A 57,254-nucleotide genomic window follows, 5' to 3' on the forward strand; every position below is an offset into this window, starting at 1 on the left:
TGAACGCGGCTTCGATACGCCGGCCTGGCGTCAGGCCGCCGAGCGGCTGCAGGCCGAGGGCATGTCGGCGGTCACGCTGTGCGATGCGAGCGGCGCGGTGGCGCTCTTCGGCGTGCGTGACCGCGAGCGCGCGGAAAGCGCCGAGGCCATCGCCGGCCTGCGTGCCCTGCACGTGCATCCGGTCATGCTGACCGGCGACGACCGCCGCGCCGCGCAGGCCATTGCCCGGGCAGTCGGCATCGACGCCGTGCATGCCGAGCAGTTGCCGGCCGACAAGCAGCGCGTGGTCGGCGAGCTGGCCGCGCAATACGGTTTCGTCGGCATGGTCGGCGATGGCATCAACGACGCGCCGGCCCTGGCCCGCGCCGACATCGGCTTCGCGATGGGCGCGGCCGGCACGGCCACCGCCCTCGAGGCCGCCGACGTCGCCATCATGGACGACGACCCGCGCAAGCTGGGCACCTTCATCCGCATCAGCCGGCGCACCGTGGCCGTGCTGCGCCAGAACATCGCGCTCGCGCTGGGCATCAAGGCCGTCTTCCTCGCCCTGGCCGTGGCGGGCGAGGCGACGCTGTGGATGGCGATCTTCGCCGATGTGGGTGCGAGCCTGCTGGTGGTGTTCAACGGGCTGCGGGTGATGCGCGCGCGTGCTTGAGCGCGCGCGCATCGGTTGCGCTCAGCGCGGGCCGCGTATGGCGGCGTTCGGGTAGGTGATGCCGTGAAATGCGGCGCGTATCGCACGCGCATGCGGACGCGCCGGGCCGCAGAAAAGTGGGGCGTCGTCAGCGATGCACGCCGCGGATATGCCGATGCGCGTGCTCCGCATCCGCATGGTCGGCATGGTGATCGGCGCCCCTGGCCGGCAGCGGCTCTTCGTGCAGCGACTGCAGCACGCCGCACTCCGCCACGGAGGCGGCCGTGGTGCACCGCTGCCCGATCGCCTCGATCTGGCGCTTGAGCTCGGTCAGCTCGGCGATGCGGGCTTCGACATGGCGCAGGTGCTCGTCGAGCAGGCGGTTGATTTCCTTGCACGACGCCTGGGGGTTGGCCTGCAGCTCCATCAGCCGCCGGATTTCGGCGTGCGCCATGTCGAGCGACCGGCACTTGGCGATGAAGGCCAGCTGCTCGGCATGCTCGGGCGTGTAGACGCGGTAGTTGTTGGCGGCGCGCGCCGGCGGGGGCAGCAGGCCCTGCGCTTCGTAGAAGCGGATGGTTTCGATGCTGACGCCGGTGCGCTGTGCGAGTTCGCCGATTTTCATGATGAGGCGTGGCTTGGCGGGACAACCCTCAAGCATACGCCTTACGCCTTACAGGGCGGCGAGCAGCTCCTTCTGCTGCGCCGAGGAGAGCGGGGCGGCGCCGGCCACTTCGAGGCAGGCCTTCTTGCACTGCTCGCAGGCTTCGGCGCACTTGCGGCAATGGCCTTCAGCGTGATGGACGCATTCCTCCATGGTCTGCTGGCAGATCTCGGCGCAGTCTTCCAGCAGCAGCTCGGCGAATTCGCTGTTGCGCTCCAGGAAGTCGCGTGCGAGCGCGCAGAACCTGGCGCAGTCGGTACACAGGCTGACACAGCGGCCCATGGCTTCGGCATGCCCGTTCTTGCCGCATTCCGTCGCGCAATACGCGCAGGCGGTTTCGCAGGCGTGGAGCGCTTGGATCACACTGGCAAAACGCTTGGCATTCTCCTTCGCGGTCGGACGATGAATCATCTCGGTTCTCCTGGCAGTGGAGTCACACGCATGCGCGCGACGAAACGGATGCGCACCCGGGCGACGCCCGGGCGGCATGCTTTCAATGTAGCAACTCACCGCCGACTGCGGGGATAAACCTGAGTGATCAGGCAAGCTCCATGGAAGGCGCCATGCCGCGCCGCAGCAGGCTTTGACCCGGCTGCGCCTGCGCGTGGCGCGCCGCCAGCCGGTTCACGCCGCCCACCACCGCGCGGATCGATGCGGTCGTCAGGTTCGCGTCGATGCCCACGCCGAACACGCTGCCGGCCACGCCCGGCGCGGCCAGTTCCGCGAAGGCGATGGCATCGGCGTTCGCGCCCTGGCCCAGTGCACGCTCTTCGTAGTGGTGGATCGACACCGGCGCCGCCAGCACCGCGGCCAGCGCCTGCACCAGCGCATCCAGCGGCCCGTTGCCCACGCCTTCGCAGACGTGCTCGCGGTCGGCGATGTTGACGACCAGGCGGATGTGCTGGCTGCCGTCATCACGCTCCGCGAGCCGGTGCGACACGTAGCCGATCGGCCCGTCGGCCCGCAGATAGGTCTCCTGGAACAGCGCCCAGATGTCGGCGGCGGTGGCTTCGCGGCCGCTGGCATCGGTCAGCTGCTGCACGGTGCTGCTGAACTCCACCTGCAGCCGGCGCGGCATCGCGATGCCATAGCCGCTTTCCAGCAGATAGGCGATGCCGCCCTTGCCCGACTGGCTGTTGACGCGAATGATCGAATCGTAGGTGCGGCCCACGTCGGCCGGGTCGATCGGCAGATAGGGCATTTCCCAGATGGCATCCGGCTTCTGCACTGCAAAGCCTTTCTTGATGGCGTCCTGGTGCGAGCCCGAGAACGCGGTGAAGACCAGGTCGCCCACGTACGGATGGCGCGGGTGCACCGGCAGCTGCGTGCAGTCTTCGCACGTGCGCGCCACGTCGTTGACGTGCGAGAAGTCCAGCCCCGGATCGATGCCCTGCGAATACAGGTTGAGCGCCAGCGTGACCAGGTCCACGTTGCCGGTGCGCTCGCCGTTGCCGAACAGGCAGCCTTCCACGCGGTCGGCGCCGGCCATCACCGCCAGCTCGGCCGCCGCGACCGCCGTGCCGCGGTCGTTGTGCGGGTGCACGGAGAGGAGGATCGAATCGCGCCGCGCCAGGTGGCGATGCATCCATTCGATCTGGTCGGCGTAGACGTTGGGCGTGGCCATCTCCACCGTGGCCGGCAGGTTGAAGATGATCTTGTGCGCGGGCGTCGGGTCCCACGCCTCGGTGACGGCGTTGCAGACCTCCAGCGCAAAGTCCAGCTCGGTGCCGCTGAAGACCTCCGGGCTGTATTGATACGTCCACTGCGTCTCGGGCATCGACTCGGCGATCTCGCGGATCAGCTTCGCGCTCTCCACGGCGATGCGCTTGACGCCTTCGCGGTCGGTGTTGAACACCGTGCGGCGGAACACCGGCGAGGTCGCGTTGTAGACGTGGATGATCGCGCGCCGGGCGCCGCGCAGCGATTCCATGGTGCGGCGGATCAGGTCCTCGCGCGCCTGCGTCAGCACCTCGATGGTCACGTCATCGGGGATGTGTCCGCCTTCGATCAGCTCGCGCACGAAGTCGTAGTCGGTCTGGGAGGCGGCGGGGAAGGCGGCTTCGATTTCCTTGAAGCCGATCTGCACGAGCATCTTGAACATGCGCATCTTGCGCTCGGCGTTCATCGGCTCGAACAGGGCCTGGTTGCCGTCGCGCAGGTCCGTGCTCATCCAGATCGGCGCACGGGTGAGGGTCTTGGACGGCCAGGTGCGATCGGGCAGGGCGATCGGCGGGAACGGGCGGTACTTGGTGGCGGGGTGCTTCAGCATGGCGAGTGTGTCCTGTGAGATCGGAATCGGTTGCATACAGCGGGGACGCTTGCGTGCGCGGCGTCCGGCGTGGCCGGGAGCGGGCTGCGGGGGCGGCCAGACAGCCACGGGCGCGTGGTCTGGCAACCGGTCGGTAGTCGTAGCGACAGCGGGGTCGGGATCGGGGCGGACATGGAAGGCTCCAGAACGGCGCGCGGACTGCGCCACGCGAGGCCCATCGCGGCGACGGGCCGATCAAACACCGGAACGAAGGGGAAATGGGGATCTACGCGCTTACACGCGTAGCAGATGTAGGACGGCGGATAGCAGACCGTGCCCGCACACGGACGTGCGGGCGAGGCGGTGAAGAGGGGTGGTCTGCCGGGAAGCCATCCGGCGATAGTGCCGGGGGCTGCGATGGGTTGTCAAGCGCCGGGGCTTGCGCTCAGGCGGCGGGGCTGGCCACGCTGATGACCTCCGGCCGCTCCGGTTGCACCAGCGGCTTCAGGTTCCGTCCGCCGTAGAACATCTCGGCGGCGTTCTTGCACAGCCGCCGGTAGAAGTCATCGGCCTCCGCAACCGTGTATCCGGCCCCGACAAAACAGCCGCGCGCGATTTCCTGCAGCGTATGCCGGATCCCGCCCGCGTTGTCGTATACGGCATTGAGGCACGCGATGAGGACGATGACCTCGTCTCTGGACAGACGTTCCCGGCCGCTCATGAGTCGCGCGTGGTTCAGGCATGAGGTGGCATTGAGGCTCGTGAACGAGTCGCCGAGCCCCGAGCAGTCTTCAAACCCGTTGCCTTGCTCGTTCAGCTTGAAATGCGACAGGGGCGTGTATTGCAGGTCCGCCACGTGCAGGTTGTTGATGCTCTTGATCGTTTCGGGGTCTTTCCTGAGGATGTGCTCCTGCCACCAGATATCGGTGTGCTGCAGCATCGGCCCCAGGAGGCTGGTGTTGCGCCGGGCCCAGCCCATGTCCAAATCTTCCTGATACGGCGGCCGGGTCAGCTCGATCTTGTCGGCTTCCGCCTTGCTTGCCAGGCCGTGTCGATACAGGTCCGCCAGCACGACCGATTCGGCATTGCCCCAGTTTTCGTCGTCGGCGTAGGCCTGCCGGTAGATCAGCAGGAGCTGGCCGGCGGCGAACTGGGCTTCGGCGCTCAGCGTGTCGCCGCGCTCGAGCAAGGCCTCCAGGGTCTCCACGCATTGCTTGGGCGTGACGCCGTTCTCTCCCCGCGTGGCCTCGAAGAAATGATCCCAGCCCTCGGCCACGAACGGATGGGTCGCCGAGCGCGAGGTGTAGCCGAAGGAGCCGGTTTCTTCGTTGCGGACCCCGATCAGGGAGTATTTGTTTTTCCGGTCATACGCCGCGCTCTGGGTCAGGTCGAGATTCTTGGGGAGCTTGGTGGGATTGAATTGTTCCACCGCTTCTTTTTTGACGTGAGTGCCCTTGAGGCACTGAACGTTGTTCGACATCAAGGCATGGGCCGCCTTGGAGTCCACCAGGCGCGAGAGATAGACCCGCGTGGCGACGCGATAATCCGTCATGGTGACGAAATGATTTTCGCCGCACAGCCTGAAGGGATTGACCGATTTGTTATGCGCCCTCTGCTCGACGGGGGTGCGGCTCTGGTAGATCTGGTAGTTCTCTTCCGCCTCCGGTCGGGCCTTGTCGAGCCGTTCGTCGCTGGTGAAGCCATATTTGCTGTCATGCAGCGCGGTCGTCGACAGAAAGAAATGGTTGGCGATCGTGTCATAGGTGTAGGCCATCGCGCCGGCACCCAGAATGCCTTTCATGACGCGGGAGCCGAATTGGGAAAAACCGCTTCTCTGGCCTTCCGAGGCGGTTTTCGGCGCCTTGGGCAATGGGGCGGACCGCTCACGTGCGGTCTGGACACTGCGCAGTGGCGCTCGAGTTTCGTTGATATGTTGTGTTACTGATCCGATGGCATGGAAGAGGTTTTTTGGGATTTTTGGCATATTGAGAAAGGCTCGCTGGGCGCTGAGAGAATGGATTATTTTTTGGATATTTTGTTCTGTGAGCGAACAGTATTGGTCGTGAATCGGGTTGGATGACGCACCGGCGAAAATTGGTATCCGTTCGCGAATTCGGGATGTGTGTTGTCGGGGGATGTGGCGCCTGTGTGGGTGGGAATGAGCAGCCGTCCGCGCCACGTGAGCGGCCCGGAAAAGCGCGCTGCGGCGCTGGACTCCGCTGCCGGTAAAGCGCCGTGCGCGGCGTTGGACGCTGCCCAGTTTGCCGGGCCAATGGGAGGCATGGCTTGCCCGCATCGCCACGCCAGCCGCCCGGTGCGGCGCGCGAGTCTCCCGCGCTTGCCGGCCGGCCCGGGGGGGCCGGCAAGGCCGTCCGTTTGGCCGTCTGCAGAATTCTATGAACCTGCTTTAATACATCCGGTCCGCACCGCCACGCCGCGATGTTGCGAACGCCATAACGATAACGGTGCGACATCCCACCCGCGCCGCAAGGAGACAACCGCCATGGTGACGTTGACTATCAACGGCCGGCCGGTGGAGGTCGACGCCGACCCGTCGACCCCGCTGCTCTGGGCATTGCGCGACAACCTTGGCCTGACCGGCACCAAGTTCGGTTGCGGCGTCGCGTCATGCGGGGCCTGCACCGTCCATCTGAACGGGCAGCCCACGCGCAGCTGCGTGCTGCCGATCTCCGCCGCGGTCGGCGCGCAGATCACCACCTCCGAGCACATCGCCGACGACAAGATCGGCAAGGCTGTGCTGGCGGCCTGGATCAAGCATGACGTGGCGCAGTGCGGCTACTGCCAGAGCGGCCAGATGATGAGCGCCGTCGGTTTGCTGCGCAGCAAGAAGACGCCGACGGACGCCGACATCGACAGTGCCATGGCCGGCAACCTGTGCCGTTGCGCCACGTACCAGCGCATCCGCGCCGCCATCCACGACGCGGCCAGGTCGCTGGCGTAAGCCCACCGGAGAACAGACGATGCGAATCCGCAATCTCGAAGCGCTGGCGGGTGGCGGCGCTCACGATCCGGCCGCGCCGGCTTGCGCCGATGCCAGCGTCGCGACGCTCGACCGTCGCAGCTTTCTGAAACTCACCGCGCTGGCCGGCGGCGGCTTCGCGCTCGGCGTGGCGCCGATGCTGGCGGGCGCGCAGGACGCGGCGGCCAAGCCGCCGTCGCCGCCGCAGGCCTTCCTGGTCATCGCGCCGGACAATACGGTGACCGTGGCCGTCAACCGGCTCGAGTTCGGCCAGGGCGTGCACACGGCCCTGCCGATGGCCCTGGCCGAGGAGCTCGACGTCGATTGGCGTAACGTCCGCGCGACGCTCGCGCCGGCCGGCGATCCGTATAAAGACCCGCTCTTCGGCATCCAGCTCACCGGCGGCTCGACCGCGCTCAACCATTCGTTCGCGCAATACCGCGAGCTTGGGGCGCGCGCCCGCGCGATGCTGATCGCGGCGGCGGCCGAGCGCTGGAAGGTGGGCCCGTCCGCGTGCCGCACGGCCAACGGCGTGGTCATCGCCGGCAGCCGCCGCGCGACCTACGGCGAGCTCGCGCAGGCCGCGATGGCGCTGCCGGTGCCCCGGCAGGTCGCGCTCAAGAACCCGTCGCAGTTCCGCATCGTCGGCAAGCCGACGCCGCGGCTGGATGCGCGTGCCAAGCTCGACGCATCGCTCAAGTTCGGCATCGATACGCGCCTGCCCGACATGAAGGTGGCGGTGGTGGCACGCCCGCCGCGCTTCGGCGGCAAGGTGGCCAAGTACGACGCCGCCGCGGCCAAGGCCGTCAAGGGTGTGGTCGACGTCGTGCCGATCCAGACCGATCGCGGCGGCACGGGCGTGGCGGTCATCGCCGACGGCTACTGGCCCGCCAAGCAGGGCCGAGACGCGCTGCAGGCGACGTGGGACGACGCGGGTTCGCGCGTGTCCTCCGCCGCGCTGATGCGCGAATACAAGACGCTCGCCGACCAGCCCGGCACCGTGGCCAAGGCCGCCGATGTCGGCGCCATCCAGTCGGCCGCCAAGCGCATCCGCGCGGACTACGAGTTTCCGTATCTCGCGCACGCGCCGATGGAGCCGCTCAACTGCACGATCGATCTGCAGAGCGCGGGCGGCAAGGTCAGCGGGGCCAAGGTGTGGGTCGGCACGCAGTTCCAGACGGTCGATCAGGGCGCGCTTGCCAAGGCGCTCGGGATTGCACCCGAGAAGGTCGAGCTGAACACGATGATGGCGGGCGGCGGCTTCGGCCGGCGCGCGGTCCCGACGTCGGACTACCTGGTGGAGGCGGCCAACGTCGCCAAGGCCTATGCGGCGGCCGGCCACAGCGGTCCGGTCAAGGTGATCTGGAGCCGCGAAGACGACATCCGCGGCGGCTACTACCGCCCGATGCATCTGCACCGCGTCGATATCGGCCTGGACGGCGGCGGCAAGGTGCTGGGCTGGAATCATGTGATCGTCGGGCAATCGATCACGAAGGGCACGCCGTTCGAGTCCTATATGCTCAAGAACGGCGTGGACGCCACCATGACCGAGGGCGTGATCGAGAACGACTACGGCTTCCCGATGCAGGTGTCGGTGCATCACCCCGACGTGGACGTGCCGGTGCTGTGGTGGCGCTCGGTCGGCCATACCCACACGGCGTTCGTGATGGAGACGCTGGTCGACGAGGTCGCGCACGCCGCCGGGCAGGACCCGGTGGCCTATCGCCTGGCGCGCTTCACCGACAAGGAACACGAGCGCCATCGCCAGGCGCTGCGGCTTGCCGTCGACAAGTCCGGCTACGGCAAGCGCAAGCTGCCGAAGGGGCAGGCGTGGGGCGTGGCGGTGCATGCGTCGTTCGAATCGGTGGTGGCTTATGTCGTGGAAGTGTCGATCGACCAGGGCAAGCCGCGCGTGCACCGCGTCACAGCGGGCGTGCATGCCAACCGCGTGATCAATCCGATGGGCGCGCAGGCGCAGATCCAGGGCGGCTGCGTGTTCGGCCTGGCGATGATCGCGCCGGGCTTTGCCATCGAGATCGAGAACGGCGCCGCCAGGAACAGCAACTTCCCCGATTTCCCGCCCGTGCGCATGCCGGATGCGCCGCCGGTGGACGTGTTCTTCGTGCCCTCCGACGACAACCCGACCGGCCTCGGCGAACCCGGCGTGCCGCCGATCGCGCCGGCCGTCGCCAACGCCGTGTTCGCGCTGACCGGCAAGCGGCTGCGCAAGCTGCCGTTCGACACGGTGTAGCCGGTTCGACGCGATGCGATCATGGCCGGCATGCAGCGATGCGTGCCGGCCTTTTTCCTTCCGCGGCGCGCTGCTTGCGCCCCGGATCAGCCCTTGCTCCCACGGAGTCCGCCATGGCCCTGAACATCCTGTACACCGCGCATGCCACCGCCACCGGCGGCCGCAACGGCCACACGCAGACCGCGGACGGCCAGGTCTCGCATGACCTGTCGATCCCCAAATCGATGGGCGGCCCCGGCAAGCCTGGCACGACCACACCGGAAGACCTGTTCGCCGCCGGCTATGCCGCCTGCTTCGGCTCGGCCTGCGATTTCGTCGCCAAGAGCGTGCTCAAGCTGAATCCGGGCAGCATCGAGATCCTGTGCGACGTGGGCATCGGCACCCGTCCGGAAGGCGGCTTCGGGCTGAAGGTGGGGCTGACCGCGCGCATCGGCGGCCTGTCCAGTGCCGACGCGCAAGCGCTGGTGGCCAAGGCGCACGAAGTCTGTCCGTACTCCAACGCCACGCGCAACAACGTCGAGGTGACGCTGAAGACGGAGGTCGCCTGATGCGGAGGTCGCCTGTCGTCGGCGTGCTGCTGGCCGCGGGCCGCGGCAGCCGCTTCGATCCGGACGGCACGGTCAACAAGCTGCTGGCCGCGTTGCCGGACGGCACGCCGGTCGCCGTCCAGGCCGCGCGGCATCTGCGCGCGGTGCTGGACGACGTGGTGGCCGTGGTGCCGGCCGGCACGCACGGTGCCGAGGTTGAGCGCCTGGCCGCGCTGCTCGCCGAAGCCGGTTGCGAGGTTCTGCGCTGCACACGCGCGGCGCGCGGCATGGGGGCGAGCCTGGCCGCCGGCGTCGCGGCGCGCCCCCACGCCGGCGGCTGGATCATCGCCCTGGCCGACATGCCATGGCTGGCTCCCCACACCATCGCCCGGGTTGCCCAGGCGCTGGACGCGCACCATTGCGTCGCGCCGTTCCACCAGGGCCGGCGCGGGCATCCGATCGGCTTCGGCGCGGACTATTTCGCCGGCCTCGCCGCGCTCGACGGCGATGAGGGCGCGCGCGCGCTGATCGACCCGGCCCGGCTGATCCGACTCGACGTCGGGGATGCCGGCACGCTGCGCGATGTCGATACGCCCGCTGACGTCTGCGGCGCTTGATGACTTCCGGGTAGCGTTCCGCGGGCGTTCGCCGATCGAGCGGGGCAGGATTCGGTGCAAATCAATGGCCTCGCTGGCGAGGTCGACACAAGCCATCCTCGCGGCCAGTGTAGGGGATCAATTTGCACTATGAAACTTCAAAGTACACTTTGAGATAAAAGAAACGCCAGGATGGACCTGGCGAGGCGCGTTAGAAATGGGTTTCGATTTCCAGCTCGGGTAGCAGCAGTGACGGGTCTTCGTCTTCGATGTGGGTCTTGATCTTTCGAGCGACGTTCAGATGTTGACGCAGAAAGGCGGCCGCTTCTTCTCGTTGTCCGTGCTCGAGCAGATCAAGAAGCTTCAGGTGTTCTTCGCACTGTTGGATGAGGCGCTGACGGTCCGTGTTTGCCTTGTACTCAATCAGGCGGCGTTGCTGGTTCTGTCGGACCAGTGCGTCAATGAAGTTGGGATTGCGCGAGCAGCGAATGATCGTTTCATGGAACTGCGATCCGATCTCAAACAGCTCCGCGCGGGTCAGGGTAAAGATCTCGCCCGCGAGCATGGCTTCTTGCTTGGCGCGCGCTTTGGCCAACGCCGGCTTGTCGAGGCGGAACGTCGGCTCCAGGATCGCCGCTGGCTCGATCGCCATCCGGAAACGGTAGCTGGCATTGTGGGCGTCTGCGTTCGAGAGAAAGGGCGTGACGCGCCAACCCCGGCCGGTTTTCCTCTCCAGCAAACCTTCCCGGAACATACGAGCCAGCACCTGCTTCAGCAAGCCACGGCCAGCCCCATAGCGCATCAGTAGCGCGCGCTCGCTGAACTCCGAGCCCACCGTGCCGGCCAGAAGATCTTCGGCAAGTTGCTGATACAGCTCGTCGACGTTCGACGACGGTTCCCCCTCGTCGTCCACAAGCTCAGCGGGGGCCTGTACGAGAAAGTAACCGCGGCCGGGCTCATTGGTCAGAATGCCCTGCTTGGCCAGCAGTTCGAATGCACGGCGAACCGGCGTGCGGGACACCTCAAGCGCTTCGCAAAAGATGCGCTCCGGCAGATGCGAGCCGACTTCAATCTTGCGGTCCTTCAGCACTTGGACGAGGCGGCTCGCGATCAGAGGGGCGAGGGGCTCGCTAGCTTTGGTGTTCATGCTGAGCAATCAGGGAAAGTTCTAGGGCGGTGGTCTCGGTCTGATACGACGCGCCATTCATGGCCCAGAGAATAGCCCGGAATCCTAGGCGTTGCAGGCACAAGAGGACATTCTTGGGGCAGCGAATCGTTCCGTAGGTCGTGTCAGGAAAATCAAAATGTGATTCAAGCACACCGATGCCTCTGACGGTCCGTGCATCGCGATGATGCCGGACCAGATCAGCGCTTGATCTGGGAGCTACATGCTCCAGCATGCCATCCGGTTGGATTTCAAGTACCAGAAGAAGACGAAACTTACGCGGCTTGGATTGCCTTCGCCACGAGTTGGCCGAAGGCCTTGCAGCCGCAGTTGCCGCCCAGATCCGGGGTACGCGTGGCCGGGTTCTCCAGAACCGCGTCCACGGCAGCCTCCATGGCCTGGGCAGCCGCAAGGTAGGCCGGGTTCTGGTGGTGCTCGCCCATCCACTGGATCAGCATGGCGACCGAGAGGATCATCGACACCGGGTTGGCCTTGTCCTGACCGGCGATGTCGGGTGCCGAGCCGTGCTGGGCCTGAGCGCAGCAGTGGGTGTCGCTGGCCATCATCGAGCCGGCAAGGCCCAGGCTGCCCGACAGTTCGCTGGCCAGATCGCTGATGATGTCGCCATAGAAGTTGGTGGCGACCAGCACGTCGAAACGCTCGGGCGCGCGAACCAGGTGGGCGGTCGACGCATCGACGAGCAGATCGTCAAGGCGTACTTCCGGGAAGTCCCGGGCGACGTCGCGCACACACTCGAGGAACAGGCCATCGGTCATGTGGAAGCTGTTCGCCTTGTGGATGGCGGTCACCTTCTTCTTGCGCTTCATCGCCAGCTCGAACGCGCGACGGGCGATGCGCTCGCTGCAATGGCGGGTGATCTTGCGCAGCGAGATGGCCATATCGGGGCTGGGCATCAGTTCCGCCCAGCCTTTGGTCATGTTGCGATCGGGGTAGAAGCCTTCCGTGGCCTCGCGCATGATCACCAGGTCCATGGTCCGGCCTTCGCGCATGTTCGAGGTCAGGAACGGGCGGGTGCGTGCGGGACGCACGTTCGCGTACAGGTCCAGGCCGATGCGGAAGCCGGCGGACACGTTGCGCCCGCCCTTGTCCGGGGCGGGATAGTCTGCGTGCGACTGCGTGCCGAGAATGACGCCGTCGTAGGTCTTGGCCTTCGCCAGCACCTCGTCGCGCAGCGTGGTGCCGTACTTCTCCAGGCTGGTGAAGCCGACGTCGTCATAGTCGAACGCCAGGTCCAGCTTGAACACGCTGTCGGCCGACCTCAGCACCTCCATGGCGGCTCCTACGATCTCCGGGCCAATGCCGTCACACGGCAGAACAAGGATTCTCATTACGCAATCTCCGAAATACGCACATGTCGGCACCAACTGCCGGGATGGTTTCAGTGTAGCGACAAATCGTACTATGTCAACGCGAAATACAATTAATGCGACTCGGGTTTCCACTTTATTGCATTTTTCATCAAACACATGCAAAGATTCTGTCATGGAAAACACCTGCACCCCACCTGAAGCGTCGATCAGCGTGTCAGACGCCACTTATCGCTACGTCGATCTGCCCGCCATGTTCGACAGCGCGCTCACGCGGTTGCCGGTCGTGCTGCGGCTGTTGCTGGAGAACGTTATCCGGAACACGCAAGGTGAAGAACGCCAGCGTGCGGTGAACGGCGTGCTGCGCTGGCTGGACACCGGCACCAGCGAGGAAGAGATCGCCTTCCAGCCGAATCGCGTGCTGATGCACGACACGACGAGCACACCCGCGCTGGTGGACATCGCCGCGATGCGCGACGCGCTGGCCGAAGCCGGCGCCGATCCGGCCGCGCTCAACCCGGTGTTGCCGGTGGATGTGTCGGTTGACCACTCGCTGGCGGTCGAGGCTTACGCGCAGCCCAACGCCGCCGCGCGCAACCTGCGGATCGAGATGCGTCGCAACGCCGAGCGCTACCGCTTCCTGCGCTGGGCGTCGAACACGCTGCGCGGCGTGCGCATCCACCCGCCGGGCACCGGGATCATGCATACCATCAACCTGGAGCAACTGGCGACGGTGGCCACCGTGCAGACCATCGATGGTGCTCGGTGGCTGGTGCCCGATACCCTGATCGGCACCGACAGCCACACGCCGATGATCAACGGCATCGGTGTGCTGGGCTGGGGCGTGGGCGGGCTGGAGGCGCAGACGGTGATGTTCGGCATGCCGGTCATGCAGCGCATTCCGGATGTGATTGGCGTACGGCTGGCCGGTGCGCTGCCGGCCGGTTCGTCGGCCACCGATCTGGCCTTGACGGTGACCAAGGCGCTGCGCGACATCGGCGTGTCGGGCGAGTTTGTGGAGTTCTTCGGCCCCGGTGTTGCCACGCTCACGGCGGGCGAGCGTTCCGTCGTCGCCAACATGGCGCCCGAGTATGGCGCGACCACGGGCTTCTTCCCCGTGGATGCGCAGACGCTGGCGTACCTGCGCGCAACCGGCCGTACGGAACACGCCATTGCACAGGTGGAGGCGCTGCACCGCCGTGCCGGCCTGTGGTTCGACCCCGACAACACGCCGCGCTATACCCGCGTCATTGAGATCGACTTGAGCACCGTGCACCTGCACGTGGCGGGGCCGCGTCGGCCGCAGGATCTGCTGCCCTATACGGAGACGGGGCGTGCGTTGTCCGCTGTCGCTGCGCGTGCGCAGCCGGGCAGGACGCTACCCATGCATCCCGTCGCCATTGCTGCGATCACGAGCTGCACCAATACGTCGGACCCGGCACAGCTCGTCGCGGCCGGGCTGGTCGCGCGCCGCGCGCGTGAACGCGGGTTGCGTGTGCCGGCGTGGGTGAAGACGTCGCTGGCGCCGGGCTCGCCTGCGGCTGCCGAGTATTTGAAACGAGCCGGTTTGATCGATGACCTGGCGGCGGTGGGTTTCGACATCGTCGGCTTTGGCTGTACCACGTGTATCGGCAACCCCGGCCCGCTCACGGCGCCGATCCAGCAGGCCATTGCGCATGGCGAGACGGCGCCGGTTGCTGTGCTCTCAGGCAATCGCAATTTCCCGGGGCGCGTGCACCCGGACCTGAGTCTCGGCTTCATCATGTCGCCGCCGCTGGTGATTGCGTTCGCGCTCGCGGGTGATGCCGCGCTCGACTTGAGCCGCCAGCCGCTGCAAACCACCGCAGACGGCACGCCCGTCTACCTGCGCGATCTGTGGCCGACGCGCGAGGAGATCGACGCGCTGGTCCAGCTTGGCACATCGCCCACGGATTACCGCCGCGCTTTCGCCACCGCCACCGCCAACCCGATGTGGGCCGCGATCGATGCGCCCACGACCGCGCGCTACCCGTGGGATGCGCACTCCACCGCGCTGCGCCGGCCGCCCTTTGCATCGCTGGACGCCGGCAGCCAGCTCGGCGAGTTCGACGCCTACCCGCTGCTCGTGCTGGGCGATGACATCACGACCGATCACATCTCACCGGCCAGTGCGATCCCGAAAGACAGCTTCGTCGCCGATTTCCTTGCCGCGCGCGGTGATGACCGCAACGACCTGAACGTCTTTGCGTCGCGTCGCGGCAACTGGGAGGTCATGGTGCGCGCCGCGTTCTATAACAAGACGCTGGTGAACCTGCTGGCGCCCGATGCGCCCGTCGCCCATACGGTGCACGCACCGAGCGGTGAAGTCATGCCGATCCACGAGGCGGCGCGGCGCTATCACGACGAAGGCGCCTGCGTCGTGTTGCTGGCGGGTGCGCGCTATGGCACCGGCTCGTCGCGTGACTGGGCGGCCAAGGGGCAGCGGCTGCTCGGTATCCGGGCGGTCATTGCGGTAAGCTTCGAGCGCATTCACCGTTCCAATTTGATTGGCATGGGCATCCTGCCGCTGCGGTTTCCGGCGGGCGTGAATCCGCAGGCGCTGGCGATCCGGCCGGGCGACACGGTTCATCTTTCGGCGCTGCCGGAGCGGATCGAACCGCGTTGCACTGTCCCGGTCCGCATCCAGCGCGCGGATGGTCGCGTGGAGACGTTCGAGGCCACCGCCGCCGTGGAGACGCAGCTTGAAACTGCGCTGCTCCGTCGCGGCGGCGTGATCCCCTCGATCCTGGGCGACACGTTAGCGCCGCCACATTCGAGGGCTTCGGTCTGACGCCTCGCAGATGCCCGTGCCCCATGTCTGACGCGCCATGAAGCACGACCGCCCCATCGCTACGCAAATCGTCGATCTCATCCAGGCTGAAGGCCTGGAGGTCGGCTCGCACCTGCCCGCACAGATGATTGCCGACCGGCTGCGCGTGTCGCGCTCGCCCGTGAACGAAGCGCTGGCGCTGCTGCACGAGAAGGGCATCCTGCTGCGCGAGAAGAACCGGGGCTACTTCGTCGCTAAGCCGGTGACGGCGCCTGCATCGGTGGTCGCCACCGAACTGGGCCTGGGCGAAGACGACGTGGTGACCCGCGCGTATTTCCGGATCGCCGACGATCGCCTCAAGGGCCTGCTGCCCGACGCGTTTGCCGAGCAGACGATCCGTATCCGCTACGGCCTGACCATCACGCAGCTCAACAGTGTGCTTGGCCGCATTGCGCAGGAGGGCTGGGCCGAGCGCAAGCCCGGCTACGGCTGGCAGTTCTCGACCATGCTGACCACGCCCGACAGCCTGCTGCAGTCGTATCGCCTGCGGCTCGCGCTGGAGCCGGCGGCATTGCTGGAGCCCGGTTACAGGCTGGACCCGCGTGTCATGGAACGCCTGCGCGCGGCAGAGAACCACCTGTTGGCCGGCGGCATCGAAACCGACACCGCCGACCAGCTCCACGACCGCGGTGTGCGTTTCCATGAATCGCTGGTGGAGGCGTCGGGCAATGCGTTCTTCATCGACACCATCCGCCGCGTCAACCGTGTACGGCGCCTGCTGTCGTACCGCTCAATGCAGCACCGCGAGCGCTACCCCGAGCACGCCAAACAGCATCTGCACATCCTCGACCTGCTCGAACGCGAGCGCAACGAAGAGGCCTCGGACATGATGCGCGCGCACCTGCGCCACACGCTCGACGCCATCTCCAGGATCTCGAACATCCTCGCTCCTTAGCCAACGCTACATAGTGACCCGATGTTCGCCATCGATTCGCTTGACGCCGTTGAGGGTGATCGTTGGTGTTCTTTGATCGGCCAAAGCGCCGTGAAATGTGCTTCGCGGAACCCTGTTCAGTCCTCGCAGGAGGCAGGCGCGCGGCACTGCGGCCCGGTTCGGGTGGCCACCATCAGTCGGACTTGGCGCACCCCGTGGGGGCACGCCTTCATCCGTCCAATTCAGTGCCAACGGTCCGCTATTCAGCTGGCGAGCGCCTTTGCCGTCTCCGCGTATTCTTCGATCTGATCGAAGTTCATGTAGCGATAGACGTTCGCGGCATCACGGTTGATGATGCCCATGGCCTCGTGGTACTCGTCCACCGTCGGGATCTTGCCCAGCTTCGACGCGATGGCCGCCAACTCGGCAGAGGCGAGGAACACGTTCGTGTTCTTGCCCAGACGGTTGGGGAAGTTGCGCGTCGAGGTCGAGACCACGGTTGCCCCTTCACGGACTTGTGCCTGGTTGCCCATGCAAAGGCTGCAACCCGGCATTTCCGTGCGTGCACCGGCAGAGCCAAAGGCGGCATAGTGCCCTTCTTTGACCAGCTCGTTCTGATCCATCTTGGTGGGCGGTGCGACCCACAACTTGACCGGGATATCGCGTTGCCCCTCGAGCAGCCTCGCTGCAGCGCGGAAGTGGCCGATGTTGGTCATGCAGGAGCCGATGAATGCCTCGTCGATCTTTGTTCCCGACACCGCGCTCAACAGCTTGGCATCGTCAGGATCATTGGGGCAGCACAACACCGGTTCTTTCAGTTCATTGAGGTCGATCTCAATGATGGCCGCGTATTCTGCGTCCTTGTCGGCTTCCAGTAGCTGAGGGTTGGCCAGCCAGGCTTCGACTGCATGGATTCGACGCTCAAGCGTACGCTTGTCGGCATACCCATCGGCGATCATGTTCTTCATCAACACGACGTTGCTTCGCAAATACTCGATGACAGGCGCTTGGTCGAGTTTGATCGTGCAACCCGCTGCCGAGCGTTCAGCGCTGGCATCCGAGAGTTCGAAGGCCTGTTCGACCTTCAAATCCGGCAAGCCTTCGATCTCGAGGATGCGACCGGAGAAGACGTTTTTCTTGCCCTGCTTGGCGACCGTCAACAGCCCTTGCTGGATGGCGTAATACGGAATGGCATGGACGAGGTCGCGCAGCGTGACACCCGGCTGCATGCGGCCCTTGAACCGCACCAGCACGGATTCGGGCATGTCCAGCGGCATCACGCCGGTTGCCGCCCCGAACGCGACCAAGCCCGAGCCAGCCGGGAAACTGATGCCGATCGGGAAGCGCGTGTGCGAGTCACCGCCCGTGCCTACGGTATCGGGCAACAGGAGGCGGTTCAGCCAAGAATGGATCACGCCGTCACCGGGTCTCAGCGATACGCCGCCGCGATTGCTGATGAATGTGGGGAGATCCCGATGCGTCTTGACGTCCACGGGCTTCGGATAGGCCGCGGTGTGGCAGAAGCTCTGCATCACGAGATCCGCGCTGAAGCCGAGGCAGGCGAGGTCCTTCAACTCGTCGCGCGTCATCGGGCCGGTCGTGTCCTGCGAGCCGACCGTTGTCATCTTGGGCTCACAGTAGGTGCCAGGCCGCACGCCGTGACCCTCGGGCAGCCCGCAGGCTCGGCCGACCATCTTCTGTGCCAGTGTGAATCCCTTGCCGCTGTCTTCGGGGGACGTCGGCAAGCGGAACACCGTGGAAGTCGGCAGGCCGAGAAACTCGCGCGCTTTACCCGTCAGGCCGCGGCCGATGATCAGGTTGATGCGCCCGCCTGCGCGCACCTCGTCAAGCAGCACATCGCTTTTGAGGTTGAATTCGGCGATCGTTTGTCCGGCTTTGACAAGCTTGCCTTCGTACGGGCGAATCTCCACCACGTCGCCCATCTCAAGCTTGGAGACATCGACCTCGATCGGCAGCGCACCGGAGTCTTCCTGCGTATTGAAGAAGATCGGCGCGATCTTGCCGCCAAGGGTGACCCCGCCAAAGCGCTTGTTGGGGACGAACGGAATGTCCTGGCCCGTGGCCCAGATGACGCTGTTGGTCGCGCTCTTGCGCGAAGAGCCGGTCCCCACGACGTCGCCGACGTAGGCGACGAGATGTCCTTTCTGCTTCAAGTCTTCGATGAACTGGATCGGCCCGCGCTTGCCGTCTTCCTCAGGCTTGAACGCTGCGCCGTCGCGCGTGTTCTTCAGCATCGCAAGCGAATGCAGCGGAATGTCGGGCCGGCTCCAGGCGTCCGGCGCGGGCGAGAGGTCATCCGTGTTGGTTTCACCGGGAACCTTGAACACAGTCACGGTGATCGAAGACGCTACTTCAGGGCGCGAGGTGAACCATTCGGCGTCGGCCCAGCTCTGCACGACTGCCTTCGCGTGCGGATTACCGTCTTTCGCCTTGAGTGCGACGTCATTGAAGAAATCGAACATCAAGAGCGTTTTCTTCAGGCTTTCGGCGGCAATGGCGCCGACCTCCGTATCGTCGAGCAACTCGATCAGCGGGTGCACGTTGTAGCCGCCGACCATCGTGCCCAGGAGCTGAGTCGCTTTGCTCTTCGAGATGAGTTCCACCGTGATGTCGCCGTGTGCCACAGCTGCAAGGAAGCTGGCCTTGACCTTGGCGGCGTCGTCGACACCCGGCGGTACGCGGTGGGTGAGCAATTCCATCAAGAAGCTGCCTTCTTCGGGCGGCGGCGACTTGATGAGTTCGATGAGTTCAGCCACTTGCTGCGCGTTCAACGGCAGCGGCGGGATGCCGAGCGCGGCGCGCTCTGCGACGTGTTGGCGGTAGTTGGCTAGCAAGGCAGGCTCCTCAGCGAATTGCACGCGCGTATGCGCATTGTACTATGGTGGTAAATAGAACATTGTAACACGAGCCTGTGGTGTTGCCCCTGTGGCATAGCGGGCGCCGAACATGTGTTGGGCGGGACTGACACTTGCGGCAAGGATCTCTCTCTCCGCCTGTGTTGCGGCGCACTAATACCTGATGTGCGCGCCACAGGCTTGCGGTTTGAACATCCCGGATGCGTTCCGGATACTCGGCATCCAGCAAGCCTTTGCAGGCGCCTGTCGTGCCTCGTATTCGAAACGAGTCGAACGCTTCACGCGGCTGTCGGGCGCGCCACGGATTTGTCCACAGGACAGCCCAAGCCGCCTGCAAAACCTGCCGCAACCGATTGATGCCAAAGGGTTTGTTGCACGTTGTAACAGCTCGGCATGCTGTGGATAACCGGGGGATGCCCGGGCCATGGCCGCCCTGGCAAGCAGTGTCACCGCGCGGTCGAGCAGGTTGGTGCCCTCCATATCGCGCCGTCACACTGGGTTATGCACAAAACATGTGGATAACTCTGTGGGAAAAACGATTGGACCCGCGTCGCCACAGGCTTGGGTCGGACTTGCTCGGAGATTTGGCAAAAACTGTCATGGTTGTAACCGCCGGCTGTATGCAACGCTTTCTTACAAAGCGATACAGCGCATGCGAAATCGATCGGCCAGACTCCGGGCATGCCATGACGGCATCGCAACCACGCCTTGGAAGGAGAACGATATGACTCGAGTGCTGACGATTCTTTTGGCGACCGCCACCCTGCTGACCGCGACCGGCTGCGCCAACTGGACACCGCGTCAGCGCAACACCGCGATCGGTGCGGGGGTTGGCGCGGTGGCGGGCGCAGCGCTGATCGGCGGGCCGGGCGCCACGCTGGGCGGCGCGGCGCTGGGCGGCCTGGTCGGCAACGTGGCGACGCGCTGATCGCTGCCGGCAGGAAAGGAAGCGGACCCTTGCGGTCCGCCTTTTTTTTTCTTGCGCCTGCGGCCTGCTTCAGATCGAAACGGCACCCTGCGAGCGCAGCAGGCCCTCCATCGCAGGCACTTCGAGCGGCCGCCCGAACAGGAAGCCCTGGACTTCGTCGCAGGCGTGAGCCTCCAGGAAGGCGGTCTGCTCGGGGGTTTCCACGCCCTCTGCCGTGACGGTCATGTTGAGCGCCTGCGCCATGGCGATGATGGTCTTGGTCAGCGCCACGCAGTCCGCCACGGCCGGCACGCCGCTGATGAACGAGCGGTCGATCTTGATATTGTGGATCGGCAGGCTGCGCAGGTACGACAGCGACGAAAAGCCGATGCCGAAGTCGTCGAGCGAGATGCGCACGCCCCGCGTGGACAGGCTGGTCAGCAGGCGCTGGGTGGACAGGCGGTCCGCCAGCAGCACGCTCTCGGTCAGTTCCAGCTCGAGCCGCGAGGGCCGCAGGCCCGAGATCCGGAGTGCGTCCTCGACATCGCGTTCGATCACGCCCGCGTCGCACTGGCGCGCCGAGACATTGACGGCGACCCTGCCGGTGAAGCCCAGATCGCGCTCCCATGCCTGGCCTTGCGCGCAGGCCTGCTGCAAGGCCCAGCGGCCCAGTTCCACGATATAGCCGGACTCCTCCGCCACCGCGATGAACTCGGTCGGCGACACCGCGCCGAGCTCCGGGTCCGACCATCGCATCAGCGCTTCGACGGCCACCAATTCGCGCGTGCCGAGCGCGTACTTGGGCTGATAGACCAGGCGCACCTGCCCGCGCGCCAGCGCGCGCCGCATCCGTTCATTGAGCGTGAAGCGGCGCAGGAGCTGCGTCTCGAGCGCGCGGGAATAGCGGGCCATGCGGTTGCGGCCGTTCTCCTTGGCGCGGTACATGGCGGCTTCGGCCCGGCTGACGAGCGTGGCGGCATCGCTGCCATCCTCGGGGAACATCGCCACGCCGATGCTGGCCGACAGGTGCACTTCGCGCTCGCCGCCAGAGAACGGCTTGGCGAGCGCGTCGAGCACCTGCTGCGCGAGCGTTTCGGCCCTGTCCGGCACGTCGATCGCCACGCAGAACTGGTCGCCGCCCAGCCGCGCCAGCAATGCGCGCTGGCCGACGTCGGCGCGGATGCGCTGCGCCGCCACGTTGAGCACCTGGTTGCCGATGTGATGGCCCATGGCCTCGTTGACGGTCTTGAAGTGGTCCAGCCCGATATACAGCAGCGCCGCCTGCCCGGTGGACGGTAGCGCCAGGCGCGCGTCGAGCCGCTCGATGAAGGCGGCGCGATTGGGCAGGCCGGTGAGCGAATCCTTGGTCTCCAGCAGCCGCAACTGCTCATAGGTGGACCGCTCGGCGGTGATGTCGGTGAAGATGACGAGCACCGCGTGCGGAGACGCGCTGTCCTGCGAGAACATCGGCAGCACCGACTCGCGCAGCCAGACGATCTGTCCGTTGCCGGCCGGCATGCCCACCACGACGTTGTTGACGGCGCGCCCGGTGCGGGCCGCCAGCGTCGACGGCCAGGCTGCGCGCGGCAGGATGCTGCCGTCCTCGGCCAGCATCATGTCGCTCAGCATCAGGCGCGTGCGGCTTTTCCACGAGGCGCCCGACAGGCGCAGGATTTCGGCTGCGCTGCGGTTGTACGACAGCACGCGGCCGTCGGTCGAGAGCGTCAGCACGCCTTCGCTGAGGTGGTTGACCACCAGCCGGTACTGGTCGCGCAGATCCCGCGCCTGCCGGTATTCGCCTTCGAGCCGCAGCAGCTTGGCCAGGGCGCTGACATAGCCGTTGCAGGTGTGGTGCTGGGCGGCATCGTCCGGCGGTCCGTGCTCCTCCGACGGCGATGCGTAGAACAGGCAGAGCAGATCCTCGTCCGGATGCGCCCCGCCATGCTGGGCAGGAATGCGGCAGACCCATGCCGGCAGGGCGATCCCCGGCACGCGGGCCAGGAGGTCGCGCAGGGCGGCGGGCGCGTTGGCAAGCCGCGTCAATTCGACCGGCGGCAGGTCGTTCAGCGCCGGCGCAGCGCGGGCGAGTTCGGCATCGAGCTCGCTCTGCGCCGCGGTGGTCAGTCGTGCGGCGGGGTCGTGGCTGCCGGCCAGCTGGGCGCGCGCGGCCCGCGTGCCGTACAGCCTCACGCGGTTCGACACGACGCGCGCCACGATGCACAGCATCAGCGGCAGCGCCCCTTCCAGCGCGCGCAGCGCGGCGTACAGGCGCTCACCCAGCGACGCCATGGAGGGCAGCGTGGACAGCAGGTGGTCCAGGTGTTCATGCGGCAGCGCCGCACCGATGGCTTCCGGGCTCAGGACCCGCTCGCCGGGCTTGCCCGGCAGTTGCGCATCGAGCGGCAGCGGCAGTCCGTGCACGACGACCTGCTGGGCGGGCATGCCGTCGAAGCGGGTCGGCGTGATGGTCAGGCGGACAGTGGAAGGTGTTCCCGACTGCGCGTCGGGCATGGCGAGGGCCGTTCGCGCGACGTGGGACGGGGCGGCCACGGGGGCTGCGGGCGCTCCCTGCATGTGGGCAGCATCGAGTTGCAGCGACTCGGGGGCATCGAGAAAGAAGCGCGAGAAGGGCTCACCCAGCAGTTGATCGACCGACAGCGCCCGCACCATGCAGACACCCGCTGCATTGGCATACACGATGCGCCCTTCCAGCACCACGTAGAACGGGACTGGAAGGCTTTGTGCAGACAGCGGGTAAGAAAGATCGTCTTGCATCCCACGCTCCATGGGGAACAGGCCCTAGGCACCGCGCAACGAACGGACCCGCGGGTTCGGAGAAGCGCTGCGCTTCATTGGGGCCGCGCGACTGACGGTGAACCGGCGGAAGTGGGGACAACGTACTTCATGATGCGCAAAAGTCGCCTGCAGCGCAAACCCTCATTTTGTGTTCGATGCAACACACGCAGGTGACGGGCACACAGGCCGGCGGAACGCAGGGCGCAGTCATCGCGCCGATGCGGGAATGCGGGCTCGTGAATTGCGGCGGATACGGTAAAGCGCTGTTGAATCCGGTGAAGCGTCAATGCGGTTTCCGTTGCGCGCATCATCAATATGTGCATGCGCTTCGCCAAGATGAAATAGGGAATCAAGCGCTCGATCGGAGATTCCGGAAAAAATACCGGGTGGCCGCAAACGCCACGCATGCCGGTAATCCCATGAGCGAAATCGGGTTGAAAAAAACAGCGGAGTCAGCTTGGAATCATTGTTGTCCTCTACAACTGTCCGGCGGATGCGGGACGATTCTGTATGCGCTTTGCGCTGTCTGTATTGCGGGACCCATCCCAGCTTGCTAATGTGACTGCACTGAAATGCGGTGCGATGCGGGTTTGCAGTCTTGCATGATTGCTTAGGGATTTCCCGGTAGTCAATCCGACTTTCTGATTGTGCACCCGCATCCGGCATGCCCGGCTTGAGCCGCGGCGGTCAATGCCACGATTCTTAACAATTGGCTGAGCTAAAAAGACGTTGAATTTTCATTTCAGTTATGAATACAATTGAACTAATATCTGATCCATCGGAAACTTCACAGGAAGCGCACATGCCGACATACAAGGAATTGGTTGCTCAAAAGGCCAAGCTTGAAGAACAGATTGAAGCGGCTCGCTCCAAAGAGCTGGAGGCGGTCATTCAACAAGTCCGTCAAACCGTGGCCGAATATGGATTGACGGCGGAAGACCTGGGCCTGGCACCGCGCCGCGGTCGCCGTGCCGGTGCCAAGGCGCCGGTGCCGCCCAAGTATCGCGATCCGAAGACGGGCGCAACGTGGTCGGGCCGTGGCCGTGCTCCGGCCTGGATCGGCAAGAACCGCGACCGGTTCCTGATTGCCTGATCCGTTGCATTGCGCGTGACGGCCCGCCATCCGGCGGGCCGTTTGCTTCCGGCGTGTCGCCGCTTCGTGTTGCCGTTCCTGTTATAACGTCGGCATGACGCCTCGCCTGCCCAAATACCTTGAACTGGCTGACCGCATCCGGCTCGATATCCTGCACGGTGCCTTGCCGGCCGGCAGTGTCGCGCCCAGCGAGAACGAAGTCGCGCAGTGCTACGGCGTGTCGCGCCTGACCGCGCGTCGTACGCTCAACGAGCTGGCGCAGCGCGGCCTGCTCAAGCGCTCGCGCGGGCAGCGCAGCGTGGTGCTCGATCGTGTCGGGCCGCATCGCCCCGTGCTGTACGCTCCGGGGCAGTCGGACGCGGCGCTCGAATACGTGCCGGGGGCGGTTTACAGCGTCAGCGCGTTCCGCCAGGAGACGGCCGACGCGACCGTGGCGGCCGCGCTGGATCTGCCGGTGGGTGCGCCGGTGGCGCATGTGGAGCGCCGGGCTCGGGTTGACGGAGCCCCCATCATGCTGCTGCGGACATGGCTGACATCGCGGCTGGCGGCCATGCTGGAGGCGCGCGATTTCGAGGACCGCCTGTTCGTCCAGGTCTTCCAGCGCGCCAACCTGGCTATCGCGCGCTCGCGCGAGGCGCCGCTGGCCTGCGTGGCGGACGCGTACCAGGCGCGCGAGCTTGATGTGGCGCCGGGGGTGCCCCTGGTGCGCGTGCGCCGTATCGGCTACAGCGTCGCCGATGTGCCGATTTCCCTGACTTACTGCGACTTTTCCCCCGAGCGCTATACGCGCGAAGTGGATATCCGCGTATTGCAGACCGATTGAGCGGCCGAGACTGGCGCCGCGCCAGTGCGGTGCAGAAAACCGCACGGTGAGGGGACTTGTCTGCTGGACGTGATCAAGCTGGGCCCTGAGGCTTTGGCCGCCGGCGTGTCCTGATGTGTCCGGCTTCCGCTGCGAGACGTGCCGTTGCGGTTCTGGCACGGCTGTTGCATTGCATCGCGACGATTTCAGCGGGGCAGGTTGAGCCGCCAGCCTCGTGCAACGACATTCAACACAACGGAACCACAAGCGGGAGAAATCACCCATGCAATTGACGCAACGTTTCAAGCTGGCCGCCGTGGCGGCGGCGGCCGGTCTCGTCAGCGCGGCCCATGCCCAATCGTCCGTGACGCTCTACGGCCAGGTCGATGCCTGGGTCGGCGTGCAGAAGGGCCTCGACTCCAGCCGCGCCGGCGTGGTCAACCCCGGCGGCATGTCCACCTCCTACTGGGGCCTCAAGGGCAGCGAAGACCTCGGCAACGGCCTCAAGGGCATCTTCTCCATCGAGGCCTTCTTCCGCCCCGACACCGGCCGCGCCGGCCGCTTCGACGGCGACAACTTCTTCGCCCGCAATGCCTATGTCGGCCTGGCCTCGAACACCTGGGGCTCCATCAAGCTCGGCCGCAACACCCCGCCTTACTTCGTCTCCACCATCCTCTTCAACCCCTTCGTCGACTCCTACACCTTCTCGCCCGCGGTGTTCCACACCTACATCGGCAACGGCCTGTCGGGCGCGGCTGGCATCTCCGGCCTGGTGGGCGATTCGGGCTGGAACAACTCGATCCTGTATTCCACCCCCGACTTCAACGGCCTGAGCGCCAACCTGATCTACGGCGCCGGCGAGCAGGCCGGCCACAACGGCCAGAACAAGTGGGGCGGCAGCCTGCTGTACTTCCACGGCAACTTCGCGGCCACGGCCGCCTACCAGCAGGTGCGCTTCGACGCCAGCCCCGGCGACCTGAGCACCATCGTGGTGGGCTTCACGCGCCAGGACGCGGCCCTGCTGGGGGCGACCTACGACTTCGGCGTGGTCAAGCTGTACGGCCAGTACCAGCACATCAAGAACACCATCTCGACGGGCGACACGAAGGCCAACGGCGGCCAGCTGGGCGTGTCGGTGCCGCTGGGCGCGGGCAGCATCCTCGCGTCGTACGCGTACACCAAGACCTCGGGCGCGGCCGAGGTCAAGCGCAACACCTGGGCGATCGGCTACGACTACGCGCTGTCCAAGCGCACCGACCTGTATGCGGCCTACTTCCGCGACAAGGTCACTTCGCTATCGACCGCCGACACCCTGGGCGTGGGCATGCGGGCCAAGTTCTAAGCCGATCGTTTCCTTGTCACCGTCCGCAACGCGACTGTGCGGACGGCGCTTCATGCGGCGTCCCTCGGGGCGCCGCTTTTTGCGTCAGCCGGTGCGCGCGAGGCGCGCGGGCGTGGCGTAGGCAGGTGCCTCGACCAGCCGCGGATGGCTCATGAGCATCGCGCCGCGCTGCGTGGCGACGAAGACGGCCTCGGTCCGGCTGCGCACTTCCAGGCGGCGATACAGGGCATTGATATGCGCCTTGGTCGTGGCTTCGGAAATGCCGAGCATGCGGCTGATGGTTTTGACCGGGTGTCCGCGCGACAGCAGCACGAGGATTTCATATTGCCGTTGCGTCAATCCCAGCAATGCGCAATCGTCGTGGCCGGCGCGGTTTGCCCCGAGCGGCATATCCGGTCGGGCCAGTACGACGGAGGCGGGTACATAACGGCCTCCGGCGAGTACTAATTCCAGCGCCGCGGCGATTAATTTTCCGGCATAGCTCCTGAGCAGATATGCCGAGATATTCAATTGCATCAGCGCGCGCACATGCGCGGGCGAGTCGCTTTCGCCCAGCACCGCAATATGTCGAGGGTGGGGCTGCTGCAGAAGCCTGGTCAGCGCCGGAATATCGTCGATGCCGGGCAAGGGCAGTCCGATCAGGGCCAGTTCGGCGTCCGCATGCGCGGCGAGATTCTCGAAAAGGGCTTCGTCCGGCTCCACGCTGATGACTTGGGAAACCGCCGGCAGGGACTGCAAGACATGAGTTGCCCCGGCACGGACCAAGGGATGTGCTTCCACTACGATTGATTTCACTGCGCCGCCTGTCTGGTCATGGTTATGTGCCCATTCCGGAATATTCCGGCCGATTGCCCATTTGGATCAGCGGGATCCAAATCATGGCAGATGCGGCCGGCGGAAACGCAATGGTGCATGGCTTCGGTATCTTCCCCGTTCAACCGGCAATCACCGCGGACGGTGCTGTCGGGCCGAAACCTTTTTCAACATTTCAAAAACCGTTTCCGTCCGGTTTTCGGTTATTTCGCCAGGCGCGGAGGATAAACCCCGCAGAAATGCGCAGAATAAATCCCCAGCTTGCTTGTTGCACCCATCAATGGGATGTAAACCTTTTTGTTTACCCCAATCGGGCGCTGTGCAGCCGCCATACATAGCAGGCTTGGGGAGGAGATGCTATCCGCACTTCATGCCATTGCACTCCGGATCGGGTTCAGGCATGCGCGGACGCGGCGGGCAGACAGGCACGGCAGCAGTTGCCGGCCAAGAGGAGGAGGAGGGGGGCTTATTGCGCGACGATCGAGAAGCGCGGCATCGACAGCGGCTGCTTGCCGTCCCGGCCATAAGGCGTGCCGCCGCCGTTGTTGGCGGCATGCAGCACCGCCAGGGCATTCTGCGTGGCGCGCAGGCGCAGCGCGATCAGGGTGCCGTTGTCCAGATTGCGCTGGCGCAGGGCGGCGGCCAGTGCCAGGTTTTCATCGAACAGGCGGCTGGCGGTTGCATCCGAGCGCAGGTATTTCACCAGGCCGTACGGATCGGCGGCGCCGTGTTGCGCCCACCACAGGCGGCGCTCGCGGTCCGCTTCGGTCAGGCGGCTCAGTTGCTGCTGCTTGGTCTCGGTGATGCGTTCCAGTTCGACCATGTCGCCGTCATGCAACGCCCGGGTTTCCGCTTCGAGCGTTTGCGTGGCCGCGCGCAGCAGGGCCTGTTCATCGCTCAGGGTACGGATCAGTAGCGTGTTGTCCATGCGAGGCTCCGGCGAAAAGACGGCAGACGCCAGCCGGCACGTCGCCCTGCCGCGGTCAGCCCTGTCGGGCCGGCGGCACTAGAAAGAAATGGGAAGGCGGGACGGGATGGGACCGTCAGACCGGCCTGGTTTGCGCGGACAGCAGCGACTGGGCGTCCGACAGCACGCCGTCGGCGATTTTCGAGGCGTCCATCTTCAGCGTGCCGTCCTGGATGGCGGCGCGGATCTGCTCGACGCGCGCTGCGTCGAAATCGCCGCTGCCCACCTGACGCGAGACCTGCTGCACCGACAGCGACGGCGTGCCGTCGTTCTGGCTGCTCGAACGCGTGCCGCGGGCGGCACCGGTCGAGGCGGTTCCCGCCGCGCGCGTCGACCCGGACGCTGCGTCCTTGGTCGGCGTGATGGCCGGCGAGTTGTTGACTTGGTTGATTTTCACGGGTGTCTCCGAAGAGCGCGTTCATCCTAACACCCATATCGGCCGGCTCCGGCGCAAACTTTAGTGCGCCGGCAACACTGCGTGAAAAGTGACTTATAGTGCTCAAAACTGGACCGCCACCACGCCCGCCGACTGCGCGATGCCTGAAATGACGTTGCCGTTGGCAGTGCGGACCTGGGCGACCTGCCCGACGGCGGCCTGGTTCAGTGCCCGGCCGTCGCTGGTGACCTGGAAGCCGCCGCCGTCGGCAACCAGCTTCACGGTCTGTCCGGCCTGGACGGCGATCGGCATGCGCAGGCTCTCGGCGCGCAGCGGCTGGTTGGGCGCCAGGCTGGTCAGCAGGACCCGGCCCACGGCGTCCGCCGGCTGCAGGATCACCGAGGGCGGCAGGGCGGAGAGGTCGCCGGTGCGGGCCTCGAGGTCGCCCATGTCGAGTGTTTTGCCCGGCGGCAGCTGGCGGGCGGCGACGTAGTAGGTCCCGCTGATCTGGATCGTGGCCGGCACCCACGCCGCCCACGTGTGCGGCGAGCGGCAGCGCACGCCCACTTGTATACGGCCGCGCAGGCGGTTGGCGGGGGGCAGCATCAGTTCGACCTGGTCGCAGGGCTGGTTGGCCACGCGCGGGTCGACGGCGCCGACGTCCACCGAGGCGCGCGAGCCGCCACCGTCGGTGGTGCCGTTGAGGATGTCCAGCTGCGATTGCAACTGCTGCTGGATCTGCATCTGGATGGCGGTGGGCCCCTGGATGGTGGTCGCCGCCTGGGCGGGTGCCGCCGCGGCGTTGGCCGGGGCATAGCCGACGCGCATCATCTGCTGCGCGTGGGCCCGGCCCGGATGGGCGACGCTGGCCAGCAGGCCCAGCGCCAGGACCAACAGCAGCCCACGGCGACGCGCGGCCGGCGGCAGGGCCTGGGCGCGGGCGATCGCGCCGGGGCGCCGGGCAACGGCGGGGTTCGGGTCGTAAGCGCTGCGTGCGGGTCGCGTGGACATGGGCGGTCCTCCATCGAAACTGCGGTGAAGTGTAGCCATGCGCGCGGGAGCGCCAAATCCGGAAATGTCGGCGAATCCCCCCCTTATTCCTCCGAATGCACTTGCGCACCGGCCCCTAGACTTTGCAACGTGGTGAAGTCCCTGGCACCGCGCGAGGCCGTCTCCAAGCCATGCTGGAGCCGTCGTCGCACGGGCTGCCCCGGAGCCGGGTTTCCCGGCCGGCGCCGGAACCGCAGGCCGGGTGCGCGCCACTGAGGCTGCATGACGGCAACTTCAGCAACATCGCAATACAAGCAATACAGCGTCTCTGGCGGACGGCATCGGTGGTTTTGAAGGGGCCGCCGGTGCCACTCCTCCGGAGCGCCCCGAGAACAGGAACCCCGGCGGGTGGCAGCCAAGGCGCCACGCGAGGACATGAAAGACATGGTCGACAAACTGGATCAACTGTTCGGCTTCCAGGAGCAGGCGCTGCGGCTGCGTTCGCAGCGGCACCAGCTGCTGGCATCGAACATCGCCAACGCGGATACGCCGAGCTACAAGGCGCGCGATTTCGATTTCCAGTCCGCACTGCAGAAGGCCGCCGGCCAGCAGAGCGGCAACAGCCTGCCGATGACGGCCACCGCGGCCGGCCATCTGACGGCGGCCGGCGCGCCGGCGGGTGACGTGGTGCCGATGCAGGCGTCGCTGTCGGCGCAGTCGAAGGCCGATCCGCTGCAGGGCGAGGTGCAGTACCGCACGTCGCAGCAGCCTTCCATCGACGGCAACACGGTCGACATGGACGGCGAGCGCATGCGCTTTGCCGACAACACGGTGCGTTACGAGGCGGACCTGTCCATCGTGACGGCCAAGATCAAGTCGATGCTGGCTGCGATCCAGAGCAGCTAGCCGGCAACGGCGGAGCAGGACGACCGCGTCGCGGCAGCGGCGCGGCGAAAAAAGGGTGGGAAGCGCGCGGCGCCCCGGACCGGGCGGCATCGGCCCGGTGGGCGCCCCCGCGTGATGAACGGATCGAATCCGGCAATGCATTCAACGACAGCGGAACCGACATGTCGCTATTCAAGGTAATGGATGTGGCTGGCAGCGCGCTCACCGCGCAGTCCAAGCGCATGAACGTGGTGGCCTCCAACCTGGCCAACGCGGAAAGCGTGACGGGGCCCGATGGCACCGCTTACCGCGCCAAGCAGGTGGTGTTCTCGCCCGAGCAGGAAACCGACGGTTACGCCACCGGCGTGTCGGTCGACCGCGTGGTGGAGGACACCGTCACCCCCATGAAGCGCATGCACCAGCCGGGCAACCCGCTGGCCGATGCCGACGGCTACGTGACGATGCCGAACGTGGACGTGGTCGACGAGATGGTCAACATGATTTCCGCGTCGCGCTCGTACCAGGCCAACGTGGAGGTCGCCAATACCACCAAGACGATGGCGGCCAAGGCCCTGACCCTGGGCCAGTAACCCACCCCAACGCTTAGCGAGACACGACCATGACCGTCAGCTCCACCACCAGCACGACCAGCACCAGCAGCACGACCAGCACCACCGGCATCACCTCGCAGACCGGCACCGACCTGCAGAACACGTTCATGCAGTTGCTGGTCGCTCAGCTGAAGAACCAGGATCCGCTCAACCCGATGGACAACTCGCAGCTGACCTCGCAGCTCGCGCAGATCAATACCGTCAACGGCATCGCGCAGCTGAACACGACGATGTCCAGCATGGCCACGCAGAGCGCCGCCTCGCAGGCCTCGTCGCTGATCGGCCGGACCGTGGAGGTGCCGTCGTCGACGCTGACGCTGTCGTCCAGCTCGGCCAGCTTCGGCGTCTCGGTGCCGAACGGCGCCGACGACGTGGTCGTCACCATCAAGAATGCTTCCGGGACGACGGTGCGCACCGTCGATCTGGGCCAGGTCTCCGCCGGCACGTCCAACTACACCTGGAACGGCAAGGACGACAAGGGCAATACGCTGTCGGACGGCACCTACACGATCTCGGTGGCCGCCACGCTGAGCGGCTCGACCACCACGGCCAGCGCGCTCGGCACCGACAAGGTGACCGGCGTGACCATCAACAGTGGTACCACGCTGCTGCAGCTTGCCTCGGGCGGAACGACCAAGTTGTCCAACGTCACCACCATCCAGTAACGGGTCGAACCCGCTTTTCATTCTCCACGGGAGCACACAATGGGATTCCAGCAAGGCCTGAGCGGTCTCGACGCCGCCTCGAAGAACCTCGACGTGATCGGCAGCAACGTCGCCAACGCCAACACGGTCGGCTACAAGAAGTCGACGGCCGAGTTCGGCGACGTGTATGCGCGTTCGCTGGTCGGCGCCTCCGACAACCAGATCGGCCAGGGCGTGGACGTGACCAAGGTGTCGCAGTCGTTCACGCAGGGCAACGTGACCGTGACCGGCAACCCGCTGGACATCGCCATCAACGGCACCGGCTTCTACCGGATGGTCGACGCGTCGAGCGGGCAGGTGTCGTACACCCGCAACGGCCAGTTCCAGACCGACAAGAACGGCTACATCATCTCCGCCACCGGCCAGAACCTGACCGGCTACGGCGTGGATGCGACCGGCAAGATCAACACCGCCGTGCTGACCAACCTGCAGATCCCGGTGAACGATCTGGCGCCGCTGGCGACCACCAACACCGCGTTCTCCATCAACCTCGATGCCGCCGGCACGGTGCCGACCACCACGCCGTTCTCGGCCACCAACTCGGCCACGTTCAACCACTCGGTGTCCGAGCAGGTGTACGACGGCACGGGCACGTCGCACATGCTGACCAACTATTACGTGCGCACGGCCACCGGCTGGGATGTGTACTCGCAGGTGGACGGCGCCAATCCGACTGGCGGCAACCCGGTCACGTCGCTGACCTTCAACAGCAGCGGCGTGCTGACCTCGTCGCCGAGCAAGGTGGCGGTGGCCTTCGCGGGCATGAGCATCGCCAACATGGACTTCACCGGCACCACGCAGTACGGCGGCGGCTTCAACGACACCACCGTCTCGCAGGACGGCTACGCCACCGGCCGCCTGGCCAGCTACTCGGTCGGGACCGACGGCACCATCACGGGCCGCTACTCCAACGGCCGCACGTCGACGCTGGGCCAGATCGCCATGACCAACTTCAAGGCGCCGGACGGGCTGCAGAACATCGGCGGCAACCAGTGGGTGGAGACGGCCGAGTCGGGCGCGCCGCAGATGGGCACGCCGGGCATGGGCTCGTTCGGCCTGCTGCAGTCGTCGGCGGTGGAGCAGTCCAACGTGGACCTGAGCGCCGAGCTGGTCAACATGATCGTCGCGCAGCGCTCGTACCAGGCCAACGCGCAGACCATCAAGACCGAGGACACCATCCTCCAGACCCTGGTGAGCATGCGCTGAGTAGGAGCCCCGCATGGACCGCATGATCTACGTGGCGATGACTGGCGCGAAACACCTGTTCGACCAGCAGGCCGCCAGCGCCAACAATCTCGCCAACTCCAGCACCACGGGCTTCAAGGCCCAGATCGACGCGTTCCATACGGTGGGCGTGCAGGGCGACGGCTCGCCGACGCGCAGCTTCGTGATGGCGTCGGCGATCGGCACCGACATGACGCCGGGCCCGATCGAGACCACCGGCCGCAGCCTGGACGTGGCCATCGACGGGCAGGGCTTCTTTGCCGTGCAGACCGCCGACGGTGGCGAGGCCTACACCCGCGCCGGCGCGTTCCAGGTGGGGGCGGACGGCACCATCCAGACGCTGTCCGGCCAGCCGGTGCTGGGCGACGGCGGTCCGGTCACGCTGCCGCCCGACACCACCGTGCAGTTCGCCAAGGACGGCACGATCAACGCGATCAGCGCGGACAACCGCACGCCGCCCGTGTCGCTGGGGCGGCTCAAGCTGGTGAGCATCGATCCGTCCAACGTCGACCGCGGCACCGACGGCCTGTTCCGGCAGCGCGACGGCCAGGATGCCAACGTGGACGAGCGCGTGCGCATCACCGGCGGCGCGCTGGAAGGCAGCAACGTCAGCCTGACCGATTCGCTGGTCAACATGATCGAAATCTCGCGCCAGCTGGAGCTGCAGATGAAGGCCCTGCACACCGGCGACACCAATGCCCAGTCGGCCAACGAATTGCTGCGCCACGCCTGACACGGCGGGCCTCTGAATTGATTCAACCAAGGACTCGAACATGATTCGCTCCCTGTGGATTTCCAAGACCGGGATGGACGCCCAGCAATCGCAGCTGGATGTCATCTCGAACAACCTGGCGAACGTCAACACGACGGGCTTCAAGCGCTCGCGCGCCGTGTTCGAGGATCTGCTGTACCAGAACGTGCGCGAGCCCGGTGCGCAGTCGTCGCAGCAGACCACGCTGCCCTCCGGCATGCAGATCGGCACCGGCACGCGCATCGTCGCCACCGAGCGCCTGCATACCCAGGGCAACCTGCAGCAGACCGGCAACTCGACCGACGTGGCCATCAACGGCAACGGCTTCTTCCAGGTGCAGATGCCGGACGGCACGCTGGCCTACACGCGCGACGGCAGCTTCCAGATTAACGCGCAGGGCCAGCTGGTGACCTCCAGCGGCTACCCGGTGCAGCCGGCCATCACCGTTCCGCAGAACGCCACCAGTCTGACCGTCGCCAAGGATGGCACGGTGACGGTGACGACGCCGGGCGCGGTGAACTCCACCCAGGTGGGCACGTTCCAGCTGGCCAACTTCATCAACCCGGCCGGCCTGCGCAGCATGGGCGAGAACCTGTACGCCGAGACCGAGGCGTCGGGCACGGCCAACCTGGCCGCGCCGGGCTCCAACGGCATCGGCGTGCTCAACCAGAACTACGTGGAAACGTCCAACGTGAACGTAGTGGAAGAGATGGTCAACATGATCCAGACGCAGCGCGCGTACGAGATCAACAGCAAGGCGGTGCAGACCTCCGACCAGATGCTGGAGAAGCTGGCGCAGCTCTGAGCGCGCCGGTGCTGTTCTAAGGACGTTTCGCGATGCATACCCCCCCGGTTTTCTCGCTCCTGCACGGCGGCCGCGCCGTGCGAATCCTGCGCCTGGCCGCGCTCGGCACGGCGAGCCTGCTCGCCGCGGCGTGCGGCATGCTGCCGCCGCCGGAGCCGATCGTGCAGGGCCCGACCACCGCGCGCCCGCCGATGCCGGTGATGGCGCCGCGCCAGAACGGGGCGATCTACCAGGAGGTGGCATCGGGCAGCGGCGGCTTCCGCGGCATGTTCGAAGACCGCCGCGCGCACATGGTGGGCGACACCATCACCATCGTCATCACCGAGAACACCGCGGCCAGCAAGCAGACCTCCGGCAGCGTGGACCGCAGCGGCAGCAAGACCACTTCGGTGCCGACCTTCGCGGGCATGAACCCCGGCGTGCTGTCGCTGCTGGGCGTGTCGGCCAGCGATGCCAACAAGTTCGACAGCAAGGGCGCCAACGGCGCGACCAACAACTTCACCGCCACCATCACCGTGACGGTGGTGGAGGTGCTCTCCAACGGCAACCTGGTCGTCAGCGGCGAGAAGCAGATGGCCGTGGGCCAGGGCACCGAGTCGATCAAGTTCTCGGGCGTGGTCAACCCGACCACCGTCAACAACCAGAACACCGTGCTGTCGACCCAGGTGGCGGACGCCCGCATGGAATACCGCGGTACCGGCTATGTGGCCGAAGCCCAGCAGATGGGCTGGCTGTCGCGGTTCTTCCTGAGCGTTTCTCCATTCTGAATGCCGTGCTGAGGAATCCGTCATGAAGACACTGCATCGATGCATCGGCGTGGCCCTGCTGGCACTGGGCGCCCTGGCGGGCACCGCGCATGCCGACCGCATCAAGGACCTGACCACCATTGCCGGCGTGCGCGAGAACGCGCTGATCGGCTACGGCCTCGTCGTCGGCCTGGACGGCAGCGGCGACCAGACCACGCAGACGCCGTTCACCATCCAGAGCTTCAACAACATGCTCTCGCAGTTCGGCATCAACGTGCCGAGCGGCTCGAGCATCCAGCTCAAGAACACCGCCGCCGTGGTGGTGACGGCCTCGCTGCCCGCGTTCGTGCGGCCGGGCCAGACCATCGACGTGACGGTGTCGTCCATCGGCAATGCCAAGAGCCTGCGCGGCGGCACGCTGCTGCTGACGCCGCTCAAGGGCGTGGACGGCCAGCTCTACGCGCTGGCGCAGGGCAACGTCGTGATCGGCGGCGCGGGCGCGTCGGCCAACGGCAGCAAGGTGCAGATCAACCAGCTCGGCGCCGGCCGCATCGCCAACGGGGCGACGGTGGAGCGCACCGTGCAGGCGACGGTGGGCGAGGCCGGCAGCATCCAGCTCGATACCGGCACGACGGATTTCGGCACCGTGCAGAACATCGTCAACGCCATCAACAAGCAGTTCGGCGCGGATACCGCCGAGGCCGCCGACGGCCGCACCGTCAACGTGCGCGCGCCGGCGCTGGCCGCCGACCGTGTCGGCTTCGTGGCCAAGCTGCAGAACATCGAGGTGACGCCGGCCCAGGCGGCGGCGCGCGTGGTCGTCAATGCGCGCACCGGCTCGGTGGTGATGAATCAGCAGGTCAAGCTCGAGCCCTGCGCGGTGGCGCACGGCAACCTGTCGGTCACCATCAGCACGGAGCCGGTGGTCAGCCAGCCGGCGCCGTTCTCGCAAGGCCAGACGGTGGCGGGCGCGCGCTCGAACATCGAGGTCAAGCAGCAGGGCGGCAGCCTGATCAACGTCAAGGGCGGCACCAACCTGGCCGATGTGGTCAAGGCCATCAACGCCATCGGCGCCAACCCGCAAGACCTGATCTCCATCCTGCAGGCGATGAAGGCGGCCAATGCGCTGCGCGCCGACCTGGAAATCATCTAAGCGCCCGGCGTTGCGGAGTTTGCCATCATGAACCGGACCGACATCAGCAACCGACTGGCGCTCGACGCCCAGGGCTTCGAGTCGCTCAAGCAGACGGCGCGCACCGATCCGACCGCGGCGGCCAAGACCGTCGCCAAGCAGTTCGATGCGATCTTCGTCAACATGATGCTCAAGCAGATGCGCGAGGCGTCGCCGCAGAACGGCCTGCTCGATTCGTCGTCGAGCAAGATGTATACGTCGATGCTCGACCAGCAGTTGTCGCAGACCCTCGCCTCGCGCGGCGTGGGCGTGGCCGATCAGCTGCTCAAGCAGATGCTGCGGCAGGCGGCGAAAACCAATCCGGATGCATCGGGCCCGGTGAACACGGCGCTGTCGCGCACCACCGCCACCAATACCGCCCTGCCGGGCGCCGCCGGCTCGACCACCACGGATGCCGCCAAGACCATCGCGCGCGCGTCGCTCAACGGCCTGGCGGCCACGGCGGCGGCGGGCACCGAGGACGACGGCTCGGGCATCAGCACGGTGCCCCGCCCCGGCCTGGAAGAGCGCGTGCAGCGTGCCTTGGCCGCGCTGCGCAAGCAGGCCGAAGCCCAGTCGCCGGGCGGCACGCTGCCCGAGGCGGATCTGTCGTCGGTGGCCTCCCAGCCGGCCGGCGACCGCATGTCCAGCTTCTACAACAAGCTGATCGACCATGCCACGCAGGCCAGCCAGGAAACCGGCATCCCGGCCAGCTTCATGATCGGCCACGCCGCGCTCGAAAGCGGCTGGGGCCGCCGCGAGATCCGCGCCAAGGACGGCACCAGCTCGCACAACCTGTTCGGCATCAAGGCCGGCGGCTCGTGGACGGGCCCGACGACCGAGGTGATGACCACCGAGTACGTCGGCGGCGTCGCGCACAAGGTCAAGGAGAAGTTCCGCGCCTACGGCTCGTATGCCGAGGCGTTCAAGGACTACGCCAACCTGCTGAGCAGCAACCCGCGCTACAGCAACGTGGTGGCGGCCGGGGCCGGCAAGGATGCGGCCTCGTTCGCCAGGGGCCTGCAGCGCGCCGGCTACGCCACCGACCCGAACTACGCCAACAAGATCATGGCGGTGCTCAGGCAGATCGCCTGAGGTCGCCTATCAATTTTCGGGATCGATAGGGTCCCGGGCTCAAGTTTCCTCGCCGGCGGCCGTTCTTGTCGGTAGCGATCATCTTGGCGGCCCCGCCGTCCACACCGAGACAAACATGAGCAGCTCCCTCCTGAATATTGGCGCGACCGGTCTGCGGGTCGCCGATATCAATCTGCAGGTGACCGGCAACAACATCTCCAACGCGAGTACGGCCGGCTATTCGCGCCAGGAAGCGGTGCAGACCGAAAACATCCCGATGGCCACCGGGGCTGGCTACCTCGGCCAGGGCGTCAACGTCACGACCGTCAAGCGCATCTACGATCAGTTCCTGACCGCCCAGGTGCAGAGCGGCCAGGCCGCCAGCAGCGCCGCCGACCAGCTCAACAGCCTGGTCTCTGGCCTCGACACCTACCTGTCGGACAGCAACAGCGGCCTGGGCTCGGCGCTGACCAGCTTCTTCAATGCCGCCGACAGCCTGGCCTCCAATCCGTCCAGCACCAGTGCCCGCCAGGTCTTCCTGAGCGCGGCGAGCACCCTGCAGACCCGCTTCAACGCGATCTCGGGGCAGATGGCGTCCCTGTCGAACCAGGTCAACACCCAGGTGCAGACGCAGGTCAACAGCGTCAACAGCACCACCCAGCAGATCGCCGCGCTCAACGACCAGATCGCCAAGGCCGAAGCCGCGAGCGGCGGCCAGCCCGCCAATGACCTGCGCGACCAGCGCGACCAGCTGGTGCAGACGCTCAATCAGTCGATCAAGGCCAGCGTGGTGCAGACCAGCGACGGCCAGTACAACATCTACGTCGGCAACGGCCAGGCGCTGGTGCAGGGCAACCAGAGCTACCAGCTGACGACGGTGGCATCGCAATACGATCCGACGCAGCTGTCGGTGGGCTACAAGAGCCCGGCCGGCACGGTCACCATCGACGACAGCCAGCTCGGCGGCGGCGCGCTCGGCGGCCTGATGCAGTTCCGCCAGAACACGCTGATCCCGGCGCAGAACAGCCTGGGCCGGCTGGCCGCGGCCGTCTCGGCCGACGTCAATACGCAGAACAAAGAGGGCATGGACCTGAACGGCAAGCTGGGGACCGATCTGTTCTCCACCGCCGGCCCCAGCGTCGCGGCCAGCTCCAGCAACACCGGCACCGGCGCGCTGACGGCGACCATCACCAATGCCAACGCCGGCCAGGGCTACGACTACCAGGTCAAGTATTCGGGCGGCGCCTATACGGTGTCGCATTACCCGGACGGCTCCGGCGCCGTGACGGTGTCGAGCTGGCCGACCACCGTCGACGGCGTCACGCTCAACCTGACGGGCTCGATGGCCAGCGGCGACTCCTTCCTGGTGCGCCCCACCGTCAACGCGGCATCGACCATGCAGACGCTGACCTCCGATTACCACGCGGTGGCCGCGGCCTCGCCGGTGGTGGTCAACCAGGGCAGCAACAACACGGGCAGCACGTCGGTGGCGTCCATCGGCGTGGACAGCACCTATGCCGGCTCGCCGCTGGCCTCCGCCGTCAGCCTGACCTACAGCGGCGGCTCGCTGTCGGGCTTCCCCGGCAGCGTGACGGTCACCGTCAACGGCACGGCCACCACCTACAGCGGCACCGCGCCCTATACGCAGGGGGCGACCTATTCGTTCAACGGCATCCAGATGTCGCTGACCGGCACGCCGGCCGCCAACGACACCTTCACCGTCTCCGCCAACACGGCCAACAGCACGGACGGCCACAACGCCAGCGCCTTCGCGCAGCTGCGCAACGCCACGGTGCTCGACAACGGCACCACCTCGATCAGCTCGGGCTGGAGCAACCTGGTGACCCAGGTGGGCATCCAGGCCAGCCAGGCCAGCGCCAACCTGACGTCGCAGAAGGCGCTGCTGGCGAGTTCCACGTCGCAGCAGCAGTCGGTGTCGGGCGTCAACCTGGACGACGAGGCGATGAACCTGATGAAGTACCAGCAGGCGTACCAGGCGTCCGCCAAGGTGATGCAGACGGCGAACTCGCTGTTCGACTCGCTGCTGTCGATCGCCAACGGCTGACGCGCGGACTGAAGAACCGCGCGCATGTGCCGATAGAGTCTTCAAGCCAAATTTCCAGCTTCCTTTACGGACCCGATCATGCGAGTCAGTACCGCCCAGTTCTTCTCGGCGTCCACCTCGTCGATGCAGACCACGCAGTCGAACCTGGTCAAGCTGCAGCAGCAGATCTCGACCGGCATCGCGCTCAACGCGGCCGGCGACAACCCGGCGGCCATGGGCCAGGTGCTGCAGTTGCAGCAGTCGCAGGACACGAATGACCAGTTCCAGGTCAACCGCGACGCCACCAACGCGCGCCTGAACACTGTGTCATCGGCGCTCAGCGATGTGATCGCCACGCTGCAGCAGGGCAAGCAGTCGACCATCGCCGCCAATACCACGCTGCTGACGGATTCGCAGCGCGTCGGCATCCTGGCCCAGGTCAAGCAGCAGTACCAGCAGTTGCTGTCGACCGCCAACCAGCGCGATGCGTCGGGCGTGGCACTGTTCGCCGGCGCCAACGGCACCACCGCTCCGTTCGTCAGCTCGGGCGGCTCGGTGCAGTATGTCGGCAGCGGCCAGCCGCCCACGGTGCAGGTCGCGCAGGACATTTCGATGCCCAACTCGGTGTCCGGCGATTCCGTGTTCGTGCGCGTGCCCAACAGCGATGCGTCCAACCCGAACGCCAACCAGAGCGTCTTCAAGACGTACGAGAACCTGATCACGGCGCTGTCCAAGCCGATCACGACCTCGGCCGACGTGACCGCCATCCAGACGGCGGTGCAGACCGCGCAGGGCAACCTGGACAGCGCCTACCAGGTCGCCCTGCAGGCCCAGGTGACGGTCGGCACGCAGCAGGCGCAGATCACCACGCTCAACAGCAGCGGCTCCAACTTCGGCGAGCAGCTCAAGGAGCAGATCTCCAAGCTGCAGTCGGTGGACTACACCAGCGCCATTTCGCAGTTCTCGCAGCAGCAGGTGTCGCTGCAGGCCGCGCAGAAGACCTTCTCGGCCATGCAGGGGCTGTCGTTGTTCCAGTACATCAATCCCTGATCCGGATCCGGATCGGGCGGCGCGGGGGCCGCAAGGCGAGGCCGCCCGGGCGCATAATGTGCGTCTGTGGTTCTCGTCCGGACCGGCCATGCCCATCCAGTATCTCCGCCGCCTGACCAGCCCCGAGCGCACCGACGAGACCAATCGTCGGCTCGGGCAGTCGCTGGCGTTCGTCGCCGGCGCGGCCAACGCGGGCGGCTTTCTTGCCGTCAGGCAATACACCTCGCATATGTCGGGCATTGTCTCGGCCGTGGCCGATGACCTGGTGCTGGGCGATGTTCCGCTGGTGCTGGCGGGCGTCGCTTCGCTGCTGGCCTTCCTGGGCGGCGCGGCCTGCACCGCCGTGCTGGTCAACTGGGGGCGCCGCCGCAGCACGCAGAGCGCGTTCGCGCTGCCGCTGCTGCTGGAGGCGGCGCTGCTGCTGGGCTTCGGCCTGATGGGGGCCTCGCTCAGCCACTACCGCGTGGTGTTCGTGCCCGCCACGGTGGCGCTGCTGTGCTTCATGATGGGGCTGCAGAACGCCATCATCACCAAGATCTCCAGGGCGGAAATCCGGACCACGCACGTCACCGGGCTGACCACCGACATCGGGATCGAGATCGGCAAGGCGCTGTACTGGAACCGCGGGCATCGCCACCTCCATGCCGTGGTCGCCGACCGGTCGAAGCTGCGCCTGCTGTCTTCGCTGCTGGGGATGTTCTTCCTGGGCGGCGTGACGGGCGCGATGGGGTTCAAGTACGTCGGCTACGTGGCGACGATCCCGCTGGCATCGATCCTGATGGCGCTGGCGGTGGTGCCGGTGATGGATGATCTGGTGGCACGGCGGCCGTAGGTGGGGCGGCCCTGCCGAAAGGAGGGCCTCGATGGACGATCAGACTGCTTCGAGCCGGCAAACTTCGTGCAATGTGTTCAGGCGCCGTACCGGGTCCGCAACGAAAGGGTTGGTTTCGTCCCAGGCGTAACCCGCCAGTATTGCGCTGATCATGCGCCGAATGCCGGGTGCCTGCTGCGGGTGGAAAATGATGTCTTGCAGTTCACCCGTGTACCACCGTTCAATAAACGCGCGGAACGTGTCGATGCCGCGCCGCAGTGGCACGTCGTAGACGCTCTGCCAGTCCACCGTTTCACCGGCAAGCTGTCGCAACAGCGCTCGCACGGCGAGATCAGCCGAGCGAAGGGCAATCGTCACGCCGGAAGAGAACACGGGGTCCAGGAATTCACCGGCGTTGCCGAGCAGCGCGTAGCCGGGGCCATGCAGTTTCTCGACGTTGGCGGCGTATCCCCCGATATGGCGCACGGGCATCAGGAAGGGGGCATCCCCGATCAGGGAGGCGATGTTGGGCTCGGCTCGAATCAGCGCCCGCAACGCGGCCTCGCGCTCGGCCTCGGGAATATCGAGAAAGCTGGCTTCTGCCACGCAGCCGACCGAAGAGCGGCCGTTTGCGAGCGGGATCATCCAATACCAGACATCGCGCCGCTCGGGATGGACGGCGATGCAGATCTTGTTGCGGTCGGTCATGCCGGCCGGCAAGGCATCCTGTACGTGCGTGAAAAGGGCCGCGCGCAGCGGCATGCCGGTCGGTGCCTCAAGGTTCAGCAGGCGGGGCAGCACGCGTCCGAATCCGCTGGCATCCAGGATGAACCGGGCGTGCACGGTGTAGGTGTCACCGGATTCGGTCTGGACCTCAAGCACCGGCGCGTCGCCGGGCTGCACGGCGCGCACGCTGTGGCCGAAGCGTACGTCCGCGCCCTGATCGGCCGCGCAGTTGATCAGAATCTGGTCAAAGGCGGCACGTTCGACCTGGTAGGTCGTTCCCCAGCCATCGGAGTGTTTGTCGCGGAAGTCAAAAGCGGCGGTCTTGTCGCCATGGACAAAATACGCGCCGTTCTTGTACTGGAAACCGGCCTCGACCACGGCGCGCAGCATGCCGGCCTGCTCCAGATACGCCATGCTCTGCGGCAGCAGGCTCTCGCCGATCGAGAAACGCGGAAAATGTTGCCGTTCGAGCACGAGCACCTGCTGCCCAGCCTGTCTCAACAGGGCGGCAGCGACGGCTCCGGCGGGGCCCGCGCCAATGATGGCTACGTCCACGGATTCCGGATGATTGAGTGGATCCTGTTTCTTGATCATTGCCGATTCGAGCTTCTCTTATTGTTCACTGAAAGCGGATAAAAATCCGATCTGGATCGTACGTGCGTTTCCACGCTTTGAAAACTCTCTTGCGATTACAATGCCCGCTTGTCTGAACCGTCGCCGATTCGAGAGCGTTACGTGCAATCCATTGAGGTTTCTTCCGCGCCAGAGCGCATCGGGTCATTTGTTCCGGAAACGGCGTTCGGCATCTGGTTTCTACGCACGCAGACGTGGGCGCATCACGTACTGCGCGTCGCGGTCAACGATTTAAAGCGCCTGATCACGACATCGCTACCGGTTGCGCCCGTGATTGCGGATGTCGGCTGCGGGCAGGGCATCTCGTTCCGCCTGCTCGAAAGCGCGTTCGCGCCGCAACGCATGATCGGCATCGATTTCCATCGTCCGTCCCTGGCGGCCGCCAAGCAGGCCGCCGCGGTGCTGGCTACGCCAGTCGATCTGCTGCACGGTGATTGCGCAGCGCTGCCCTTGCCGGACGCATCCGTTGACATGGTGTTCTGCCATCAGACCTTTCATCATCTGGTCGAGCAGGACCGGGCGCTTGCCGAGTTTCACCGCGTGCTGAAGCCGGGCGGACTGCTGCTGTTTGCGGAGTCGACCGAGGTCTATATCAAGTCCTGGGTGATCCGGCTGCTGTTCCGTCACCCCATGCACGTGCAGAAAAGCGCGCAGGGCTATCTCGACATGATCCGGGCGGGCGGTTTCGCGTTCGAGGACCGGAACATCTCACTGCCGTATCTCTGGTGGAGCCGGGCACGTGATTTCGGCCTGCTGGAAAGACTGGGGCTGCATCGCCCGAAACCGGGAAAGCGGCGCGAGACCCTCGTCAACGTCGTCGCGATCAAGCACGAACGAGGTTGAGGAACAGGGCCCGCGGGCCCGGCTTTCCTTCGGTGGTTACTTGTTGAGCGTGACCACTTCGCCCTTCAGTGCCACTGCGACGACGAACATGCCGGCACCGCAGGTGAACTCCGAGGCGCTCTCCATCACGCGCTTCTTGTAGTTGCTCTTGATATCGACGACGGCATTGCCACCCATCTGACGTGCGCGCTCCTGCAACGCCCGCACGGTAGAGAGAAGTGCGTACTGGCACGCGGCTTCCTCGCCGACACTGATCGTGCTGGTCGTCTTCCTGATGCTGATCTCCCCCAGCGATTGGGCAACGGGGGCGTGCTGCTGCCCGGAAAAATACAGACCGATGTCGTCGGCGACTTTGTCGGGGCCCTCGCTGGCGAGCGCTTCGCTGATCGGATACGTGTCGATCTCGTCGCGGGCCAGCGCGGGGGTACCGATTGCCGCGAAGCAGAGCGAAATCAATAGCAGTAGAGGTTTCATGTGGAGACCTTGCGGCCCTGTCGTGGACGGGGCGATTACTTGCCGGCTTCGATCTTCACGACGTCGCCGCGTACGCGCAGCGCCGAGGCGACACCGCTCACGCCGCACGTAAAGGTGCTGTCGCTATTCGACTGGTTGTCGTGGAAGCTCGTCTTGATGTTGATGACGGCGTTGGCTCCGTGATCATGCGCATAGCTGGTGAGCTGCCGCAGCGTATCCGCCAGGGCTGCGTTGCAGATTTCGACTTCGGTGGCCGTCTTGCGCGGCAGGTGCGCGGACTTCATGACCTCGCCCAGTGTTTCGATGACGGGAGGGTGCTGCTGGTTGCCGAAATACAGCGCCACACCGGGGCTGAGCTGCTGTGCTTCCAGCACGGGCTTGATCGGGTACGTCACCACTTCGGTCCGCGCGGCCGCGGTTTGCGCAATCGCGGCAACGATGCCAGCAGTCAATACGGATCGGATGTTCATCGAGCACTCCTGTTCGTGTCGTTATGAGTAGAAATCGCCGGGATCGGCGCCGAACATCAGGCCGGCACAACTGCCGCCGAACCCGAAAGAAATGGACATGGTGGTACGAAGGTCGGCCGGGCGCGAGCGGCGGACCAGGGGCATGGCCGTGGCCTCCGATTCGAGCGTCACGATATTCGGGCAGCCGGCAATGAACCCGTCGCGCATCATCAGCAGCGTGTAGATGGCTTCGTGGGCACCCGCCGCACCGGGTGGATGCCCGGTCAGTCCCTTGGTAGAGGAGAACGCCGGTGTGTTCGGGCCGAATACAGCCTTGAGCGCGCGGAGCTCCTCGAGGTCGCCGGACGGGGTCGACGGCCCATGCGTGTTGATGTAGTCGGGCGGTGCCTCTGTGTGTCGCAGCGTGTCGCGGATGGCGCGGGCGATGCTGGCTGCCTGTGGCGACACCATCGACGAGCTGTCCGTGCTTTGGCCGAAACCGATGACCTCCGCGTAGATGCGCGCACCGCGCGCGCGGGCATGCGTGAGCGACTCGAGGACCAGCACGCCTGCCCCCGACGCCAGGACAAAGCCGTCGCGGGCCGTGTCGTAAGGCCGGGAGGCCAGATGCGGCGTGTCCGCGCTGGCACGCGACAGGGCGCCCATGGCATCGAAGAGCAGCGCGTAGTTGTCATGAAGCTCTTCGGCACCGCCCGCCAGAACGATGTCCTGCTGCCCGGCGCGGATCCAGTGCGCGGCCTGCCCGATGGCCAGCGCCGATGTGGTGCACGCGGACGACGGCGAATAGCTGATGCCGCCGATGCCGAAGACCTGCGCAAGATTGGCGGACACCGTGCTGCTCATCGCCTGCGGAACGACATAGGGCGGCACGCGGTCCACGCCGCGTGAGCGCGAGATGGCCAGTGCCGCATCGTAGGCGGACAGGGCTCCGCTTCCCGAACCCACCACGGCGCCGACGTGAGGCGATTGCAAGAGGGCTGGATCGAGTGCCGCGTCTTCGACGGCCTTGCGGGCCGCGTGACAGGCCAAGCGTGCGGTGTCACCCATGAACCGCTCGAACTTGCGGGGGAACGGTGCCTCATCCGCGACGCAAGCCACGCCCGCCACCTGGCTCGCGAGTCCGAGCGCGTGCCACGCACTGACGGCCGACAGGCCCGAGCGGCCTTCGCGCAACGCAGCGGCAACCGCATCGAGGGTATTGCCGAGGCAGGACACGATGCCCATGCCCGTGACCACGACACGCTCAGGCCCGGCACCCCCGGCGGCGCGACGCGAAAGTTCCGCGGATGTCACGGCGCGCGCTTGAGGACGAGGGAGGTATTGATGCCGCCGAACGCAAAGTTGTTGGTCATCACGTACTCGGTGTCGATGGCGCGTGCGTTGCCTGCGATGTAGTCGAGCGGGGCGCAAGCCGGGTCGACGGTCTCCAGATTGAGGGTCGGCGCATACCAGTTGCGTTTCATCATTTCGATGGTCCACCAGGCTTCGATGGCGCCGCACGCGCCCAGCGTATGGCCGATGTAGCTCTTGAGCGAGCTGATCGGCAAGGTGGGCCGGAAGACTTCGGCCGTCGCACGGCTCTCCGCCACGTCGCCGAGGTCCGTGGAGGTGCCGTGGGCGTTGACGTATCCGATGGCATCCTGCGGCAGCCCCGCATCCTGCAGCGCGAGCCGCATGGCGTGGCTCATCGTGGCCGCGGTGGGCTGGGTCATGTGGGCGCCGTCGGAGTTGCAGCCGAAGCCGACGATCTCGGCATGGATGACGGCGCCGCGGGCACGGGCGTGTTCGTATTCCTCGAGGACCAGCGTGGCCGCACCCTCGCCAACCACCAGGCCGTCGCGGGCGGCATCGAACGGGCGCGGCGTCAGGTGAGGCGCGTCATTGCGCGTGCTGGTCGCGTACAGCGTATCGAACACGGCCACGGCCGGGCCGGACAATTCTTCCGCGCCACCCGCGAGCATCAGCGTCTGCTTGCCGCCGGCGATCGCCTCGTAGGCGTACCCGATCGCCTGGCTGCCCGATGCGCAAGCGCAGGAGGTCGGCACGATGCGGCCTTTCAGGTCCCAGAACAGCGCCACGTTGACAGCTGTCGTGTGCGGCATCATCTGGATGTAACTGTTGGACGTGATCCCCTGCATCGAGCCGGTATCGAGCATCGTGCCGAATGCCCGGATCGGCTGCACCGACCCGGACGAGGATCCATAGGCCACGCCCATGCGCCCGTCGCTGATGCTGGGGTCCTCGGCCAGTCCCGCATCCGCCAGCGCCAGTTCGGTGGCGCGGACCGCGTACATCGAGACGGGGCCCATCGAACGCGTCTTCTTGCGCGGATACGTCGACGGCACCTCAAACGCGGGGAGCGGGCAGGCGAGCCGTGAATGCAGCGCGCTGAAGACATCCCATTCGGGCATGCGGCGCACCGCGTTGCGCCCTCGCTGCAAGGCTTGCTGGATGTCGCTCCATTGGGAGCCCAGGGCAGTCACGCCGCCCATTCCGGTCACGACCACACGCTTCATCACACCATCCCGCCATTGACGCCGATGACCTGCCGCGTGACGTACGATGCGCCGTCCGACATCAGGAATCCGACCACCGATGCCACTTCGGCGGGCTGGCCGACGCGGTTCATCGGGACCGTCTTCAGCGCGTGGTCCAGATGCTCGACTTCGGCCAGCATCTCGGTGTCGATCAATCCGGGCGCGACGCAGTTGACGGTAATGCGTCGCGAGGCCAGCTCCACGGCCAGCGCCTTCGTCGCGCCGATCAGGCCCGCTTTCGCGGCGCTGTAGTTGACCTGCCCACGGTTGCCCATCACGCCGGAGACGGATGCGATCGTCACGATGCGCCCGCCCTGGCGCAGCCGGATCATCGGCATGGTCAGCGGATGCACGACGTTGTAGAAGCCGTCCAGGCCCGTTTCGAGCACGATGTCCCAGTCCTCCTCGGTCAGCGCGGGAAACGCGGCATCGCGCGTCACACCCGCGCACAGGACGATGCCGTAGTAGGCGCCGTGTTCCGCGACATCGGCCTCCAGCAAGGTACGGCAGGCCACCCGGTCCCGCACGTCAAACTGCACCACGCGTGCGGTACCCCCCTGGGCCTGGATGGCCGATACAACGGATTCGGCATCGCTGCGCCCGCTGCGGCAATGCACGCAGACCTCGAAGCCGTCGGATGCCAGTCGGTTGGCTATGGCGCGACCGATGCCCCGGCTGGCACCTGTCACGAGAACGCGGCGGCTCATGATGCGAAACTCCCTTCGATAAAGGCTTGGAAATCGGTTGGCTGGTAGACCTTGATCACGGCTTGTGCCAGGTCGCGTCCGCCGGCGGCAATCGTGCAGGCATAGGCGCCGTGGCCTTCCGTGCTGCGCAGCACCTCCTGCACGGCGATGCTCAGGGGCTGGTTGGACGCAAACGCCGGCGCATGCGCCTCGTACTTGCGCGATCCGAGCAATACGCCCGGACGCGCGGGGTTGCCCTCTCGCATCGACAGCAGTCCGACATGCGCGGCAATGGCCTGTGCCATCAGCTCGATGCCGAACCACGCGGGCATGGCCCCCTCGGGATCGGCGTACCAGGCGGTCGGATCGACATGGGCGGATGCCCGCAGGGTTTCATCGTCCCACGTGTCGACGTGCGCCAGCAGGAGCATCGAGCCACGATGCGGCAGGATGTCTTCGATGCGGGGCGGGGTGGTATCCATGCGGTCGTTCATGTTCATCCCCGACCCAGGATCAGGCTGGCATTGCTGCCGCCAAAGGCGAACGAATTGCTCATTGCGTACTGTTCTGCGCCGAGGCGGCGCGTATTTTCCACCAGGTCGAGCGGCGGCAGTGCCGGATCGGCTTCGCCGTCCCATCGATGCTTTGGCAGGGGGAGGTCATCACGGGTGAGGGCGAGCCATGCAAAGCCCGCTTCTGTCGCGCCGGCTGCGCCCAGCGTATGGCCGGTCAGCGGTTTGGTGCCGCTGGCCGGTACGCCCTCGGGAAACACGCGTGCCATCAGGCGTGCTTCCATTTCATCGTTCTTTCGCGTGGCGGTTGCATGCAGGTTGACATAGCCGATGGCGCTGGCGTCGATGCCGGCGTCGCGCATGGCTGCCCGCAATGCCAGTTCGGCGCCCGCGCCTGTCGGGTCCGGCGCCGAGATATGGTGCGCGTCACTGGATTCGCCCGCCCCGGCCAGCCGCACCGGCCCTTCCTCGCGCGTCATCAGGAACACGGCCGCGCCCTCGCCGATGTTGATTCCGGCCCGGTTCCGGCTCATGGGGTTGGTGCGCTGGGTGCAGGTGGCCTCCAGCGAGCCGAAGCCCTGCAGCGTCATCTCGCACAGGGAATCCACGCCTCCGACCACCACCGCGTCGCACAGGCGCAGGCGGAGCAGGCGCCTGGCCGATGCGAAGGCCTTTGCGCTGGAAGTGCAGGCGGTGGAAATGGTAAAGGCCGGTCCGCTGACACCTAGCGCGGCAGCGGCAAACGGTGCGAGCGTGCCGATTTCCATCTGGAGGTAGTCGAACGCCTGCGGCAAGGTCTGATGCGTGCGCTTGTATTGCAGCGCGGCTTCCGCTTCCTGCACGCCGGAGGTGCTGGTGCCCAGGACAACACCGACGCGATGGTGCCCATACCGCTCACATGCCGTCCGGAGTGCGTGCCCGATCTGCGCCAGCGCGCCGAGCAGCAGCCGATTGTTCCGGCAGTCATAGCGTGCCAGGGACGCAGGCGGCGCGCACTCGAGCGGGGTCTGCACCTGACCGACCATGGCTGGGCCGACGCCCGGACGATCGATGGCGCGCATGCCAGGCGAGTTGCCTGTCGCGAGACCCCGGACGATCGTGTCGAGGTCGTTTCCCAGCGCGTTGATCATGCCCAACGCGTGCAGGTAGACAGAAGTTGTGGATGAGGTCATGTGCGTTGTGCTCCCGGTCGAGGCATGCCGAGCGGTGCCAGCGCCACGGCGATGATGATGCCGGATGCCAGTGTCATGCCGAAGCTCCTCAGGACCGGCATCGCGCTGGACCCGAGCAGGCCGAACGTCAGCAGCGTGGTGGCTGCCGACAGCGCGACCCCGATCCAGACGGCACCGATTTCAGCGTGGTTGCGCATGCAGCCTTCCCGCAGGAAGACGGCGTAGTTGGCGCCCACGCCGAGCACGAGCATCATCGCCAGCCAGTGGAACAGGTTCAGGGGGATGCCTGCGTATCCGTAGGCCGAGAAGGTGATGCCGATGGCAAACACCACCGGCAGCGTCACGCGCAGGCCCGCCCGCCAGCCATATCGGAGGCAGAACAGGCCGAGCACCAGCGCCATCGCGCCGGCAAGCCACCAGGCGCTGCCGGTCCGGTAGGCGGCAAACAGCCGTGCCACGCTCGACGCCTTGTCGACGAAACGGACCCCTTGTGTACCGTCCGCGAGCGAGGATAGGGCGGGCAGTTGCGCGGCCGTGGCGCCGATGGGGATGACGAGGGTGGCGTAGACCGGAGCTTGGCTGGCCGGATCGGTCATCCGGCCGAGCCACAGGTGCCGGTAGGGCTGCGACCAGGGCATCGCGAGCCAATCATCGACCGTCAGCGGCGCGTTCGCCGTTTGTGTGACGGTCTTGAGATAGCCGCTTGCGACCTCCGGCCGGAACCCCGCTTGGGCGAGCAGCGTGGGCAGTCCTTGAGGGGCGCCGAGAACCCGCTCGGTCAGCAGTGTCCGGTTCTGCTGTTGGCGATGTCCCGACGGGACAAATTGCGTGACCGATTGATGGCCTTGCAGTAATGCCCCTCCGATCGGTCCGGCGAGCTGTTCGTCCAGTGCTTCCGTGCGCTCCAATACCTGCTCCGGCGTGCTGCCCTTGACCATGAAGAATTGCGTCCCGCCTTCCACCCCGATCGCGCTGCGGATGATCCCTTCCTGGCGGGACAATGCGGCGTCGCGCTGGACCAGCAGGTGGATATCGTCATCGCTGCCCAGGCGCATCCAGCCCGGCAGCGCGCCGGCGGCAATGAGCAGCAGCACCAGCGGGGTGCGCCGGTGCGAGATGGCGTGATGCCACGCTGCCAGCCAGCGCGCGGCACGTTCATGGGTGCGCCCGGGTTGCGTGGATTGTCGGGGCATCAAGGCCGGCAGGAGGAAGATGACCGACAGAAACGCTGCGCCGATCCCGACCATGGCAAAGCACGCAAGCTGCCGCAACGCCGGAAACGGCACCCAGACGAGCGTTGCATAGCCCAGCAGGCTGGTTGTCAGCGCCACCGTCAGCGCGGGACGCACCTCGCGTGCGCTGCGCCACGGGTCTCGCATGCCACCGACAGCGCGATGATTGACGAAGTACTGGATCGAATAATCCACCGCCTCGCCGATCAGGCTGGCGCCGAAGATCAGGGTGAGCAGATGCAGCTTGCCGAATGCGGCCATCGTGGCGGCCAGGGCGCACAGGGTGCCGATGCCGGTCGAGGCGAAACCGAGCAGCAGCACGCGCAATGAGCGGAAGACCCACAGCATGAGCAGCGCGATGCCACAGGTCGAGGCGATGCCGATGATATGGAGTTCGCGTTCGGATGCCGTGCGCGCCGCGTCCGCGTAGAACACCGCGCCGGCGCGCGCCATCGTGACATCCGGAAAGGCTCGCGCCAGGTCAGACTGGGCTGTTGCCACGGCCTGCCTGACGGCGGCTTGCGTGTGCGATTCGTACGCCGAGTCGCGCAGGACGCCGGTGACGAGGACGCCGGTCGTCGTGCCCTGATGGGAGACCAGCAGGTTGTCCTCGATCTCCAGGCGGGTCGACGCGAGCGGCAGGTCGGCCAGCCAGTGCTCCAGCCAGCCGAAGGGGTCGTCGGCGAGCGGCGCTCCGAGGCCGGTACGCAGCGGGCTGTAGAGCCGCTGCGCGAGCAGGTCCGGCAGCGATGCCGATCGATTCTGCAGCGCTGCGCGGTCGCCGGCATTGAGCAGGCCGGCCCGATAGGGCAGGTAGAAGCGGGCGATCTGCGCGGCGTCGAACGGCGGCAGCTCGGCGACGACGGCGCGGAACGCGTCGCTCTGTGCCAGGCGTGCCCCCAGTTGACGGGCGGCGGCCTTGGCCTGCCGGTCGTCGCGGCTGCTGACGAGGAAGACCGCGCGGTCTCCCATGGAAGCCGCCAGTGTGTCGGCGGCCCGTTCGGCGAGCGGGTCGGCTTCGGTTGCCGGCAGCAGTGCCAGGAGGTTGGTCTGCAGCACGCTGCCGGACTGCAGGCGCCATCCGCAATAGCACGCGGCGAAGAGCACGATCGCCAGCCATAGACACCGGGTCGTCCAGGCGGATCGGTGGAGGTTGCGCGCAGGCGTCAATGCGGCCGGCATCAAGAGGCTCCCAGCAAGGCAAGCTCTGCCGGGCTCAGGGTATCGACGCTGGCGCTGTCGGTGAATTCGAGACGCGTCTCGTCGCCGCTGACGGCGCGGATGGTGATGCCGCGGACATAGGTGTCCCCGTGCAAGTCCAGGCCGCGCAACGCCTGGGCGAGCTGAGGCTGCGTCGGGGTCAGGCGCAGGCGCCAGTGTGCGGGCGTGCCCTGCGCCGCCACGTCGAACTGCGAGTACATGGCAGACAGGTCGCCACCGAGCATGGCGCGCATCATGCGCGAAACCTGGGCGATGCCGGCTGCGTTGCGCTGGCTGCCCGGCACCGGTTTGCCGGCCGCGTCCAGGGTCCTGACGCCGGCTTCGGTGACCACGTAGGTCAGGCGCAGGGGCTGCTCGATCTGCCAGATGACGCCGCGTTCGCGCGAGAACAGCAGGGTGCCGGTGCTGACCAGCGGCCTTTGCATGGACCGCAGCGTTTGCGTCTGCGTGAAGCGGGCGCGCACACCGCGGGCCCGTCCCAACTGCGCCGCGACCTGGGAGACCACGGTACTGTCGCGCGTGTCGTCCGCCAGGACGGGATTCGCCAAGGCAGCGGCGCTGGCCAGCAGCAGCGCGAGCATCAATCGGCCCATGCGCGCTCCACCTTCTCGAACACCACCGCGGGCGAGACGAACTGCAGTTCCGACGTTGCCGCGCAGACCGCGACCTGGATGGTGTGCCCTTTCGTGAGCCGCTGGCCGGAGGCGCGGTCCGCGATCTCATAGCCGATCTTCAATCGGTTCTCGTACTCGATCAAGGTGGCGCGGACCTCGATCCGCTGGCCGTACGTGGCCGGCCTGATGTATTTCAGATGGGCTTCGACGACCGGCCAGAGGTAGCCGGAAGCGCGCATTTCCGGGTAGTCGTAATCGAAGGCGCGCAGCAGGGCGGCGCGGCCGATCTCGAAATATTTGAGGTAGTGGCCGTGCCAGCAGACAGCCATGGCGTCGACATCATGGAAGGGCACCTCGATACGGGCGCTTGCCGACAGGGGCGCGCGCTCAGGCCGGGTCATGATTGCCCTCCGGGTTCGTCAGCCAGGAGCGAGCCGTGCTCAATGCACGCGGTCAGGCGGCGCAGGTCCATCTCAAGAGGCCGATCTTCGGTCACCGCTTCGGACAGCGCCGTGACGCGCTCGACAAAGGCCCGCACCGCGGGCGGAATCGCCAGCGCGGCATCGAGCCCGGCACGCAGCCGTACTGCCTGCGCCGTGGCCAGCGTGTGCGCCGCCGCGACCTGCTCCGTCAGTTCGAGCACGCGCAGGCAGTCGCGCGCAGCGATCGTGCCCATGCTGACCTTGTCCTGGTTGTGCGATTCCGTCGAGCGGGAAAACACGCTGGCGGGCATGGTGTGCTTGAGCGCCTCCGCGGTCCAGGCGGAGACCGAGATCTGGATTGCCTTGAATCCGTGATTGATCGGAGCCCGATCCGGGGATGCGCCGGACAGGCCGCGCGGTAGCCCGTTGCTGTACCGGTCGTCCACGAGCAGCGCAAGCTGGCGGTCCATCAGGTCGGCCAGGTTGGCGATGGCCGTCTTCAGGGCATCCATCGCAAAGGCGATGTGGCCGCCGTAGAAGTTGCCGCCATGGAGGATGCGCCGGGCATCCGGATCGATGAGCGGATTATCGTTGGCGCTGTTGAGCTCGTTTTCGATATCGCGCCGGATCCAGGACATCGCGTCTTGCGCCACGCCGATCACGTGCGGCGCGCAGCGGATCGAGTAGCGGTCCTGCAGCCGGTGTCCGCCGGTGTCGTCCCAGCCGGCCAGGTCTTCGCGCAGCCACGCGGCGACATCGGCCTGTCCGGCATGGGGCTTGGCTTGGAAGATGGTCGCGTCGAAGTGTCCGGAGCGGCCGTCGAGCGCGACCGTGGCCAGCGCCGTCAGGCGGGTCGCCAGGCGGATCAGGTGCTCGGCGCGGGCGTAGGCCAGGCAGGCAAGCCCCGTCATCACCGCCGTGCCGTTCATCAGCGCCAGCCCCTCCTTGGGCGCCAGCTCGAAAGGGGAATGCCCCAGCGCCCGCCATACATCGCTGGCTGCCCGCACCTTGCCATCGAACAGGACGTCGCGCTCGCCCACCAGCGCCGCGGCGACATAGGACAGCGGTGTGAGGTCGCCGCTGGCGCCCACCGAACCCTCCGCCGGAATGCGCGGCAGGATGTCGTGGTTGATCAGGTCGGCCAGGCGTTGCAGCAGCGTATAACGCACGCCCGAATAGCCATGGGCCAGCGAGTTCAGCCGCGCCGCGATGACGGCCAGCGTTTCGGACGGGGCCAGGTAGCGCCCCATCCCGCAACCGTGGTAGCGCGTGAGCTGCAGCGGCAGCGCTTGCACCAAGGCCGGTGGAACGCTGATTTCGCAGGCGTCGCCGTATCCGGTATTGACGCCGTAGACCGTTGCGCCCTGTGCCAACTGCTCCTGCAGGAAGCGGGCACCGCGTTCGATGCGATCCCGCCATGCCTCGTCGCCGTTCAGGGCAACCGTTGCCTGCCGTCGCGCGATGGCGACGACCGCTTCGATGGACAGATGGCAATCGCCGAAGCGGATCGGCGCGGGGCGCGGCCGGGTGATTGCGGCCGGCATCAGATCGTGTTCAGCCATGGGCGTCCTTTTTGGGGCGTGCCCAGAAATCGAAGAAATTGAACCATTGGAATGGGGCCTTGCGGCAATGGTGCTCCAGCCGGCTGGCGTAGCGTTGCGCGAGCGTCGCCAGATGCGTCGCGCGCGCGTGGCGCGGCAGTTCGATCCGCTCGGCAAAGGGTTCGAAGTACAGCGTGTAGTCTTGCCGCGTCTTCAGACAGAAGAACAGATAGACCGGGCAGCCGAGGGCATGGGCAAGGATGTAGGGGCCCTGCGCGAAACGCGCGGGGGCGCCCAGGAAGGTCGCCTCGACGGTACGGCCCATTTCCGTCGCGGGCACCCGGTCTCCCACGATCACGAGCAGTTCGCCCGCGTCGATGCGTTCCTGCATCCGCATGGCCGTGGCCGGGCCGAAATCACTGACCTCGAGCAGGTGCGTCGCGAACTCGGGGTGTGCACCCGCGAGGACACGATTGAAGCGCCGGGCATGTTCGATGTAGACGACGGCGGTGACCTTGACCTGGCCATGGCGCGTTGCCAGCGCACGCGTCATCTCCAGGTTGCCGAGATGGGCGCCGATGACCAGCGCGCCGCGTCCGCTTGCCATCAGCGCTTCGAACGGTGCCGGGTCGTCGAATCGCACCCGATGCGGGGAAACATGCCCCGACCATGCCGCCAGCTTGTCCAGGCCGGATTGCGCGAAGGCGATCATGTGCCGGTACGCGCTACGCCAGCCCGGTGCCGGGGTGCGATCCTGCGCAGAGGCTGCCGCCAGCCGCTCGAAGTACTGCCGCGAAGCCTGGCGGGCGGCCCGGCCGGTGAGCAGGAAATAGGCGACGATCGGATAGAGCCACAGCGCCGTGATCCGCGTCCCCAGCAGCCGGCAGCTCAGGGCGAGCAACCGCATGCCCAACTGGCTGCCGCGTTCCGCGATGCGCCACCAGTGCGCCTTGCCGGCGGCCGCCTGGTCGGCGCGCTGCCTTGGCCTGGCCTTGTTGGCCAGCAGCAGCGGCAGCCGGACCAGCATGCCTGCGACAAGCCGCATGTGGCTTTGGCTGATGCGGATGTTGTCCCACAGTACGTCGAAGTGCGAGACGCCGTCGGCCGCATAGGTCACGCGCGTCGGGATGGCGACGAAGCGGGTGCGGCGCCAGTGCAGCCGCACCAGGATCTCGATGTCGAAATCCATCCGCGTCGGCAGCGCCACCTCATCGATCAGCGCGCACGCGAGCGCCAGCGGATAGACCCGGAAGCCGCACATCGAATCACGGATGTCGAACGACAGCGTTTCGATCCACACCCATGCATGCGTGAGGTAGCGGCCATAGAGCCGCGCCTTGGGCACGGTTGCGTCATAGACCGGTTGCCCCAGGATGACCGCGTCGGGGTGGTCCCGCGCGGCATCCATGAACGTCGGGACGTCGGCGGCATCGTGCTGCCCATCGGCGTCGATCTGCAAGGCATGCGTGAAGCCGTCCGATCGGGCTGCGCGCAGGCCGGCCATGACCGCCGCGCCCTTGCCGCCGTTCACGGGCAACCGCAGCAGCGTGACGCAGCCCGCGTGTTGCCCGGCCAGCGCTGCCAGGACAGCCTGGGTGGGCGCGTCGCTGCCGTCATCGACGATGAAGATCGGCAGCCCGTGCGTGACCAGGCGGGCGACCGTCAGGCCGATCACGTCCTTGTGGTTATAGATGGGAATGACAATGCAAGGGCGCACGATCAGTCGGCCTCCCGATAGACGAGCGCGCCGGACGCGCACTCCCGCGTGCCGAGCCTGGCGCGGAACCGTACGCGGTATCGCTGCGGCTCGTGCGCCAGTTGCACGGACACCAGGGCGGCCGGCGGTACGGGGGCCATGAATTTCAGCTGATCAATGGACCGGATGCTTCGCGTGGAGTCGGCCAGCTCCGCCGCAAGGCAGGCAATCCAATCCACCAGCACCACGCCGGGCAGGATCGGCAGGCCTGGAAAGTGCCCGCGGAAGTGGACGAGTTCGGGCGGTACGCGAAGCTCGTAGTGGTCGCCTTCTGCGTCGCGGACGTGCGAGAGCATCTCGAACCCCTTCCGGCCGGCGGCAAAGCTGGCAGCAACCGTGGCGGCCGGCAGCTTGCCGCGCGCATCGACCGGCAGGCTCATCCGGAAGCGCCATTTGCGCGGGATGAGGGTCGGGGCGACATAGGTGGCGAGATGGCGGCGCAAGGTCTTCGCGAGGCCGATCCGGCCGTGCTGGCGCAGTGCCTCCACGCCTGCGGACGTCAGCGCCGACAGGACGCCGAGCCGCTCTCGCGAGGCGCCCGGCAGCAAGACCGCGGCAGATTGCGCGACATAGGGATGCAAGCCCAGCCAGTTTTCGATTTCCGGCAGCGAGACACGCTTGCCGTCCAGCTTGACGATGCGGTCCATGCGACCGCGCAGACGGAAACGTCCCGCGTCATCGAACTCGGCGGCATCGTCGGTCCGGAGCCAGTCGGGGTGGCCCAGATGCGGCGAGCGCACGCTCAGCGCGCCATCCGCTTCGCGCCGGACGGCGACGTTGGCGAAGGCCTGCCATGCGTCCGATTCGTTGCGGCGGCGCCAGGCGATGCCGCCCGTCTCCGTGCTTCCGTAGATTTCGGTCGGCGCCGTGCCGTGGGCCGATGCAAAGGTTGCGGCGGCGGCTTCGTCCAGCGGGCCGCCCGAGGAAAACACAGCAGCGGGCAATGGCGACAAGGTGTCGAAGCCCGGCAGCGACGGCCATCGCGCGAGTTGTGCCGGGCTCGACACGATCGCTGCGGTTTCGCGCCGGGTCAGCGCGGTTTGCAGTGCATGCGGCTCGGCATACGTCCGTCTGCCGAATGCCCGCCCTGACGCGAGCGGCCAGAAAATCCGGAACAGCAGGCCGTAGATATGATGGTGCGGAACGCTCGCCAGAATGGCGCCGGGGCCGATCCATTCACCCCAATGGTCTTCGAGTGTCCGGACCTCGGCATCGAACTGGGCAAGCGTTTTATGGATGGCCTTGGGCGCCGCGCTGCTGCCGGATGTGTAGAGCGTGATGGGTGCATGGGGCGCGATCGGCCGGAGCAATGCTGCCCCCGGCGGCTGGGCAGCCTGGCTGATGATGCCTTCCATGTCGCCGTCGGTGAGGGCGCTGTCATAGGCATCCGCGATGGAGGCAAGATAAGCGGGGGCCGAGCTGGCCGGAATGACGACCGCCTTGCCGCTTGCCAGCAGCGCGA

General features: G+C 66.4%; 51 protein-coding genes (2 of these 51 only partly in view). 25 read left to right on the forward strand and 26 right to left on the reverse strand.

Features of this window, described 5'->3' with window-relative positions:
- Positions 1–655, forward strand: partial view of a heavy metal translocating P-type ATPase gene (locus GO999_RS23590; protein WP_211906959.1) — the 3' end only. Its footprint begins 1,694 nt before the window's first position; only the last 655 of its 2,349 coding nucleotides appear in the window; its start codon lies beyond the left edge, outside the window; the stop codon is at positions 653–655.
- A gap of 127 nt (positions 656–782) precedes the next feature.
- Here GO999_RS23590 and cadR read toward each other — a convergent pair whose 3' ends face one another.
- From cadR to xopAG, 4 genes are all read right to left on the reverse strand, one after another.
- A complete protein-coding gene (gene cadR / locus GO999_RS23595; RefSeq protein ID WP_016724358.1) occupies positions 783–1,259 on the reverse strand; it encodes a Cd(II)/Pb(II)-responsive transcriptional regulator in 477 nt (158 codons plus the stop codon).
- A 48-nt stretch (positions 1,260–1,307) separates the two neighbouring features.
- Positions 1,308–1,709, reverse strand: coding sequence for a four-helix bundle copper-binding protein (locus GO999_RS23600; protein ID WP_011003633.1), 402 nt, complete (start codon positions 1,707–1,709; stop codon positions 1,308–1,310).
- Between the two features lie 127 nt (positions 1,710–1,836).
- Positions 1,837–3,567, reverse strand: a complete 1,731-nt coding sequence (gene leuA / locus GO999_RS23605) for a 2-isopropylmalate synthase (protein ID WP_019719177.1) — start codon at positions 3,565–3,567, stop codon at positions 1,837–1,839.
- 424 nt (positions 3,568–3,991) lie between these two features.
- Positions 3,992–5,347 (reverse strand): XopAG/AvrGf1 family type III secretion system effector, encoded by a 1,356-nt coding sequence (gene xopAG, locus GO999_RS23610; protein WP_211906960.1) that lies wholly within the window; start codon positions 5,345–5,347, stop codon positions 3,992–3,994.
- A 702-nt stretch (positions 5,348–6,049) separates the two neighbouring features.
- On the opposite strand from xopAG, the gene GO999_RS23615 reads away from it, so the two are divergent.
- From GO999_RS23615 to GO999_RS23630, 4 genes are all read left to right on the forward strand, one after another.
- Positions 6,050–6,508 carry a (2Fe-2S)-binding protein gene (locus GO999_RS23615; RefSeq protein WP_064047925.1) on the forward strand — a complete coding sequence of 153 codons (459 nt, stop codon included), beginning with the start codon at positions 6,050–6,052 and terminating at the stop codon, positions 6,506–6,508.
- Positions 6,509–6,527: 19 nt separating this feature from the next.
- Positions 6,528–8,777, forward strand: a complete 2,250-nt coding sequence (locus tag GO999_RS23620; RefSeq protein ID WP_211906961.1) for a xanthine dehydrogenase family protein molybdopterin-binding subunit — start codon at positions 6,528–6,530, stop codon at positions 8,775–8,777.
- Between the two features lie 113 nt (positions 8,778–8,890).
- On the forward strand, positions 8,891–9,325 hold the full coding sequence (locus tag GO999_RS23625) for an organic hydroperoxide resistance protein (protein ID WP_011003638.1): 435 nt from the start codon (positions 8,891–8,893) through the stop codon (positions 9,323–9,325).
- Positions 9,325–9,921, forward strand: a complete 597-nt coding sequence (locus tag GO999_RS23630) for a nucleotidyltransferase family protein (protein WP_211906962.1) — start codon at positions 9,325–9,327, stop codon at positions 9,919–9,921. Before GO999_RS23625 ends, GO999_RS23630 begins: the two co-directional genes overlap by 1 nt.
- Positions 9,922–10,111: 190 nt before the next feature.
- On the opposite strand, the gene GO999_RS23635 is transcribed toward GO999_RS23630, so the two are convergent.
- Together GO999_RS23635 and GO999_RS23640 are read right to left on the reverse strand one after the other, a co-directional pair.
- Positions 10,112–11,047: a GntR family transcriptional regulator gene (locus tag GO999_RS23635; RefSeq protein WP_043898014.1), complete on the reverse strand. Its 936-nt coding sequence runs from the start codon at positions 11,045–11,047 to the stop codon at positions 10,112–10,114.
- A gap of 293 nt (positions 11,048–11,340) precedes the next feature.
- Positions 11,341–12,414, reverse strand: a complete 1,074-nt coding sequence (locus tag GO999_RS23640; protein WP_043898015.1) for an isocitrate/isopropylmalate dehydrogenase family protein — start codon at positions 12,412–12,414, stop codon at positions 11,341–11,343.
- 154 nt (positions 12,415–12,568) lie between these two features.
- Between GO999_RS23640 and acnA the strand changes: the two genes are divergently transcribed.
- Complete coding sequence (gene acnA, locus GO999_RS23645) at positions 12,569–15,202, forward strand: aconitate hydratase AcnA (protein ID WP_211907214.1); 2,634 nt, start codon at positions 12,569–12,571, stop codon at positions 15,200–15,202.
- Between the two features lie 37 nt (positions 15,203–15,239).
- Positions 15,240–16,136: a GntR family transcriptional regulator gene (locus tag GO999_RS23650; RefSeq protein ID WP_011003643.1), complete on the forward strand. Its 897-nt coding sequence runs from the start codon at positions 15,240–15,242 to the stop codon at positions 16,134–16,136.
- A gap of 242 nt (positions 16,137–16,378) precedes the next feature.
- On the opposite strand, the gene acnB is transcribed toward GO999_RS23650, so the two are convergent.
- Positions 16,379–18,970, reverse strand: coding sequence for a bifunctional aconitate hydratase 2/2-methylisocitrate dehydratase (gene acnB / locus GO999_RS23655; RefSeq protein ID WP_211906963.1), 2,592 nt, complete (start codon positions 18,968–18,970; stop codon positions 16,379–16,381).
- Between the two features lie 745 nt (positions 18,971–19,715).
- Here acnB and GO999_RS23660 point away from each other — a divergent pair.
- The gene (locus GO999_RS23660) at positions 19,716–19,919 is read left to right on the forward strand and encodes a YMGG-like glycine zipper-containing protein (RefSeq protein WP_011003645.1); all 204 of its coding nucleotides are present in this window, start codon (positions 19,716–19,718) and stop codon (positions 19,917–19,919) included.
- 69 nt (positions 19,920–19,988) lie between these two features.
- Here the strand turns inward: GO999_RS23660 and GO999_RS23665 are convergent, their stop codons facing one another.
- Positions 19,989–22,673, reverse strand: a complete 2,685-nt coding sequence (locus GO999_RS23665; protein ID WP_087452881.1) for a putative bifunctional diguanylate cyclase/phosphodiesterase — start codon at positions 22,671–22,673, stop codon at positions 19,989–19,991.
- Positions 22,674–23,496: 823 nt separating this feature from the next.
- Between GO999_RS23665 and GO999_RS23670 the strand changes: the two genes are divergently transcribed.
- The 3 genes from GO999_RS23670 (at position 23,497) to GO999_RS23680 (ending at position 25,931) form a co-directional block, all read left to right on the forward strand.
- Positions 23,497–23,787: an H-NS histone family protein gene (locus GO999_RS23670; RefSeq protein ID WP_011003647.1), complete on the forward strand. Its 291-nt coding sequence runs from the start codon at positions 23,497–23,499 to the stop codon at positions 23,785–23,787.
- A gap of 94 nt (positions 23,788–23,881) precedes the next feature.
- Complete coding sequence (locus GO999_RS23675) at positions 23,882–24,610, forward strand: GntR family transcriptional regulator (protein ID WP_211906964.1); 729 nt, start codon at positions 23,882–23,884, stop codon at positions 24,608–24,610.
- A gap of 262 nt (positions 24,611–24,872) precedes the next feature.
- The gene (locus GO999_RS23680) at positions 24,873–25,931 is read left to right on the forward strand and encodes a porin (protein ID WP_211906965.1); all 1,059 of its coding nucleotides are present in this window, start codon (positions 24,873–24,875) and stop codon (positions 25,929–25,931) included.
- Between the two features lie 84 nt (positions 25,932–26,015).
- Here the strand turns inward: GO999_RS23680 and GO999_RS23685 are convergent, their stop codons facing one another.
- The gene (locus tag GO999_RS23685; protein WP_011003650.1) at positions 26,016–26,726 is read right to left on the reverse strand and encodes a LuxR C-terminal-related transcriptional regulator; all 711 of its coding nucleotides are present in this window, start codon (positions 26,724–26,726) and stop codon (positions 26,016–26,018) included.
- On the opposite strand from GO999_RS23685, the gene GO999_RS23690 reads away from it, so the two are divergent.
- On the forward strand, positions 26,702–27,082 hold the full coding sequence (locus GO999_RS23690; protein WP_162906932.1) for a hypothetical protein: 381 nt from the start codon (positions 26,702–26,704) through the stop codon (positions 27,080–27,082). The genes GO999_RS23685 and GO999_RS23690 overlap by 25 nt on opposite strands.
- 128 nt (positions 27,083–27,210) lie before the next feature.
- Here the strand turns inward: GO999_RS23690 and GO999_RS23695 are convergent, their stop codons facing one another.
- The 3 genes from GO999_RS23695 to flgA all read right to left on the reverse strand — a co-directional run bounded on the left by GO999_RS23695 (position 27,211) and on the right by flgA (position 29,098).
- Complete coding sequence (locus GO999_RS23695) at positions 27,211–27,672, reverse strand: flagellar protein FlgN (protein ID WP_011003651.1); 462 nt, start codon at positions 27,670–27,672, stop codon at positions 27,211–27,213.
- 115 nt (positions 27,673–27,787) lie between these two features.
- Positions 27,788–28,108, reverse strand: coding sequence for a flagellar biosynthesis anti-sigma factor FlgM (gene flgM / locus GO999_RS23700; RefSeq protein WP_011003652.1), 321 nt, complete (start codon positions 28,106–28,108; stop codon positions 27,788–27,790).
- A 102-nt stretch (positions 28,109–28,210) separates the two neighbouring features.
- Entirely contained in the window at positions 28,211–29,098 is an 888-nt protein-coding gene (flgA, locus tag GO999_RS23705; RefSeq protein WP_071011842.1) for a flagellar basal body P-ring formation chaperone FlgA, read from the reverse strand.
- Between the two features lie 423 nt (positions 29,099–29,521).
- On the opposite strand from flgA, the gene flgB reads away from it, so the two are divergent.
- The 12 genes from flgB to GO999_RS23765 all read left to right on the forward strand — a co-directional run bounded on the left by flgB (position 29,522) and on the right by GO999_RS23765 (position 40,974).
- Positions 29,522–29,983 carry a flagellar basal body rod protein FlgB gene (gene flgB, locus GO999_RS23710; protein ID WP_028854073.1) on the forward strand — a complete coding sequence of 154 codons (462 nt, stop codon included), beginning with the start codon at positions 29,522–29,524 and terminating at the stop codon, positions 29,981–29,983.
- A gap of 161 nt (positions 29,984–30,144) precedes the next feature.
- A complete protein-coding gene (flgC, locus tag GO999_RS23715; protein WP_011003655.1) occupies positions 30,145–30,552 on the forward strand; it encodes a flagellar basal body rod protein FlgC in 408 nt (135 codons plus the stop codon).
- Positions 30,553–30,581: 29 nt separating this feature from the next.
- On the forward strand, positions 30,582–31,238 hold the full coding sequence (locus tag GO999_RS23720) for a flagellar hook assembly protein FlgD (protein ID WP_016727717.1): 657 nt from the start codon (positions 30,582–30,584) through the stop codon (positions 31,236–31,238).
- A gap of 39 nt (positions 31,239–31,277) precedes the next feature.
- Entirely contained in the window at positions 31,278–32,483 is a 1,206-nt protein-coding gene (flgE, locus tag GO999_RS23725) for a flagellar hook protein FlgE (protein ID WP_016724339.1), read from the forward strand.
- A gap of 13 nt (positions 32,484–32,496) precedes the next feature.
- A complete protein-coding gene (gene flgF / locus GO999_RS23730) occupies positions 32,497–33,234 on the forward strand; it encodes a flagellar basal-body rod protein FlgF (protein WP_011003658.1) in 738 nt (245 codons plus the stop codon).
- A 40-nt stretch (positions 33,235–33,274) separates the two neighbouring features.
- Entirely contained in the window at positions 33,275–34,057 is a 783-nt protein-coding gene (gene flgG / locus GO999_RS23735; RefSeq protein WP_011003659.1) for a flagellar basal-body rod protein FlgG, read from the forward strand.
- A gap of 32 nt (positions 34,058–34,089) precedes the next feature.
- Positions 34,090–34,824 (forward strand): flagellar basal body L-ring protein FlgH, encoded by a 735-nt coding sequence (locus tag GO999_RS23740; RefSeq protein ID WP_011003660.1) that lies wholly within the window; start codon positions 34,090–34,092, stop codon positions 34,822–34,824.
- Between the two features lie 22 nt (positions 34,825–34,846).
- On the forward strand, positions 34,847–35,956 hold the full coding sequence (locus tag GO999_RS23745) for a flagellar basal body P-ring protein FlgI (protein WP_016724337.1): 1,110 nt from the start codon (positions 34,847–34,849) through the stop codon (positions 35,954–35,956).
- Positions 35,957–35,983: 27 nt separating this feature from the next.
- A complete protein-coding gene (flgJ, locus tag GO999_RS23750) occupies positions 35,984–37,069 on the forward strand; it encodes a flagellar assembly peptidoglycan hydrolase FlgJ (RefSeq protein ID WP_118872564.1) in 1,086 nt (361 codons plus the stop codon).
- Between the two features lie 115 nt (positions 37,070–37,184).
- The gene (flgK, locus tag GO999_RS23755) at positions 37,185–39,113 is read left to right on the forward strand and encodes a flagellar hook-associated protein FlgK (protein ID WP_011003663.1); all 1,929 of its coding nucleotides are present in this window, start codon (positions 37,185–37,187) and stop codon (positions 39,111–39,113) included.
- A gap of 78 nt (positions 39,114–39,191) precedes the next feature.
- A complete protein-coding gene (gene flgL, locus GO999_RS23760; protein ID WP_016727713.1) occupies positions 39,192–40,142 on the forward strand; it encodes a flagellar hook-associated protein FlgL in 951 nt (316 codons plus the stop codon).
- Between the two features lie 88 nt (positions 40,143–40,230).
- A complete protein-coding gene (locus GO999_RS23765) occupies positions 40,231–40,974 on the forward strand; it encodes a YoaK family protein (protein WP_011003665.1) in 744 nt (247 codons plus the stop codon).
- A gap of 39 nt (positions 40,975–41,013) precedes the next feature.
- On the opposite strand, the gene GO999_RS23770 is transcribed toward GO999_RS23765, so the two are convergent.
- The gene (locus GO999_RS23770; protein ID WP_028861428.1) at positions 41,014–42,273 is read right to left on the reverse strand and encodes an NAD(P)/FAD-dependent oxidoreductase; all 1,260 of its coding nucleotides are present in this window, start codon (positions 42,271–42,273) and stop codon (positions 41,014–41,016) included.
- Positions 42,274–42,414: 141 nt separating this feature from the next.
- Here GO999_RS23770 and GO999_RS23775 point away from each other — a divergent pair, with 141 nt between their 5' ends.
- The gene (locus GO999_RS23775) at positions 42,415–43,155 is read left to right on the forward strand and encodes a class I SAM-dependent methyltransferase (RefSeq protein ID WP_211906966.1); all 741 of its coding nucleotides are present in this window, start codon (positions 42,415–42,417) and stop codon (positions 43,153–43,155) included.
- A gap of 36 nt (positions 43,156–43,191) precedes the next feature.
- Here the strand turns inward: GO999_RS23775 and GO999_RS23780 are convergent, their stop codons facing one another.
- From GO999_RS23780 to GO999_RS23840, 13 genes are all read right to left on the reverse strand, one after another.
- Positions 43,192–43,629 carry a hypothetical protein gene (locus GO999_RS23780; protein ID WP_028854078.1) on the reverse strand — a complete coding sequence of 146 codons (438 nt, stop codon included), beginning with the start codon at positions 43,627–43,629 and terminating at the stop codon, positions 43,192–43,194.
- 35 nt (positions 43,630–43,664) lie between these two features.
- A complete protein-coding gene (locus GO999_RS23785) occupies positions 43,665–44,099 on the reverse strand; it encodes a hypothetical protein (RefSeq protein ID WP_016727711.1) in 435 nt (144 codons plus the stop codon).
- Positions 44,100–44,120: 21 nt separating this feature from the next.
- Complete coding sequence (locus GO999_RS23790; protein WP_049800474.1) at positions 44,121–45,323, reverse strand: beta-ketoacyl synthase N-terminal-like domain-containing protein; 1,203 nt, start codon at positions 45,321–45,323, stop codon at positions 44,121–44,123.
- Between the two features lie 65 nt (positions 45,324–45,388).
- Positions 45,389–46,615, reverse strand: a complete 1,227-nt coding sequence (locus tag GO999_RS23795; RefSeq protein ID WP_211906967.1) for a beta-ketoacyl-ACP synthase — start codon at positions 46,613–46,615, stop codon at positions 45,389–45,391.
- A complete protein-coding gene (locus tag GO999_RS23800; RefSeq protein ID WP_011003671.1) occupies positions 46,615–47,343 on the reverse strand; it encodes a 3-ketoacyl-ACP reductase FabG2 in 729 nt (242 codons plus the stop codon). Before GO999_RS23800 ends, GO999_RS23795 begins: the two co-directional genes overlap by 1 nt.
- Entirely contained in the window at positions 47,340–47,816 is a 477-nt protein-coding gene (locus GO999_RS23805) for a hotdog family protein (RefSeq protein WP_038938622.1), read from the reverse strand. The genes GO999_RS23800 and GO999_RS23805 overlap by 4 nt, the downstream gene beginning before the upstream one ends.
- A 2-nt stretch (positions 47,817–47,818) precedes the next feature.
- On the reverse strand, positions 47,819–49,006 hold the full coding sequence (locus GO999_RS23810; RefSeq protein ID WP_071011849.1) for a beta-ketoacyl-[acyl-carrier-protein] synthase family protein: 1,188 nt from the start codon (positions 49,004–49,006) through the stop codon (positions 47,819–47,821).
- Positions 49,003–51,420 (reverse strand): ApeM family transporter, encoded by a 2,418-nt coding sequence (gene apeM, locus GO999_RS23815; RefSeq protein WP_211906968.1) that lies wholly within the window; start codon positions 51,418–51,420, stop codon positions 49,003–49,005. Before apeM ends, GO999_RS23810 begins: the two co-directional genes overlap by 4 nt.
- Positions 51,420–52,052, reverse strand: coding sequence for an ApeL family LolA-like protein (gene apeL / locus GO999_RS23820; RefSeq protein ID WP_028861432.1), 633 nt, complete (start codon positions 52,050–52,052; stop codon positions 51,420–51,422). The genes apeM and apeL overlap by 1 nt, the downstream gene beginning before the upstream one ends.
- Positions 52,040–52,474, reverse strand: a complete 435-nt coding sequence (locus tag GO999_RS23825; protein ID WP_028854084.1) for an acyl-CoA thioesterase — start codon at positions 52,472–52,474, stop codon at positions 52,040–52,042. Before GO999_RS23825 ends, apeL begins: the two co-directional genes overlap by 13 nt.
- The gene (locus tag GO999_RS23830; protein ID WP_211906969.1) at positions 52,471–54,057 is read right to left on the reverse strand and encodes an HAL/PAL/TAL family ammonia-lyase; all 1,587 of its coding nucleotides are present in this window, start codon (positions 54,055–54,057) and stop codon (positions 52,471–52,473) included. Before GO999_RS23830 ends, GO999_RS23825 begins: the two co-directional genes overlap by 4 nt.
- The gene (locus tag GO999_RS23835; protein ID WP_211907215.1) at positions 54,050–55,759 is read right to left on the reverse strand and encodes a glycosyltransferase family 2 protein; all 1,710 of its coding nucleotides are present in this window, start codon (positions 55,757–55,759) and stop codon (positions 54,050–54,052) included. The genes GO999_RS23830 and GO999_RS23835 overlap by 8 nt, the downstream gene beginning before the upstream one ends.
- Positions 55,756–57,254, reverse strand: partial view of an ApeI family dehydratase gene (locus GO999_RS23840; protein WP_211906970.1) — the 3' portion only. It continues 193 nt past the right edge of the window; 1,499 of the gene's 1,692 nt are visible here — the last part of the coding sequence; its start codon lies beyond the right edge, outside the window — the gene reads right to left on this strand; its stop codon occupies positions 55,756–55,758. The genes GO999_RS23835 and GO999_RS23840 overlap by 4 nt, the downstream gene beginning before the upstream one ends.

This window comes from Ralstonia nicotianae, from assembly GCF_018243235.1.
Classification (GTDB): domain Bacteria; phylum Pseudomonadota; class Gammaproteobacteria; order Burkholderiales; family Burkholderiaceae; genus Ralstonia; species Ralstonia nicotianae.

What these genes read in the sequence shown, in the direction of transcription:
- cadR (WP_016724358.1), bottom strand. Translation starts at nt 1,259, where the DNA reads ATGAAAATCGGCGAACTCGCACAGCGCACCGGCGTCAGCATCGAAACC.
- GO999_RS23600 (WP_011003633.1), bottom strand. Translation starts at nt 1,709, where the DNA reads ATGATTCATCGTCCGACCGCGAAGGAGAATGCCAAGCGTTTTGCCAGT.
- leuA (WP_019719177.1), bottom strand. Translation starts at nt 3,567, where the DNA reads ATGCTGAAGCACCCCGCCACCAAGTACCGCCCGTTCCCGCCGATCGCC.
- xopAG (WP_211906960.1), bottom strand. Translation starts at nt 5,347, where the DNA reads ATGAAAGGCATTCTGGGTGCCGGCGCGATGGCCTACACCTATGACACG.
- GO999_RS23615 (WP_064047925.1), top strand. Translation starts at nt 6,050, where the DNA reads ATGGTGACGTTGACTATCAACGGCCGGCCGGTGGAGGTCGACGCCGAC.
- GO999_RS23620 (WP_211906961.1), top strand. Translation starts at nt 6,528, where the DNA reads ATGCGAATCCGCAATCTCGAAGCGCTGGCGGGTGGCGGCGCTCACGAT.
- GO999_RS23625 (WP_011003638.1), top strand. Translation starts at nt 8,891, where the DNA reads ATGGCCCTGAACATCCTGTACACCGCGCATGCCACCGCCACCGGCGGC.
- GO999_RS23630 (WP_211906962.1), top strand. Translation starts at nt 9,325, where the DNA reads ATGCGGAGGTCGCCTGTCGTCGGCGTGCTGCTGGCCGCGGGCCGCGGC.
- GO999_RS23635 (WP_043898014.1), bottom strand. Translation starts at nt 11,047, where the DNA reads ATGAACACCAAAGCTAGCGAGCCCCTCGCCCCTCTGATCGCGAGCCGC.
- GO999_RS23640 (WP_043898015.1), bottom strand. Translation starts at nt 12,414, where the DNA reads ATGAGAATCCTTGTTCTGCCGTGTGACGGCATTGGCCCGGAGATCGTA.
- acnA (WP_211907214.1), top strand. Translation starts at nt 12,569, where the DNA reads ATGGAAAACACCTGCACCCCACCTGAAGCGTCGATCAGCGTGTCAGAC.
- GO999_RS23650 (WP_011003643.1), top strand. Translation starts at nt 15,240, where the DNA reads ATGAAGCACGACCGCCCCATCGCTACGCAAATCGTCGATCTCATCCAG.
- GO999_RS23660 (WP_011003645.1), top strand. Translation starts at nt 19,716, where the DNA reads ATGACTCGAGTGCTGACGATTCTTTTGGCGACCGCCACCCTGCTGACC.
- GO999_RS23665 (WP_087452881.1), bottom strand. Translation starts at nt 22,673, where the DNA reads ATGCAAGACGATCTTTCTTACCCGCTGTCTGCACAAAGCCTTCCAGTC.
- GO999_RS23670 (WP_011003647.1), top strand. Translation starts at nt 23,497, where the DNA reads ATGCCGACATACAAGGAATTGGTTGCTCAAAAGGCCAAGCTTGAAGAA.
- GO999_RS23675 (WP_211906964.1), top strand. Translation starts at nt 23,882, where the DNA reads ATGACGCCTCGCCTGCCCAAATACCTTGAACTGGCTGACCGCATCCGG.
- GO999_RS23680 (WP_211906965.1), top strand. Translation starts at nt 24,873, where the DNA reads ATGCAATTGACGCAACGTTTCAAGCTGGCCGCCGTGGCGGCGGCGGCC.
- GO999_RS23695 (WP_011003651.1), bottom strand. Translation starts at nt 27,672, where the DNA reads ATGGACAACACGCTACTGATCCGTACCCTGAGCGATGAACAGGCCCTG.
- flgA (WP_071011842.1), bottom strand. Translation starts at nt 29,098, where the DNA reads ATGTCCACGCGACCCGCACGCAGCGCTTACGACCCGAACCCCGCCGTT.
- flgB (WP_028854073.1), top strand. Translation starts at nt 29,522, where the DNA reads ATGGTCGACAAACTGGATCAACTGTTCGGCTTCCAGGAGCAGGCGCTG.
- flgC (WP_011003655.1), top strand. Translation starts at nt 30,145, where the DNA reads ATGTCGCTATTCAAGGTAATGGATGTGGCTGGCAGCGCGCTCACCGCG.
- GO999_RS23720 (WP_016727717.1), top strand. Translation starts at nt 30,582, where the DNA reads ATGACCGTCAGCTCCACCACCAGCACGACCAGCACCAGCAGCACGACC.
- flgE (WP_016724339.1), top strand. Translation starts at nt 31,278, where the DNA reads ATGGGATTCCAGCAAGGCCTGAGCGGTCTCGACGCCGCCTCGAAGAAC.
- flgF (WP_011003658.1), top strand. Translation starts at nt 32,497, where the DNA reads ATGGACCGCATGATCTACGTGGCGATGACTGGCGCGAAACACCTGTTC.
- flgG (WP_011003659.1), top strand. Translation starts at nt 33,275, where the DNA reads ATGATTCGCTCCCTGTGGATTTCCAAGACCGGGATGGACGCCCAGCAA.
- GO999_RS23740 (WP_011003660.1), top strand. Translation starts at nt 34,090, where the DNA reads ATGCATACCCCCCCGGTTTTCTCGCTCCTGCACGGCGGCCGCGCCGTG.
- GO999_RS23745 (WP_016724337.1), top strand. Translation starts at nt 34,847, where the DNA reads ATGAAGACACTGCATCGATGCATCGGCGTGGCCCTGCTGGCACTGGGC.
- flgJ (WP_118872564.1), top strand. Translation starts at nt 35,984, where the DNA reads ATGAACCGGACCGACATCAGCAACCGACTGGCGCTCGACGCCCAGGGC.
- flgK (WP_011003663.1), top strand. Translation starts at nt 37,185, where the DNA reads ATGAGCAGCTCCCTCCTGAATATTGGCGCGACCGGTCTGCGGGTCGCC.
- flgL (WP_016727713.1), top strand. Translation starts at nt 39,192, where the DNA reads ATGCGAGTCAGTACCGCCCAGTTCTTCTCGGCGTCCACCTCGTCGATG.
- GO999_RS23765 (WP_011003665.1), top strand. Translation starts at nt 40,231, where the DNA reads ATGCCCATCCAGTATCTCCGCCGCCTGACCAGCCCCGAGCGCACCGAC.
- GO999_RS23770 (WP_028861428.1), bottom strand. Translation starts at nt 42,273, where the DNA reads ATGATCAAGAAACAGGATCCACTCAATCATCCGGAATCCGTGGACGTA.
- GO999_RS23780 (WP_028854078.1), bottom strand. Translation starts at nt 43,629, where the DNA reads ATGAAACCTCTACTGCTATTGATTTCGCTCTGCTTCGCGGCAATCGGT.
- GO999_RS23785 (WP_016727711.1), bottom strand. Translation starts at nt 44,099, where the DNA reads ATGAACATCCGATCCGTATTGACTGCTGGCATCGTTGCCGCGATTGCG.
- GO999_RS23790 (WP_049800474.1), bottom strand. Translation starts at nt 45,323, where the DNA reads ATGGGCATCGTGTCCTGCCTCGGCAATACCCTCGATGCGGTTGCCGCT.
- GO999_RS23795 (WP_211906967.1), bottom strand. Translation starts at nt 46,615, where the DNA reads ATGAAGCGTGTGGTCGTGACCGGAATGGGCGGCGTGACTGCCCTGGGC.
- GO999_RS23800 (WP_011003671.1), bottom strand. Translation starts at nt 47,343, where the DNA reads ATGAGCCGCCGCGTTCTCGTGACAGGTGCCAGCCGGGGCATCGGTCGC.
- GO999_RS23805 (WP_038938622.1), bottom strand. Translation starts at nt 47,816, where the DNA reads ATGAACGACCGCATGGATACCACCCCGCCCCGCATCGAAGACATCCTG.
- GO999_RS23810 (WP_071011849.1), bottom strand. Translation starts at nt 49,006, where the DNA reads ATGACCTCATCCACAACTTCTGTCTACCTGCACGCGTTGGGCATGATC.
- apeM (WP_211906968.1), bottom strand. Translation starts at nt 51,420, where the DNA reads ATGCCGGCCGCATTGACGCCTGCGCGCAACCTCCACCGATCCGCCTGG.
- apeL (WP_028861432.1), bottom strand. Translation starts at nt 52,052, where the DNA reads ATGGGCCGATTGATGCTCGCGCTGCTGCTGGCCAGCGCCGCTGCCTTG.
- GO999_RS23825 (WP_028854084.1), bottom strand. Translation starts at nt 52,474, where the DNA reads ATGACCCGGCCTGAGCGCGCGCCCCTGTCGGCAAGCGCCCGTATCGAG.
- GO999_RS23830 (WP_211906969.1), bottom strand. Translation starts at nt 54,057, where the DNA reads ATGGCTGAACACGATCTGATGCCGGCCGCAATCACCCGGCCGCGCCCC.